The 48,268-nt window shown below is 62.1% G+C and carries 48 protein-coding genes and 1 riboswitch (1 of these 49 cut by a window edge); of the genes, 22 read left to right on the plus strand and 26 right to left on the minus strand.

The window, feature by feature from the left end; translation table 11 throughout:
* From arsB to JAO77_RS21915, 8 genes are all read right to left on the minus strand, one after another.
* Positions 1–977, minus strand: partial view of an ACR3 family arsenite efflux transporter gene (gene arsB / locus JAO77_RS21880; protein ID WP_198992686.1) — the 5' portion only. 130 nt of this gene lie to the left of the window's left edge; 977 of the gene's 1,107 nt are visible here — the first part of the coding sequence; it begins with the start codon at positions 975–977; its stop codon lies off the left edge, out of view.
* Between the two features lie 13 nt (positions 978–990).
* Positions 991–1,485: a GNAT family N-acetyltransferase gene (locus JAO77_RS21885; RefSeq protein ID WP_198992687.1), complete on the minus strand. Its 495-nt coding sequence runs from the start codon at positions 1,483–1,485 to the stop codon at positions 991–993.
* Positions 1,485–1,961: a DMT family transporter gene (locus JAO77_RS21890; RefSeq protein WP_198992688.1), complete on the minus strand. Its 477-nt coding sequence runs from the start codon at positions 1,959–1,961 to the stop codon at positions 1,485–1,487. The genes JAO77_RS21885 and JAO77_RS21890 overlap by 1 nt, the downstream gene beginning before the upstream one ends.
* A 34-nt stretch (positions 1,962–1,995) precedes the next feature.
* A complete protein-coding gene (locus tag JAO77_RS21895; protein ID WP_198992689.1) occupies positions 1,996–2,769 on the minus strand; it encodes a metallophosphoesterase family protein in 774 nt (257 codons plus the stop codon).
* 67 nt (positions 2,770–2,836) lie between these two features.
* Positions 2,837–3,298 (minus strand): DUF6428 family protein, encoded by a 462-nt coding sequence (locus JAO77_RS21900; protein ID WP_198992690.1) that lies wholly within the window; start codon positions 3,296–3,298, stop codon positions 2,837–2,839.
* 48 nt (positions 3,299–3,346) lie between these two features.
* Positions 3,347–3,697, minus strand: coding sequence for an ArsR/SmtB family transcription factor (locus tag JAO77_RS21905; protein ID WP_198992691.1), 351 nt, complete (start codon positions 3,695–3,697; stop codon positions 3,347–3,349).
* Positions 3,694–3,954: a hypothetical protein gene (locus JAO77_RS21910; protein ID WP_198992692.1), complete on the minus strand. Its 261-nt coding sequence runs from the start codon at positions 3,952–3,954 to the stop codon at positions 3,694–3,696. The genes JAO77_RS21905 and JAO77_RS21910 overlap by 4 nt, the downstream gene beginning before the upstream one ends.
* 206 nt (positions 3,955–4,160) lie before the next feature.
* Complete coding sequence (locus JAO77_RS21915) at positions 4,161–5,693, minus strand: IS1182 family transposase (protein ID WP_198992693.1); 1,533 nt, start codon at positions 5,691–5,693, stop codon at positions 4,161–4,163.
* Positions 5,694–6,274: 581 nt separating this feature from the next.
* Here JAO77_RS21915 and JAO77_RS21920 point away from each other — a divergent pair.
* Positions 6,275–7,066 carry a ParA family protein gene (locus JAO77_RS21920; protein WP_198992694.1) on the plus strand — a complete coding sequence of 264 codons (792 nt, stop codon included), beginning with the start codon at positions 6,275–6,277 and terminating at the stop codon, positions 7,064–7,066.
* Complete coding sequence (locus JAO77_RS21925) at positions 7,063–7,356, plus strand: hypothetical protein (protein ID WP_198992695.1); 294 nt, start codon at positions 7,063–7,065, stop codon at positions 7,354–7,356. The genes JAO77_RS21920 and JAO77_RS21925 overlap by 4 nt, the downstream gene beginning before the upstream one ends.
* A 1,304-nt stretch (positions 7,357–8,660) precedes the next feature.
* Here JAO77_RS21925 and JAO77_RS21930 read toward each other — a convergent pair.
* A complete protein-coding gene (locus JAO77_RS21930; RefSeq protein WP_198992696.1) occupies positions 8,661–9,728 on the minus strand; it encodes a replication initiation protein in 1,068 nt (355 codons plus the stop codon).
* Positions 9,729–10,885: 1,157 nt separating this feature from the next.
* Here JAO77_RS21930 and JAO77_RS21935 point away from each other — a divergent pair.
* Positions 10,886–11,071 carry a Tn3 family transposase gene (locus tag JAO77_RS21935; RefSeq protein WP_198992697.1) on the plus strand — a complete coding sequence of 62 codons (186 nt, stop codon included), beginning with the start codon at positions 10,886–10,888 and terminating at the stop codon, positions 11,069–11,071.
* Positions 11,072–11,097: 26 nt separating this feature from the next.
* Here JAO77_RS21935 and JAO77_RS21940 read toward each other — a convergent pair whose 3' ends face one another.
* From JAO77_RS21940 to JAO77_RS21965, 6 genes are all read right to left on the minus strand, one after another.
* Positions 11,098–14,118 carry a Tn3 family transposase gene (locus JAO77_RS21940; protein WP_198992698.1) on the minus strand — a complete coding sequence of 1,007 codons (3,021 nt, stop codon included), beginning with the start codon at positions 14,116–14,118 and terminating at the stop codon, positions 11,098–11,100.
* Positions 14,119–14,130: 12 nt separating this feature from the next.
* A complete protein-coding gene (locus JAO77_RS21945) occupies positions 14,131–14,718 on the minus strand; it encodes a recombinase family protein (protein ID WP_198992699.1) in 588 nt (195 codons plus the stop codon).
* A gap of 102 nt (positions 14,719–14,820) precedes the next feature.
* Positions 14,821–15,969 (minus strand): phosphopyruvate hydratase, encoded by a 1,149-nt coding sequence (gene eno / locus JAO77_RS21950; RefSeq protein ID WP_198992700.1) that lies wholly within the window; start codon positions 15,967–15,969, stop codon positions 14,821–14,823.
* Positions 15,970–16,017: 48 nt separating this feature from the next.
* A complete protein-coding gene (locus JAO77_RS21955) occupies positions 16,018–16,488 on the minus strand; it encodes a hypothetical protein (protein WP_198992701.1) in 471 nt (156 codons plus the stop codon).
* Positions 16,488–17,090 (minus strand): phosphatase PAP2 family protein, encoded by a 603-nt coding sequence (locus JAO77_RS21960; protein ID WP_198992702.1) that lies wholly within the window; start codon positions 17,088–17,090, stop codon positions 16,488–16,490. Before JAO77_RS21960 ends, JAO77_RS21955 begins: the two co-directional genes overlap by 1 nt.
* A gap of 49 nt (positions 17,091–17,139) precedes the next feature.
* On the minus strand, positions 17,140–18,450 hold the full coding sequence (locus tag JAO77_RS21965) for a voltage-gated chloride channel family protein (RefSeq protein WP_370550326.1): 1,311 nt from the start codon (positions 18,448–18,450) through the stop codon (positions 17,140–17,142).
* A gap of 48 nt (positions 18,451–18,498) precedes the next feature.
* Positions 18,499–18,572, minus strand: a riboswitch (Fluoride riboswitch).
* Between the two features lie 113 nt (positions 18,573–18,685).
* On the opposite strand from JAO77_RS21965, the gene JAO77_RS21970 reads away from it, so the two are divergent.
* Positions 18,686–19,708 (plus strand): hypothetical protein, encoded by a 1,023-nt coding sequence (locus JAO77_RS21970; RefSeq protein WP_193560216.1) that lies wholly within the window; start codon positions 18,686–18,688, stop codon positions 19,706–19,708.
* Here JAO77_RS21970 and gpmA read toward each other — a convergent pair.
* Positions 19,690–20,382, minus strand: coding sequence for a 2,3-diphosphoglycerate-dependent phosphoglycerate mutase (gene gpmA / locus JAO77_RS21975; protein WP_193560217.1), 693 nt, complete (start codon positions 20,380–20,382; stop codon positions 19,690–19,692). The two genes, JAO77_RS21970 and gpmA, sit on opposite strands and share 19 nt — an antisense overlap.
* Before the next feature lie 33 nt (positions 20,383–20,415).
* Complete coding sequence (locus tag JAO77_RS21980; RefSeq protein ID WP_235998558.1) at positions 20,416–21,441, minus strand: sodium:calcium antiporter; 1,026 nt, start codon at positions 21,439–21,441, stop codon at positions 20,416–20,418.
* Between the two features lie 113 nt (positions 21,442–21,554).
* Here JAO77_RS21980 and JAO77_RS21985 point away from each other — a divergent pair, with 113 nt between their 5' ends.
* From JAO77_RS21985 to JAO77_RS22055, 15 genes are all read left to right on the plus strand, one after another.
* A complete protein-coding gene (locus JAO77_RS21985; protein WP_140469326.1) occupies positions 21,555–22,469 on the plus strand; it encodes a LysR substrate-binding domain-containing protein in 915 nt (304 codons plus the stop codon).
* A 151-nt stretch (positions 22,470–22,620) separates the two neighbouring features.
* Complete coding sequence (locus JAO77_RS21990; protein ID WP_198992704.1) at positions 22,621–22,995, plus strand: hypothetical protein; 375 nt, start codon at positions 22,621–22,623, stop codon at positions 22,993–22,995.
* 117 nt (positions 22,996–23,112) lie between these two features.
* Complete coding sequence (locus tag JAO77_RS21995) at positions 23,113–23,751, plus strand: LysR substrate-binding domain-containing protein (protein WP_198992705.1); 639 nt, start codon at positions 23,113–23,115, stop codon at positions 23,749–23,751.
* 85 nt (positions 23,752–23,836) lie between these two features.
* The gene (locus JAO77_RS22000; RefSeq protein WP_235998559.1) at positions 23,837–24,949 is read left to right on the plus strand and encodes a YeiH family protein; all 1,113 of its coding nucleotides are present in this window, start codon (positions 23,837–23,839) and stop codon (positions 24,947–24,949) included.
* A gap of 104 nt (positions 24,950–25,053) precedes the next feature.
* Entirely contained in the window at positions 25,054–26,145 is a 1,092-nt protein-coding gene (locus JAO77_RS22005; protein ID WP_140469329.1) for a c-type cytochrome, read from the plus strand.
* 38 nt (positions 26,146–26,183) lie between these two features.
* The gene (locus JAO77_RS22010) at positions 26,184–26,663 is read left to right on the plus strand and encodes a DsrE family protein (protein ID WP_140469330.1); all 480 of its coding nucleotides are present in this window, start codon (positions 26,184–26,186) and stop codon (positions 26,661–26,663) included.
* Positions 26,664–26,718: 55 nt separating this feature from the next.
* Complete coding sequence (locus JAO77_RS22015; RefSeq protein WP_140469331.1) at positions 26,719–27,681, plus strand: molybdate ABC transporter substrate-binding protein; 963 nt, start codon at positions 26,719–26,721, stop codon at positions 27,679–27,681.
* 13 nt (positions 27,682–27,694) lie between these two features.
* Positions 27,695–28,468: a substrate-binding domain-containing protein gene (locus JAO77_RS22020; RefSeq protein ID WP_235998560.1), complete on the plus strand. Its 774-nt coding sequence runs from the start codon at positions 27,695–27,697 to the stop codon at positions 28,466–28,468.
* Between the two features lie 84 nt (positions 28,469–28,552).
* Positions 28,553–29,755: a hypothetical protein gene (locus JAO77_RS22025; protein ID WP_193560218.1), complete on the plus strand. Its 1,203-nt coding sequence runs from the start codon at positions 28,553–28,555 to the stop codon at positions 29,753–29,755.
* 41 nt (positions 29,756–29,796) lie between these two features.
* Positions 29,797–30,681 carry an AraC family transcriptional regulator gene (locus tag JAO77_RS22030; protein ID WP_140469332.1) on the plus strand — a complete coding sequence of 295 codons (885 nt, stop codon included), beginning with the start codon at positions 29,797–29,799 and terminating at the stop codon, positions 30,679–30,681.
* A 208-nt stretch (positions 30,682–30,889) separates the two neighbouring features.
* The gene (locus JAO77_RS22035) at positions 30,890–32,773 is read left to right on the plus strand and encodes a cytochrome c oxidase subunit I (protein ID WP_140469333.1); all 1,884 of its coding nucleotides are present in this window, start codon (positions 30,890–30,892) and stop codon (positions 32,771–32,773) included.
* 75 nt (positions 32,774–32,848) lie between these two features.
* Positions 32,849–33,070 carry a hypothetical protein gene (locus JAO77_RS22040; RefSeq protein ID WP_140469334.1) on the plus strand — a complete coding sequence of 74 codons (222 nt, stop codon included), beginning with the start codon at positions 32,849–32,851 and terminating at the stop codon, positions 33,068–33,070.
* Between the two features lie 3 nt (positions 33,071–33,073).
* Positions 33,074–33,718, plus strand: a complete 645-nt coding sequence (locus JAO77_RS22045) for a TMEM175 family protein (protein ID WP_140469335.1) — start codon at positions 33,074–33,076, stop codon at positions 33,716–33,718.
* Positions 33,719–33,764: 46 nt separating this feature from the next.
* Complete coding sequence (locus JAO77_RS22050) at positions 33,765–34,427, plus strand: MBL fold metallo-hydrolase (RefSeq protein WP_198992706.1); 663 nt, start codon at positions 33,765–33,767, stop codon at positions 34,425–34,427.
* Positions 34,428–34,439: 12 nt separating this feature from the next.
* Positions 34,440–34,715 carry a DUF202 domain-containing protein gene (locus JAO77_RS22055; RefSeq protein WP_140469337.1) on the plus strand — a complete coding sequence of 92 codons (276 nt, stop codon included), beginning with the start codon at positions 34,440–34,442 and terminating at the stop codon, positions 34,713–34,715.
* Between the two features lie 108 nt (positions 34,716–34,823).
* On the opposite strand, the gene JAO77_RS22060 is transcribed toward JAO77_RS22055, so the two are convergent.
* From JAO77_RS22060 to JAO77_RS22090, 7 genes are all read right to left on the minus strand, one after another.
* The gene (locus tag JAO77_RS22060) at positions 34,824–36,032 is read right to left on the minus strand and encodes a sulfite oxidase (protein ID WP_198992707.1); all 1,209 of its coding nucleotides are present in this window, start codon (positions 36,030–36,032) and stop codon (positions 34,824–34,826) included.
* A gap of 78 nt (positions 36,033–36,110) precedes the next feature.
* The gene (locus JAO77_RS22065; protein ID WP_235998561.1) at positions 36,111–36,329 is read right to left on the minus strand and encodes a hypothetical protein; all 219 of its coding nucleotides are present in this window, start codon (positions 36,327–36,329) and stop codon (positions 36,111–36,113) included.
* A gap of 17 nt (positions 36,330–36,346) precedes the next feature.
* A complete protein-coding gene (locus JAO77_RS22070) occupies positions 36,347–37,753 on the minus strand; it encodes a YncE family protein (RefSeq protein WP_140469339.1) in 1,407 nt (468 codons plus the stop codon).
* Between the two features lie 91 nt (positions 37,754–37,844).
* A complete protein-coding gene (copM, locus tag JAO77_RS24620) occupies positions 37,845–38,252 on the minus strand; it encodes a CopM family metallochaperone (RefSeq protein WP_198992708.1) in 408 nt (135 codons plus the stop codon).
* 147 nt (positions 38,253–38,399) lie between these two features.
* Positions 38,400–39,194, minus strand: coding sequence for a LytR/AlgR family response regulator transcription factor (locus JAO77_RS22080; protein WP_140469340.1), 795 nt, complete (start codon positions 39,192–39,194; stop codon positions 38,400–38,402).
* The gene (locus JAO77_RS22085; protein ID WP_140469341.1) at positions 39,191–40,306 is read right to left on the minus strand and encodes a sensor histidine kinase; all 1,116 of its coding nucleotides are present in this window, start codon (positions 40,304–40,306) and stop codon (positions 39,191–39,193) included. Before JAO77_RS22085 ends, JAO77_RS22080 begins: the two co-directional genes overlap by 4 nt.
* A gap of 547 nt (positions 40,307–40,853) precedes the next feature.
* Positions 40,854–42,056, minus strand: a complete 1,203-nt coding sequence (locus JAO77_RS22090) for a DEAD/DEAH box helicase (protein WP_198992709.1) — start codon at positions 42,054–42,056, stop codon at positions 40,854–40,856.
* 1,664 nt (positions 42,057–43,720) lie between these two features.
* On the opposite strand from JAO77_RS22090, the gene JAO77_RS22095 reads away from it, so the two are divergent.
* The 3 genes from JAO77_RS22095 (at position 43,721) to JAO77_RS22105 (ending at position 46,805) form a co-directional block, all read left to right on the plus strand.
* Positions 43,721–44,161 carry a hypothetical protein gene (locus tag JAO77_RS22095; RefSeq protein WP_198992710.1) on the plus strand — a complete coding sequence of 147 codons (441 nt, stop codon included), beginning with the start codon at positions 43,721–43,723 and terminating at the stop codon, positions 44,159–44,161.
* A 185-nt stretch (positions 44,162–44,346) separates the two neighbouring features.
* A complete protein-coding gene (locus JAO77_RS22100) occupies positions 44,347–44,799 on the plus strand; it encodes a plasmid mobilization protein (protein ID WP_198992711.1) in 453 nt (150 codons plus the stop codon).
* Complete coding sequence (locus JAO77_RS22105) at positions 44,796–46,805, plus strand: relaxase/mobilization nuclease domain-containing protein (protein WP_213019463.1); 2,010 nt, start codon at positions 44,796–44,798, stop codon at positions 46,803–46,805. The genes JAO77_RS22100 and JAO77_RS22105 overlap by 4 nt, the downstream gene beginning before the upstream one ends.
* 118 nt (positions 46,806–46,923) lie before the next feature.
* Here JAO77_RS22105 and JAO77_RS22110 read toward each other — a convergent pair whose 3' ends face one another.
* Together JAO77_RS22110 and JAO77_RS22115 are read right to left on the minus strand one after the other, a co-directional pair.
* Entirely contained in the window at positions 46,924–47,520 is a 597-nt protein-coding gene (locus tag JAO77_RS22110; protein WP_198992713.1) for a hypothetical protein, read from the minus strand.
* A 107-nt stretch (positions 47,521–47,627) separates the two neighbouring features.
* Positions 47,628–48,268 (minus strand): hypothetical protein (locus JAO77_RS22115; RefSeq protein ID WP_198992714.1); only part of this gene is annotated, 641 nt, incomplete at its 5' end.

Here is a 48,268-nt window from a genome sequence, read left to right on the forward strand (position 1 = left end):
TTCAGGCCGAACACGCCGATGGCCACGGCAATGGCCAGCTCGAAGTTGTTGCCGGTGGCCGTGAAGGCAATGCTGGCATTCTCGGCGTAGTCGGCTCCTAAGTACTTGCCGGCCGCAAAGCTGAGCACGAACATGATACCGAAGTACAGGGCCAGCGGCAGGGCGATGCGCAACACGTCCAGCGGGACCTGCACGATGGTTCCGCCCTTCAGGCTGAACATGACCACGATGGTGAGCAGTAACGCTACCAGCGTAATGGGACTGATAGCCGGGATGTACACTTTCTCATACCACTCGTCGCCTTTGAGGCGGCGCAGGATAGTGCGCGAGAGAAAGCCGGCCGCGAAGGGAATGCCCAGGTACACCAGCACGCTCTGCGCAATGTCCCAAATACCAATGTTCACGGCGTACCCTTTTAGGCCAAAGTAGGGTGGCAGCACGGTGATGAACAGCCAGGCCAGGACCGAGTAAAACAGCACTTGGAAGATGGAGTTAAGTGCCACCAGTCCAGCCGCGTACTCGCGGGAGCCGTCGGCCAAATCGTTCCACACCAGCACCATGGCAATGCAGCGGGCAATACCGATGAGAATCAGGCCCATCATGTACTCCGGCTTATCCGGCAACAGCCAGATGGCCAGCAAGAACATCAGCAGCGGACCGAGTATCCAGTTCAGAAACAGCGAGAGGCCAATGATGCGGGTGTTTTTAAAGACCCTGGGCAGCTGCTCGTACTTGACCTTGGCCAGGGGCGGGTACATCATCAGAATCAGGCCGATGGCCAGCGGCACGTTTACCGTGCCCACCGAGAAGTAGTTGATGGCCCCGTTGAGGCCGGGCACGAAGTAGCCTAAGCCCACGCCCAGCGCCATGGCCAGGAATATCCAGAGCGTGAGGCCCCGGTCGAGGCCGGAGAGTTTCTTCTCGGCCAGGGCGGCCGGCGCCGGCGCGGCGGGTGGGGGTTGGTTCAAGGTTGCCATAGAAAGGGTTGAGTTAAGCGACGCCGACCGTCGGGCTGCGCCGCTCCAGCTGCACCGTGTTGCGCCACACGCCGTGGTGCTGGCCAATCCGTTCGCGGTGGCCGACGACGCGAAAGCCGGCCTGCGTATGCAAGCCGATGCTGGCGCTATTCTCCTCAAAAGTGCCGGCCTGTAGCGTCCAGATGCCGTGCGCTTCCGAATCCGTAATCAGCGCTTGCAGCAACTGCCGGCCCACGCCCTGGCCCCGGGCTTCGGCGGCGATGTAAATACTGAGTTCGGCCACGCCGCCGTACACGCAGCGGCTCGACACGGGCGAGAGAGCCGCCCAGCCCAGTACCATGCCGGCCTCGTCGACGGCCACCAGGCGGCTGTGGGGTAGGTGCGCCCGGTCCCAGGCGTCCCACTCGGGGGCCTGCGTTTCAAACGTGGCGTTGCCGGTGGCAATGCCCTCCTCGTAGATGGCGCGCACGGCGGGCCAGTGCGCGGCGGTTAGGGGGTGCAGCTTCATCAGGAGAAAGTAGAAAGGGAGAGAGCAGCCGGATTATTTGCGGTTGAGCAGGTAAGCCCGGCCACGAGTAATAGCGCGCCGGCCAGCCGGCTCAGGGTGAGGGGGGTACGCACGAGGCCCAGTAGCCCCAGCTGGTCAAAGAGCAGGGCCGTGAGCAGTTGGCCGGTCACCACCAGGGCGAAGAGCGAGGCCGCGCCTACCCGTTGCAGGGAAAAGACGATGGCCGCGATGTAGACCATCCCCAACGCGCCGCCCGTCCACTGATACCAGCGGATAGCATGCACGTCGGCCAGTGTCGGCAGCGAGGCCTGCGTGCTAAGCAGCACGAGGGCGGCGGCCAGGGTACCGACCAGGTAAGAGGCGAGCACGGCCCACATCACGCTGTGCAGGCCCCCACGTAGCTGGCTGTTGACGGCTGATTGCGTCGTCAGGGCCGCCCCGGCCAGTAGCAGCACGAGGAAGGAAAGGTATTTCATGGCAGCACTAAGCCAGTGGGTAGGTACGCCGCCCTTAGTAGGCCTTGCGCAGCATATCAGCGTACTCGTTGGGCAGCGGCGAGGCCTCCACCGCTTGGGCGGCTTTCTCCACGTCGTATTCCACCCGAATCAGCTCCGAGCGCACGCTAGTCGGGTCGGTAAGCGTGGTGTGCTCATCCAAGTGCAGCAGCTGGTAGGCGGCCCGCGGGTCGCCGTCCTTGGGCTTGCCTACCGAGCCGATGTTAAGGGCGTGGCGATAGCGGGTTTCGCCGTTCACCTCGTAGGCAAATGTGCGGTGGTAGGGCTTGTGGGTGTGGCCGAAGAGCAGCACATCGGCGTTGGCCTCCGCCAGTACCCGCAGGAAGCTGGCCTCGGGCCGGTCCTCGAACAGGTACTCGTTGATTTTGCGCGGGGAGCCGTGTACCATGAGCAGGCTGAGCGTGCAGGGCTCCTCCTGAAAGTCGAGGCGCATGTGTTTGGGCAGCAGGCGCAGGTAGCGGCGCTCGTCGTCCCCAGTGACGTGGTTGGTGTAGGCAATGCTCTGGGCCCCTAGGTCCTTCTGGGTGTCGGTTTTGTAGGCGCAGCCGCAGTTGCTGCTGGCCAAGCCGATACCCTGGTCGTAGTTGCCGGCCAGCGTGGGAATACCCCGGCGACGCACTTCGTTGACTACCTCGTTGGGCCAGGGCGCGTAGCCCACTAAATCACCCAGACAGAAAATCATATCGGGCCGGCGCTGCTCCATATCGGCCAGTACGGCCTCCAGCGCGGGCAGATTACCGTGGACATCGGAGAAAAAGGCAATCGTCATGGCAAAGCGAGAGGGGTAAGAATACTTCTAAGAGGCGGGGCCCTTGCGAGCCCCGCCCTTCAAGACCCTAGCAGCACCCGCCGCCCGGCGTGCAGCTGGCCATTTGCAGCTGAGGCAAGGCAAACGACTGGGCTGCCGGAATACCACACGCATCCTGGGCTAAGCACGCCGTTTGCTTCGAAGTCAACACAAAGTCGTTTCCCTCACGGGTCAGGCCAAATTTGCCGATGGTGGCCTGCTGGTATTCGACTTCAATATCCAGGTCCTCCCGGCCTAGTATTCTCTCCGATAGGTTCAGGATGTGCAGAAACTTCTCCGGCGCCAAACGGTGGTCATAGTCGCCCGCCTCCCAGAGCTGGAAGTTGGCTACTTTCTCTTGACGCTCCACGCCGCCGCAATCGATGAAATGCTTGCTTACCAAGCCTACTTCGGTCACGTGGAAGTGAGCGGGCAGATACTCGCCCGTGGGGAGACGGAAGTTAACGGCTTCTACTTCCGCTAGGGCCTGCTTTATTTCAGAAATCTTCATGACGTTGCTGGTTAAATGACTAGGAAAGAAGGAATAAGAGCAGGTGCTTTAGCAAGCGCAGGCGTCATCCGGACTGCACGCCGCGCCCGCGGTGGCCTCCAGGAAAAAGGCCGTAAACTGCTGGTGCACCTTGTTTAGTAGCTCGGTATTGAGGCAGTAGCACACGGTGAGGCCATCAATTTCGCCGCGTATCAAATCCAAGGCTTTCAACTCTTGCAGATGTTGCGAAACGGTGGTGCGTGAGAGGGGCAACTCAGCGGCGATGTCCCCCGAGATGCAGGTTTGCTTGCTGGCCAGAAACTGGATGATGGCCACCCGCGCCGGGTGGGCGAGCGCTTTGGCTAGGCGAGCGAGCTGCTGCTGGTCTTCGGTGAAGGCTGCGGTTTTAGCGTAGGTCATAGGGAAGCAGTCGGAAAGTCGGTGGCGGTAGCCGGGGAATCGCTGGTAGCAGCCAGCAGTTGCGTGAGCAGGGTTTCAGCCCGTTGATAGGCCCGTTGCTCAGCGGCTTGCAGGAGCGTGTCTATTTCTCCCCCTAGTAGCCCGTTATGGATTTTAGCCTGCAAGCGCAGACTTTCCAACGCGAGGCATTCCGTGCGGAGCACTCGTTCGAGTAGCACGTGCAGCAGCGCTGATTGGGTAGGTGCGGAAAAAGACATACAAGCGGAGCCTCAGAAGCGAAGTATGTTGCAAATATACGTCATAGTATGACGCAAGTTTACGTCATAGGTGAATTTTTCCAATTTCAGCTGTCTGTTCCTGCTTCCAATGAGAGGATGCTGGCTATAACTAGTTCTTACAGCTTAAGACGTTCAGAAACGTGCGGTGGCTGTTGCAGAACTCTTGGCCCGCCTCTGCTCCCGCGCTACCTTCTGTTTCCAAGCAGCTGTGACCGGCTGTGACGCTGCCGCCAACAGGCCAAAAACTGCCCCTGGAGCCGAGGAACAGGCAGGGCGATAGCCGAGCGCGGGGTTTGCTTGGGCTGGTGCTTGAGCAGCTTCTTGAGATTGAAGGCGAGGGCGGTCAGCAACATCATTTTATGGGCGCTACTGCGACCCTTCGTATTCACGCGCCGCAGCCCGTAGTGCTGGAGCAGACTGCCAAAAACCGGTTCAACGGTGCGCTGCCGCAATCCCCGCATGTGGCGACCGGGCCGGCTTTGCTGCCGGGCGAGCGCCCGGCGGTACTGGGCATCGTAGGCGGTGCGAATGAGCTGTCGCTTCTTGACGTTGGGTGCACAGGAGGGTTTGAGCGGGCACAAGCGGCAGTCCCGACTGGCGGCGCGGTAAACTTTGGCTAGACCCCCATCCTGATTCTTATAAAAGCTCTTGAAGGAGAGCGTTTTGCCTGCTGAACAGGTAAAGCAGTCCGTTTCCGCTTCATACCGAAAGCTGTCGATTTCGGGCTTGTACTTGCCAAAAACAGGAATCCAGGGCGTGATGCCCCGGGCTTCGAGCAAAGCGTAGTTCACCCCATTCGAGTAGTTGGTGTCCGCCACCAGGTCTACTAGCGGGAGGTCCTGGGCGAGTAGGCGCTGCTGCAAGGGCTCGACCAGGCTCGGCAGCAGCGTGCAGTCACGCCGGTCGGCAAAGTCAGCCTGCACGTGGCTGATAACCCCGTGGGCCTCGTCCACGGCCATACTACAGAGGTAATTCAGGGCCCGCGCTTTGCCGGGCTTGACAGAGATGCGCGCATCGGGGTCAGCGGGGCTGTAGTGCGTTTTGTTACTGAGTAGCCGCGCTTGCGGCCGACTGCGCCCCAAAGGGCCACTGTCGTTGCGCAGGTAGCGCGCGTGGGCGGAAGCTACGCGTCGTAGGTGATGGGCCGGGCTGGTGAGCAGCGCTTCCGGTGCGGCGGCCGGCGCCTCTTGAACAGGCTTGTCGGCTACGTGCAGCACAGGTGGCGATTCGTCGGCGGACTGCTTGTCGATTAGGCTCTCTAACGAGGCGTTGGCCTTGACGAAGGCGGAGTCTACTGCCTGGGTGTGGCCCGTGACGAGCCCAGCGGCTACACACTGGGCAAAGACGTGGTCAAACAGGTGCTCAAAGATGGCGGTGGGATAGAGCTGGCGTGTGCGACTGATAGTCGAGTGCCAAGGGAGGTCCTCGTCCACTTCATAGCCCAGAAAATACAGGATATCGAGCCGCAGGCTACAGTGCTCTATAAGGCGCCGGTCGCTGACCAAGTTTTCCAGGCGGCTGACGAGCAGCAGCTTGAAGAACACGACGGGGTCCAAAGAGGGCTGGCCGGTATGGCTGTAGAGAGCCTGGGTCTGGGCATAGAGAAAGTCCCAGTCCAGCAGGTCGGCCAATCGGCGGTAGAGATTGTGGCGTGGCACGCGCTCCGACAAGCGAAAGCGCAGCACGACTTTATCGACGAACTGTTTATGGCCCTGCATAGCTCTAAGATACCACTGGCCAGTCATCTACTTCTGCAACAGCCACTGCGCAATTCTGATACCCCCTCCCCTACCCCACCAGATAGCTCAAAAAGACGCTTTCTGGCGGGTCAAGAAGTGGGTTCTGAAAGTTTTGAGCGCATAGATTTGTGACCTAGCCTTTCTGAGCTGTGTTGCAGTTCACCATTAAGCGGATTGAACTGGTATAGCTGGCTCTTACCTTGGATTTGCTTATCTCGCTGAATTGGGCGTTGAACCTGGAAGTGCGGGATTTAGTAAATGACCCTGCCATCACCAATTCCGATAAGGAGGTGTAAATAACAGGTAGCTGGGTAGAGGGGTAGGAGACATTGAATTCCTGTGCAAACACAGAATTTTTGTTAAGTAGCTTAATAATATGCTCATAGCAGGTATACGACTCTTGCTTACCAGAAATACCGGTATTTATGATATTGCCGGTATTTCTGGTATTACTATTATTACTGGTAAAGGTGGTAGTACTGGTAAAGACGGTAGTACATGAAATACCGGCATTACCGGTATTTCTGCTAACTTGCGAACTCATTGTTTTTCTCTGACCTATGCAGCTGCCATCCGGCTCCGTTCGCTCACCACAGATTATCGCGGTCACCAATAACAAAGGTGGCGTGGGTAAAACCACCACTACCCTGAATGTGGCGGCTGAATTAGCTCATCGGGGTTATCGCACATTGCTCATTGACCTGGATATGCAGGCTAATGCGACTACCGGTCTGTTTAAGCGTGGTGCGCCTGGAGGACGTACCGTGGGCATGGGTCTACTGGGTGAAGCAGCGGCAGCCGAGTTGATAGTAAAGACCTCTCTGGCGAATCTCTCGCTTATGCCAGCTAATATTCACCTAGCCAAACAGAGCGAAGAGCTTTATCGTCAGGATGGCTATGAGCAGCGTTTAAAGCAACTGCTGGCCCCAGTGGCGTCCAATTATGACTTCGTCATTATTGACTGCCCACCCATGCTGGGGGCAATGACCTACGTCGCCCTTGCTGCCGCAACAGCCTACCTGGTGCCCTGCGAACCTGAAAAATACTCCTTCGACGGTCTGCGCCTAGTTGTCAATCTAGCGAGTGGTGTTCAGGCACAAATCAATCCTGACCTGAAAATGGCCGGGGTATTTTTTACTAAATACAATCCCAAAAAGCGCAGTAGCCTACACCATGATATTGTGGACGCTGCTGAGCATCTCTATCCGGATAAAGTACTGCCTAATATCCGCGCCGACCAGTCGCTGGCTCAGGCGCAGCGGGTCGGAGAGCCTGCCATCCTATATAAACCGGACTGCAATGGAGTCGCCGACTACGCCACCTTGACAACTGCCATCCTCGAAAATCTATGAAGAAGCCTGCATCCAAAGCGCCGAAGGACCTCACCGACCTCATTGGCCCGGCATCCTACGAGCCCCAGACTCAGCCTGCCTTTACGACGGCCTCGTTACCCCCCGCCAAACCTAAATATCTCAAATTTACTGACCGCATAACCCCTGAAAACCGCTTACACATGGACCGAGTAGCTTATTGGGGGCATGGTGAAGCTCGGAAGCTAGTCAACATTTTCAACGCTGCCTTGGCTGCCTATTTTGCTACTCACCCAGATGCTCAACGACCTACGCCTGACGAAAAAGAATAAGGTGTTATCGAAAAGCCATATTTGCCAGAAAGGGAGGTAATACCAGAAATACTGGTATTACCTCCCTTTCTGGCAAATATGGCTTTTCAGTAGTATTTCCAGGTCAGATTCAAACTAGTGAAGTAGTGGATGTGCGTGACAGTTAACTGGTGAAAATGTCACCCAATAAATAGAAGGTGGGGTTGCCGCAAGTTTCGGCTGAGTCTAGAATTTAAGGATTTGTCTCGTCCGGAAATAAGTTGACCGTTTGACGATATTCCGAGCCTGGGGTAACCAGTTCGCTGGTAGTACTAAAAGTACTTCATTCTGGCGGCTCCGTTACTGACGGTTTGTAGTAATTTTTCCAGTGCCGTTCTAGAGGGCCCAGCTGCGGTGCGCCTCGTTCGGGCTTTGCATGGTACAGTTCAGATGGGAGCGTTTGTAGTTGTAGAGAAACACCGCTCCTCCGGATATTGGCCGGCCTCGTCCAGCGAGCGCATGAGGTACTAGCTCAGGTATTCGACCAGGCCAAGCGCGGCGGTCCCCAGCAGGCTACGGGCCGGTGACCGGGCGCCCGACGTGTAGCTAGCGACGGGCTAGTGGCTATCTGACCAGTTGAGCGGCAATGACTGGAAGCTCTAGCTCTTCAACTCGGCCGAAGTAGCAGCCCCTATTTACCTCAAGTGCATCAAAGTAGACAATGACGTGCTACGTCAAGCGTATGGACGCTCCGATGGTCTGATGCTAATTCGCCCGGATAGCTACATTGCCCTCTTCGTTGCTACCTGGGGCGAGGCGCATACCTATTTCGACCAGTAGCGGTAAGCTGCCAGCGCAGATTCGCTCGCCCTCTGGGGGAGGAGTGCTGGCCCTACCCAGGAACCTAGTCGTGGCCAGCTCATACTAGGTCGTTGACAGGGTGAACTGCCACTACATTTCCCAGTCAGGCAGACGGGCAACTCACTGGTCTGTGCTACCTATTAACTCACCTGTTTAGCTTTTGGAACAAACCTTTAACCAAGGCCAAGTTTGGTACAGATGTTATATGGCTTGCCCACTTACCCGAATTAGAGTACCAGAAAGCAGTCAGAAGTGTTTAATCGGATACAACTAAGGTCCTACTCGCAGAAGCAGGCCCTGTAGGAGGCCCTCGACTTACTACTATCCAGTGCTACCCCCGCCCGGACGCGGGTCCAGGAGTAGCAACGTCGCCAGCGTATTCAGCGGGACCGCCGGGGCGAGGTGGGAGGATGAGAATGGTAGTCCAACGGCTAACGTCGACTCTTCAACGCCGCTAATCTCCTGCGTAGGGGCAGATGGAGTGCTCAAGATGGCTTTCGAGCGCCCGGGCCTACGTTTGCGATAGTAAGGAAAAGGCCACCAGGATTCTTAGTGGCTTTTAGCTTGTCCGTTTTGAGGTCAAAGATGAATTTAAACAACTTGGTTACCAAGTCAGGATCTTGTAGAATCCTGCCGCGTAAGACCGGTAACATGATACCAAGGTCATCCAAGTATTTGGCAGCGGTCGTCAATTTGTCAGTCTCGGCTGGCTGCTGAAAGGAGCGAGCCGGCGACGCAGACTTCTTGTGCGTGATATTGAAGCGGGCTCTGTCGAAGGAGCGTCCCTTCTTCAGCAGTTCATAGGATATATTGAGTTCCGTGTGCTCATTTATCTGTGCTACGGCCACGTCCAGCACGCGTTCTTTGAGTTGACTGATTTTAGTGAACAAGTTTTTGCCTTTTTCCTTGCTTTTGCTATCCGGATTTTCACCGCTTGATTCCCTGTCGTCCAAATTCCTATCGTCCGCTTCCTTGGTCTTCGCTTTTCTCCTAGTCTTGCCTTTAGTGGGCTCCTCCGCGCTCAAGTTCAGCATATAGCGAAGCTCTACCAGCGTGTAAACCTGGGTAGCGTCCTTATCCTTCCACTGGCTAACCAGATGATATATTCGCTTGGCGTATTTGCTGGTCAGTTTCAGTGCCGACTGCAACTCGTAGGAGGTAAAATTCTCCTTTAAATCAAACAGGTAGGGGCGGATTGATTTGGTCAGTTCAATGACGATGCGTCCTTCCCCGAGCACGTACACCACTCGGTCCATCATCCAAAGCTGGATGACCTGACCATGCTCCCTAACGTTGAACATACGAGAACCCATGCTTTCTGTCGCTTCCTGCAACTGGCTGTAGTTCCACTGTCGGCCACTAATTTTTTCCATTTCCTTCAGATAGAGCGTATAGACCTTATCAGGCGGGTCTTCGCGTCCTAAACTGGTCAGCAGGAAGAACATGATATCCATCTGGCAAGCGGAATAATCATAGCGAGCGGTCGTGATAGCATTGTGCTGACGAATTTCATATGGTCTTGGCGACGCTTCAGCAACAGGAGAGTAGTCCATAGCAAGAGGGAATGGGCAACAAAGATAAGTTATCCACATTTATAAAAGCCACATTTGAAAAACAACGTGGCTTTCCACTTATAAAAAGTGGCTTTCCCACTTATAAAAAGTGGCTTTTCGCTTATAAAAAGTGGTTTTCCACTTATAAAAAGTGGTTTTCCACTTATAAAAAGTGGTTTTCCGAGCTTGCAAGCTACTGATTTATAGATAATTGTGAGCCCTACAAATAGAACAAATAATTAAAAATATCACAAGTTGTTGTGACTTTTTTTTTAGGCATTTAGAGTCTGGTAAGTTATCCACATATGAAATGAGTGCCCCCAGGAGAAACAAAAACAAACAAATACGCGAGAGCGTAGTCTGATGAAAAATGGAATTGCACTTTTCCAATTATATTTTTAACAATGCTAAGTTAAAACCACTTTTTATAAGTCAATCTTATGGACTTGGATAATAATAATAATAATTTTAATTTTTCCTGCATTTGCTCTAGAATAGGATGAATTTGCCAATTTTTTCAAAGAGAAACAAGCCTCAATAGAAGAATAGTGCAAATTATTCACGAGTTTTTAAATGTCTAAAACGCGAAAAACCACTTTTTATAAGTCTGTGCCTATGTGCGCACACGCTACAGTACATACTATTGAAGGTTAGTAGGTTATACAAATAGTACGTATCTAATTCAACTTGTTTTACGGCATGTTTGCTTGCTTTTTAGCTGTTACACGATGTCTCAGAATCACCTCTTCATGCCAATCAATATGACATCCTACTGCTATACTTAAGATAGGTGAGTTCTTTTACATCCCATTCTCTATCCGTTGCGTTATCCTACAATTAACCATACTTGTACTAATGCAAAACAAGAAAAAGTCAAGCCTATCCTAGACAGAACGTTGCACGATAAATAGGATAAAACAGCTAAAGCTGAAGGCAGAGTCAGCCCCCGCTCGCAGCGAATTTAAACTCTGCTTTGAACACACAGAATTTTGTCAATAGAACAGATAAGAGACAGTACCACTTGGTTTTACCCTAAGTGCTCTCAGTTAACAGGGTGGTTGGGAATTTAACATACCGTCATAATGAGCTTGCCAAAGTATATCTACTACTTCATCTAGGCCGTTCAATGAAGCGGTAGAGACGCTTCGATACTGCTTATGCTAGCGTTACGCGAACTGGGGCGGGCCATGCGCACCGAGTTTATGCTGCGCTACATGGACGACCACGACTTGCACAAGCGCATTAATGACCAGTTTGACAAGCTGGAAAGCACGCACCAGTTCGCTCGCGTCATGGTTTATGGGCAAAACGGGCAGTTTCACTACGCCGGCAAAAAGGGGTAGCGCAAGAGTAAGAACAGAAATTCCCGTTAGGGCAGTTGAGCGAGCTGTTCTTCCAAACTGGTCGGGTCGCGTAGCGGCCGCAGCTGTCCGGCCGCAATGCCCTCGGGCAAGGTAAAATCGTAGCGCCCCAGCATGTTGATGTGCTCGTGCAGCAAGGGCGAGAGCCGGGCCACGTCGCCTGGTTCCGGCGGTTCGGCGGCCGCCTGGTGCTGTTCCAGCGCTTGTTGCAGGTAGCGCGTGTTCCACAGCACCAAAGCGTTGACGACCAGACCCAGGGCTCCTAGCTGGTCCTCCATGCCCTCGTGGTAGCGCTGGCGCAGTTCGCCCTTCCTGCCGTGGAAGACGGCCCGGGCCACCGCGTGGCGCCCCTCGCCCCGGTTGAGTTGGACCAGGATGCGCCGGCGATAGGCCTCGTCCTGCACGTAGGCCAGCAGGTAGAGCGTTTTCTCTACCCGCCCAACCTCGGCCACGGCCCGCCCCAGACCGGAAAGGGAGCCGGCCCGCTGCAGCGTGCGCATAACGGCCGTGGCCTTGACCTTGCCCAGTTTGAGCGAGCCGGCCAGCCGCAACATATCGTCCCAGTGCTCGGCGATGAGTCGGGTGTTAAGCACGTGGCGGCTTAGGTCGTTGAGGTCGCCATAGTCGTCTTCCTTGCTCATCCGCCAGAAGCGCTGGTCCGGCAGGTCGGCCAGGCGGGGGCTGAAGCGGAAGCCCAGCAACGAAAACAGGCCAAACACCACCTCGCTGTAGCCGTGGGTATCGGCCATGATTTCGCGCGGGTCCAGGCTGGTTTGCTGCTCCAGCAGCCCGGCCAGGATGAAGAGCGAGTCGCGCAGGGTGCCGGGAATGACAATGCCGTGGAAGCCCGTGAACTGGTCGCTGGTGAAGTTGTAGTAGGTCACGCCGCGCTCCGAGCCAAAGTATTTGCGGTTCCAGCCCGCGTGAATCGTGCGCACGGGTACCACGAAGCGCATGCCATCGGCTGAGGCGACTTCCCCACCGCCCCAAGCCTGGGCTAAGGGCAACAGGGCCTGGGCATCCACCAGCCGGGCGTTGGCGGCGGTAAGCGTTTCCACCCGCAGGTAATTTTGCTGGACCCAGGAGAGGTGCGGCAGCGTCAGGGCCGGCACCTCGGCCCGGGCCACCGTCTTCAGGCCGATGTTGCAGGCCTGGGCCAGTAACACGGCGCAAATGCTCAGCGGCAAGTCAGGGGCAGCTGGCTGACCATCGGCCGCGTGGGTGAACGCACGGGCGAAGCCAGTGAAGGCATCCACTTCCAGTAGTAGGGCCGCCAACTCGACCTGAGGCAGGCGCTGCGCCAGCTGCGCCCGGAGCGTGCGCAGCTGGTCCGACTCGGTTTGAGCCGCTAGCGCGCTGAGGCTCACGTAGGGCTGCCCGTCTTCTTCGAGCACTTGCAGGGCCGAGTTGCGCGGCAGATTCGTGCTGACTTCGGTATAGGCCGCGGCCAGCTGCTGCTGCCAGCGGGCCAGCTCGACCTGCGGGTCGGTGGCTCGCTCCAGGGCCCGGGCCACGGAGTCGCGGACCTGCTCCCAGGCCTCCCCTCGCAGCAATTCCGCCCGCGGGTCGCCGTAGCGCTCGCTGCGGCGCACGAACACGTCGCGGCGACGCAGCGCCTGGTGCAGGCGCTCGACTACGCAGAGCGTGTAAGCGGGCGGATGGACCAGGCCTTTGGCCGGAAACACCCGCCGGGCCCACCTGCGCGGTACCACCGCGCGGGGCGCACTCGCCCACTTCGGGCAGCCCCGGCCACCCGCCTCCTGGACCTGCAGGAAGCACCAGGCATCGAGCAGGGGCTTGGCGGCGGGCGTGCCCTCAAACACCACCCCGCGCAGCAGCGCCGGCAGAAAGCGCCGCACCGTGGCGTAGGGCGTGCTCAGCGCCTGCACCAACGGGTCCTCCGCGCTGTGGGCCAGTTCCTGCACGGCATCCGCCGCTGCGCGCAGGGCATCCTTGCTGAAGCGTTCGAGCACGTGCTGGCGCAGGGCCGCGTCCGGCACGGCCTCGTCGAGCAGCAGGCGCACGGCCTGCTCCAGCACCAGCGCTGCCTGGTCCAAATCCTTGAGCGAGCGCAGGCGCTCGCGGCGGCGGGTGGTTTCTCCGCTCAGGGCCAAGGTGGCCATCAGCCCGTCGAAGAGGTCGAGGATATCATCCGTGGCCGTGCGTTCGAGCGTTTGCCCGAACACGAGCAACGTGGCCAGGCGGCGCTCCTCGCTCATGCGCAGCAGGGTCTGGGCCCAGGCCAGTTGGGCGTGCCGGGCCAGGCGCGCCAGCCGGGCTTCGGGCAAATCCTGCACGGGCACTTCGCTCACGCCCAGTGCCCGAATATGGTCCAATCGACGCAGGGCGGCTACCAGGGCCGGGGCGGATACCCGGGTGGGGGCCGTGCGCAGGACTTCCAACGGGGTGAGGCGTTCGCCCGGCTCCACCTGCAGCAGCGCTTCCAAAGCCGCTTGTTGGGCCGGGCTAAGGCGGGCACGCAGTTGGCGGTAGAGGTGACGCCCCGTGCGCTCGCGGACTCGGGCAATCAGGCGGGCCAGCACCGTGACGCCGGGCAGCACCACGCGCTGGGCCACCAGGTGGGCCGTAGCCAAATCGAAGAGCACGCTTGGCCGCACGGTGCTGGTGGCCACCTGCGCGTAAAGCCAGCGGGTAAGACGAAAAGCCTGCCGGCCGTCAAACGACTGGTACTGCAAATAGGCTTGAATCAGGGGCTGGTGCTCGTAGCCGGTGTTGAGGCGGTCCCGGTACGGCCCCAGCTGCTCAGCAGCCAGGCCGAGTTGGTTGGCCAGGGTCTGCACCACCACGGGGGGCACCTGCAGCGGGTTCACCAAAAAGGTGCCCAAAAACCGCAGCGTTCCCAGCTGCACGGCGCAGCCCAGGCGGGTATGGGGCAAGCGCCGCGCCGCCAGAAACTGCTTATCGGCCGCACTCAGGTAGAAGAACCGGGTGAGCTGCTCGGGGCTGGGGTCGGCGTGGTACTGACCGTAACGCGCGGCTTGCTCGTCACTGAGAAATTCAACGGGCATGGGCGGCGCTTACTAGCTGGCCTGGCTGCCGCCCGTCGGGACGCCCAAATGCGCGAGGTAGCGGTAAATGGTGGCCCGGCCGACGCCGAGCAACTGGCCAATTTCCGCCACCGTCTTGTCCTGCTGCAGATAAAGGGTCTTCGCGGCCTGGGCTTTCGATAAGGCCTCTTTGGAAAGCCCTTTTGGCCGCCCCCCCTGTCGGCCGCGGGCGCGGGCGGCCGTCAGTCCTGCCCGGGTCCGTTCGCGGATGATGTCGCGCTCGAACTCGGCCAGCGAGGCAAATAGATTAAACATGAGCCGTCCTTGCGCCGTGGTCGTGTCCAAGTGGTCCTGCAAGCTGACGAAGTGGATGCCTTTCTCCTGAAAACCCGTCACCAGCGTGACCAGGTCTTTTAGCGAACGGCCCAGCCGGTCCAGCTTCCAGACCACCAATGCGTCGCCCGGCCGCAGGCGGGTCAGCAGGTGCTGGAGCGCTGGCCGCTCCTTGACCGACGACACTTTTTCCTGGGCCACCTCGGCGCACCCGTAGGCCTGCAAGGCATCGGTCTGCAGGTGCAGCTGCTGGTCGGGGGTGCTCACGCGGGCATAGCCGAAAATCATAGGCGGTATTCTCAGGAAGTCAATGGGCGCAAAGATAGCGAGCCGTTGATTCATGAGAACAGCACATGAGACATTTATTGCTGGCCTCAGGCACCTCTCAAACTAGCGAGGCCACCGGGTCGAAAAAACGCCCGAGCGGTGCGACACGAACTGATTATAGCCGTTGGCCTGGGCCAGGCGCACGGTTTCCAGGGTTTCGGTGACGGTGCCGATTTGGTTGAGCTTGATGAGCACTGAGTTGGCAATGTGCTGGTCGATGCCGGCTTGCAGAATGGCGGGGTTGGTGCAGAAAATGTCGTCGCCCACCAGCTCGATTTTGCGGCCCAGCGCCTGCGTGTGCAGCTGCCAGCCGGCCCAGTCGTCCTCGCCCATGCCGTCTTCGAGCAGGATGATGGGGTACTGGCTTACCCAGCTCACCCACAGGTCATTGAACTGCGCCGAGGTGAAGGTTTGCTTGGTCGATTTGAACAAGCGGTACTGGCCCGGCTGGCCGCCCTGGCCTTTTTCCCACAGCTCGCTCGACGCCGGGTCGAGGCAGAGCGAGATGTCGGTGCCCGGCCGGTAGCCCGCCTGCGTGATGGCTTCGAGCAGCAGCTCCACGGCCTCCTCGTTCGACTTCAGGTTGGGGGCAAAGCCGCCCTCATCGCCTACCCCCGTGTAGTAGCCCTTCTGCTTGAGCAGGGCCTTGAGGGCGTGAAACGTCTCCACGCTCATGCGGATGGACTCGGCAAAGGTGGGCGCGTTGTGCGAGGCAATCATGAATTCCTGAAAATCAACGTTGTTGTCGGCGTGGCGGCCGCCGTTGAGCACGTTCAGGCAGGGCACGGGCAGCACGTAGCTGGCCTGGTCGGCCAGCTGGCGGTAGAGCGGCCGGCCAGTGGCGGCGGCCAGGGCGCGGGCGTAGGCCATCGACACGCCCAGGATGGCGTTGGCCCCTAAGCGCGACTTGTTATCGGTGCCGTCCAGGGCAATCAGGCGGTGGTCGAGGTCGGCCTGGTCGGCCAGCTCTTGGCCCAGCAGCGCCTGGGCGATTTCGCCTTGCACGTTGGCTACGGCGTGTTGCACGCCCTTGCCGCCGTAGCGCTTCGGGTCGTTGTCGCGCCGCTCCACGGCTTCTTTCTCGCCGGTACTGGCGCCGGCCGGCACCAGGGCGCGGCCGGTGGCCCCGCCTTCGAGGGTAATATCCGCTTCCACGGTGGGGTTGCCGCGCGAGTCGAGGACTTCGAGGGCGGTGAGCGAGGTGATTTTCATGGGGGGGTTGAGGGAAAAAGGGTAAGGGGAAAGTCTGATGTACAAGGGTCAGGCGGGCGTAGTGGCCGAATCGGGCGCGTTTGCCTGCGCTAGCAGCTGGTTGGCCAGGGCAGTGAGGCGCTGCACGCGGGCATCCCAGTCGGGCGCCAGGGTTGGGGGTAGGGCCCCGTAGCCGCTGAACTTGGCGGCCGGCGCATCGCCCAGAATCTCCCAGAGCTGGGCGGCGCGAAAAGCCACTTCGTGGCGGGGCGAGCGGGGCTGCATATCGAGGCGGTAAGTGGCGTGCAGGGCCGCCAGTTCGGCGCGAAAAGCCTCGGCGGTGGCGGTGAGGCCGGCGTGCTCGGCGGTACTCAAGTCATCGGCCCATACCTGGGCGATGCCGGGCGGGTGCGGCCCTAGCAGGGCCTGCAAGGCGGTGAGGCGGTCTTCGAGCAGCAGCACCAGCGAGCTAAGTACGCGTTGGTGAGTAGGCGAGAGGAGTGGCTCCCCGGCCGGCGGAATAGGCAGTGGACTGAGCATCAGGCAGTGGGGAGAATAGGGGTGGTAGCAGCAACCGGTAGCCAGCGCGCGGCCCCCCAGGCGTAGAGGCGACTCACGCCATAAGCCAGGGGGATGCTCAACAGGACGGGTGCCAGCACGTCGGAGGGGTAGTGCACGCCCAGGTACACCCGGCTGTAGGCCACCAGCAGTGCCCACGGAAACAGCACCCCGGCCAGCCACGGCAGCCGGTGCCGGGCGGTGAACAACAAGTAAAAAGCCAGCGCAAACACGTTGCCGGCGTGCGACGACACGAAGCCGTAGGGGCCGCCCCGGTAGCCGTGCAGCAGGTGCAGCTGCCCCGCCAGCCCCGGCTCGTGGCTGGGGCGCAGGCGGTGCGCCCAGGGCTTGAGCAGGCCCGAGGCCAGCTGGTCGCTGGCCAGGATAAGCACCGCAATCAGCGGCACCAGCACCCAGGCCCGCCAGCCAAAGCTGCCCACCAGTACCGCCAGTAGCGCGGCGTAGAACGGCACCCAGGTAAACGTCTGGCTCGCCCACCACAGCACCGCATCCCAGAATGGGGTGTGGTGGCAGTTGGCCAGCAGCAGTAGGCGCGTATCCAGCAGTTGAAGGTGATGGAGCATCACGAGCAGGCAGTAAGAGAGGAAAGAATACTGGGAGTGGCCCGAGGGGCTAGGGCTGCCGCGCCGCCTGATGCAGCTCGCCCAGCCGGCGGCCGAGGTGGCGGCCCAGCAGCGGGTGCTTGGGGTGGCCCACTCTCTGGGCAGTATAAATACCGCTGTGGCCCGAAAACAAATAGGCCACCACGCAGGCCACGCCCAGGTAGATGCCCGCGTGCGTGCCAAACAGCTCCAGGCCCATGAAAAGGCAGGCCAGCGGCGTGTTGGCCGCCCCGCTGAACACGGCCACGAAGCCCATGCCCGCCAGCAGGGCCACCGGCAGCGGCAGCACCGGAGCCAGCGCCGACCCCAGCGCTGCGCCGATGAAAAACAGCGGCGTGACCTCGCCACCCTTGAAGCCCGCGCCCAGCGTGAGGGCCGTGAGCGCCAGCTTCCAGGCAAAATCCTGGGGCGGCAGCGGGTGCTCAAACGCCTCCACGATGACCGGCACGCCCAGGCCGGCGTAGCGCATGGTGCCCAGGCCCCACATGGTGCCCGCTACCAGCACGCCGCCCACCACCGGCCGCAGCGGCGCGTACTGTATGCGAGCAAATTGCTTACTTATCCAGTGGGTAAGGGTAGCGAAGCTACGGGCCGTAAGGCCAAACAGGGCCCCCACCAGCAGCGTGCAGCCCAGCCCCGTGGCCGTGAGCGGCAGGGCCGCTAGCTCGGGATAGTGCGTATGGCCCACGCCCCAGGCGCGCGTCACCACGTCGGCCACCACGGCGGCCAGAAAGCTGGGCAGAATGGCTTCGTAGCGCATCGAGCCGAGTAAAAACACTTCCAACCCGAAGATGGCCCCGGCCAGTGGCGTGCCAAATACCGACGCAAAGCCCGCGCTCATGCCCGCGATGAGCAGCAGGTGCCGCTCGCGCCGGGGCAGCCAGCGCGAGAGCTGGTCGGCCAGCGCCCCGCCCATTTGCACGGCCGTGCCCTCGCGCCCCGCCGAGCCGCCAAACAGGTGCGTAAGCAGCGTGCCGCCCAGCACCAGCGGCACCAGCCGCAGCGGAATCACTTCGCTCGGGGCGTGGATTTCATCCAAAATCAGGTTGTTGCCTTTCACCACCCGGTTGCCGAAGCGGTGGTAGGCGAGGCCCACTAGCAGACCGCCTACCGGCAGCAGGGCCAGGGCCCACGAGTGGGCCTCACGCCAGCGCGTCACCCATTCCAGACTGACTAAAAAGCCGGCCGAAGCGGTTCCGGCCAACGCGCCGACCAAGCTCGCCAGCAGCAGCCAGCGTAGCATAAACCAAACCGTGGGGGTAGGGGAGAGGGCCCGTAAGCGGGCGGGTACCAAGCGGGCGTAAATAGGGGGATAAGCCACGGGAGCGAACGCTAGGATGAACTACTCGGCGTAGCCACTAGGGCCAGCCGTCTCGTAGGAATCATCAGCGCAGCGCACCAGGCGCCGGCGGTTCGCGGTGGAAATCCATCACCGTACTGCGCCCTTATACGGAGCGGCGATGGGCAGGTTGTGGCAATAGGGCAACCTGCTGGCGATATCGCCAAAAAAACTTGTGGCTGGCCCGGCCGTTAAGGAAGCTCCTTAGCCTGCTGCCATGACCCGTTTCCCCTTTTTGTCTGCGGCCCGGCGGTGGCGGGCGGCTGCCGGGGCCAGCTTTGCCCTGCTGGCTTGGCTGAGCGGCTGTGTGGTAGCTCAGGTAGGCGCTTCGCGGGCGCTGAACGCGCCGGCGGCAGCCGTGGCGTGTGCCCCCGCCGAGCTGGCTTACCCGCTCCCCGGCCCGGTGCTGACTTCCACGCAGCTAGCGGCCGATATCCTGCTGCGCCGCCACTTCACGGCCCCCACGCTGGCCGCCGCCAACCGCTACGGCCTGGGGCCGGCCCTGCACCAACTGGTGGCGGCCCCACCCGGCTCGCTGGCCCGCCTGAACGCCCAGCAGCGCGTGGGCGAGCAGCTGGCGGCCTTGGCCCTGCTGGTGGGAAGCACCACCGCCGAACTGGACTGCGAGGAGGAGCGCGCCGACCAGGTGGCCGATTACTTGCTCGACCAAGCCGCTAGCCGCATCCGGCGCTACACGCTGCTGGCCATCGTACTCGGGGCCCTAGGCACGGTCGTCACCGGCGGGCTGGCGCTGCTGGAAGTGCGCAAGTCGATTTACCGCCCGGTCGGCATCGTGTTTGGCCTGGCCGGGGCAGCGCTGGGGTTGCTCAGCCTCTACGCCCCCGATACGCGCATTCCCTACGCGCACCGCCGAAACGCGCTGGCCGACATCGGCTTGGTTGACGTAGGGCCGGTGGCTACGCAGCCGCGCACCCTGGCCGCACCGGTGTGGGCCTACCTCACAGCCCCCGCTGGCGCGGCGGGCGCGCTTTCGCGGCGCGAAGCCCTGCTGCACCGCTGGCAAACCACCGGCGAGCTAGGGGCCAAAAGCTCCGCCGACCGGCAGCGCCTGTTGCACCTGCTCTTTGGGCGCGGCGGCACCTACGCGGCCAGCGAGCTGCAAATGCGGGCCAACTTCTACGACCAGCTCGAATCTAGCGTGGCGCTGATGAAGCAGGAGCTGGCCCAGCTGGCCGCGCAGGTAGCGGCGTTGCCGCAGCCCTATTCCGTTAGCAAATAATGATTTACCCGTTCTAGATTATCATTGAGCTGGTACACCATCGGCACGCCGGTCACGATGTCGAGCTGGGTTATCTGCTCGTCGGTGAGCTTGTCGATGTATTGCACCAGGGCGCGCAGGCTGTTGCCATGGGCGCAGACGATGACCTTTTGCTGCTGGCGCAGGGCGGGCATCACCGTCTCGGTCCAGAAGGGCAGCACGCGGGCCAGGGTTTCGCTCAGGTTCTCGGTCAGGGGCAATTCGCGGTCGGTGAGGTGCTGGTAGCGCGGGTCGCGGCCGGGGTAGCGGGGGTCGGCGGGCGTGATGGCGGGCGGGTGGGCGTAGGGGTCGCGCCGCCACTTAAGCACCTGTTCGGCCCCATACTGAGTTTCGGCCTCGGCCTTGTTCTGGCCTTGCAGCGCCCCGTAAAAACGCTCGTTGAGCCGCCAGGTTTTCTGCACTGGAATCCAAAGCAGGTCCAGCTCTTCCAGCACGATGTCCATCGTTTTGATGGTGCGCTTGAGCACGGAAGTGTAGCCCACGTCGAAGCGGAAGCCGTGCTGGCGCAGCAGCTGGCCGGCGCGGTGGGCTTCGGCCACGCCCTGCGGGGTGAGGTTCACATCGGTCCAACCGGTGAATACGTTGGCTAAATTAGCGGTGCTTTCGCCGTGGCGCAGCAATACGAGGTCGGGCATGGAGTAGGGCGGTGAGGAGGGCACTAGTATTCGTTAGGTACTGATAGCTAACAGTCCCAGCATACCTAGGGCATACAACCCGAGTACTACCAGCGAGTCGAGGCCCATGCGGGCCACCTGCCGCTGCGGCCGGAAAACCAGCCCGTAAACGTACACGCAGGTGAGCAGCATGCCCAGGCCCGTGAGATAGAGGTCGGCCTTGCCGGCGTGGGGCAGCGCGGCCTGGCCCGAGAGCGCGCTGGCCACCAGAAACAGCACCGGCAAAAAGGCATTGCCCCCAAAAATATCGCTGATGGCCAGCTGGTATTCGCCCGCTTTCATGGACGCCAGGCCGGTCGAAACCTCGGGCAGCGAGGTGGCTGCCGCCAGCACCGTGGCCCCAAACAGCAGCCCGCTCAGGCCCCAATGCGTGGCCAGCGCGTCGCCGCTGCGCTCCAGCACCACGCCCGCCACCAGCGTCACGAGGGCCGCAGCCAGGAACACCAGCCTCGTGCGCCAGGTGCTAGCCGGGGGCGTTGGCTGGGCCGGAGCCGCTGGCTTGGGCGGCGGGCTGCCAGCCGGGGCCGCGTCGTGCGCCTGCCAGGGTAGCCCCTTTTGCGCTTTGCCAATCAGCCATAGGCCCACTACCCAGAGCCCCAAGATGAGCAGGCCCGCCGGGGTTATGCGGGCCACGATAAGGGCGGCTGGCAGCTGGCTGCCCACCAGCACGGCCGCCAGCACGGCCAGCACCAGTACGCCTTCCAGTACCAGCACCAGCGAAGCGGCCTGGTAGGTGAGGGCCGCTTTTTTGCCCAGGCCAAACACGTCGAGCACCACCAGCACTAGCGTCTGCATCGCAATGCCACCCAAGATGTTACCGATGGCTAATTCCAGGTGCTGGCTCAGGGCCGCGCTGACTGTGATGGCCAGCTCGGGCAAGTTGGTGACCACCGCCAGCAGCAGCAAGCCGCCCAGCGCCTGCCCTAGTCCGAAGCGCTTGGCCAGCACCGAGGTAGCGTTGGCAAGGTAAACGCCGGCCACCCAGACGGCCGCCCCGGCCGCCGCGAAGGCAAGTAGCAAAAGGGGAATGGATAAGTGGGCGAACATGCAGCAGCGAATGAAGTGGAAGGCCCATACGGGCCGGCCGGCCTTTTCGCCGCAAAGTCCGCGCTACAGCCCCGACCTTCGCGCCCATGTCCGATTTTCGCCTTCGCGTATTTGCCGCCGTGGCGCGGCACCTGAGCTTCACCAAGGCCGGGCAGGAGCTGTTCGTGAGCCAGCCGGCCGTCACCAAGCACATCCGCGAGCTGGAGGCCCAGTACGGCCAGCGCCTGCTGGAGCGCAGCGGCAGCAAGGTGCTGCTCACCGAAGCCGGCCGCCTGCTGCTGCTGCACGCCGAAGCCGTGGCCGCCTCGGCCCAGCAGCTCGACGAGCAGTTGCTCGGCCTGCGCGACCCCGACGAGGCCGCCGGCCGCCTGCGCCTGGGGGCCAGCACCACCCTGGCCCAGTACGTGCTGCCGGCCTGGCTACCCGCTTTCCAGGCGCGCTACCCGCGGGTGCAGCTGAGCTTGCTCAACGTCAACTCCGAGCGCATCGCCGAGGCCCTGCTGCGCGGCGAGCTGGATTTGGGCTTCGTGGAAGGCCGCACCAAAAACCGCGACCTGCACTACGAGTTGCTGCTGCCCGACGAGCTGGTGGCCGTGCGCCAGCCTACGCCCGCCGGCTCGCCCCCTAGGCCCCTGCCGCTGGCTGAAGTACTGGCCAGCCCCCTGGTGCTGCGCGAGCGCGGCTCGGGCACGCTCGATGTGCTGGAAACGGCCCTGCGCGAGCGTAAAATCAAGCTCGGCGAGCTGAAAACCGCGATTTACCTGGACAGCACCGAGGCCATCAAGACCTACCTGGAGGCCGCGCCGGGAGCCGTGGGCTTCGTGTCGCGGCAGGCGCTGCGGCGCGAGCTGGCGGCGGGCCTGCTCGAAGAAATACCTGTGCAAGGCTTCACGCTGCCCCGGCAGTTCGAGGCGGTGTGGGTGCAGGGCCAGCCCCTGACGCGCACCGCCCAGCGCTTCTGGAGCTTTGCCCAGCAGCAGGCGGGCAGCAAAGCAAGGTAGCGAGTTTGGTTATTAGCAATAACTATTTGCTATAACCAAAATTCAATGAGGGCCGCTACTTTTGCCGTATCACTTGCCAGCGGCAGTGGCTTTTGCTGCTAGCCGCCGCCAGTTTGCTGTACATTAGTTCTTCACTTTTTCCCTTTTTGCCATGAGCCAGCCCGCCGATTCCCCCGATTCGCAGCCCACTCCCGCCGAGCAGCCAGCCGATGCGGCCCACGCCGGTACGCCGCACTACGGCACCTTTGGCGACCCGGCCAACGTGCCTGCTACCCCGGAGCACCACCCCAACCGCCAGTACGTGGGCGGCTATATGGACCCCGAAGGCACCCACGGCGGCTGCGAGACCGGCCCCTACGAGCCCAGCCAGCAGCGCGGCCACGTGGAGCAAAACCAGGACACCGCCGCCATTGAGGCCGCCCAGGGCAAAGACGAGGACGTGGAGCGCGCTGCTTACGCGGCCGACGACCCGCGCTACGCTGGGGGCGACGTGTACGACTTGAAAAACGAGCAAACCAGTCTCTAGCCGGCCGGCCAACCGGCCGGGCTAGCGCCAGCAGTAAAGGCACCCTCCGGTGCCTTTACTAGTTTTAAGCAGCCGGCAACTAGTTGGCAAAAAGCTAGTTATTCTTTCTTCTCTACTATGCCTACCCTACACATCGGGGCCAGCGCCACCCTGGCCCGCTACGTGCTGCCCCGGCTGCTGGCCGATTTTCGGGCCCGGCACCCGGCGGTAGCCGTGGCGCTGCACCCCGCCAACTCGGCGCAGGTAGCCCAGGCGCTGCTGCGCGGCGAGCTGGCGCTGGGCTTTGTGGAAGGCCCCGAGCGGTTGCCCGGCCTGCGCTACGAGCGGCTGCTCTTCGACGAGCTGGTGGCCGTGCGCGGGGCCACGCCGGCCGGGCCGCCCGCCGCCCCGCTGGCATTGCCCGAGGCCCTGGGCCACCCCTGGGCGTTGCGCGAGCCCGGCTCGGGCACGCTGGCCGTGGTCGAAGCCGCGCTGCTCACCCACGGCGTGCGCTTGGCCGACCTGCCCGCCCCGCGCTACTTCACCGGCAACGAGGCCCTCAAAGCCCACCTGCTGGCCATGCCCGGCGCGCTGGGCTTTCTGTCGCGCCGCGCCCTGATGGCCGAGCTGGTGAGCGGGCAGCTGGAAGAAATACCCATCCGGGGCCTGTACCTGGCGCGGACGCTCGCCGCTGCGTGGCGCACGGGCGAGGTGCTCCTGCTTGCTGCCCAACAGTTTATCCGGCTGTGCGACCTGTCTTGCGACTGCCTTTCATAACCAATGGTTATTGCTCATAACATTATGGGATAATCTAAACAGGGAGCTTTGCCGTAAATTTACAGCAGTTAACCAGCTCTCCCCCATGACCCAGCACCCTAATACTACTCCCCCCGCCGCGCCGGCCACCGAGCACAGCGCCGAGCCGCTGCTCTTCGCCTCTTCGGCCGAGATGGAGCACGCCGAAACCACCCTCGACGAGCCCGAAACCACCACTGGCATCTTCCGCTCGCTGCACACGCCGCACGAGCTGTTTGGGCGCACGTTTACGCTGCGGCAGGTGGTGTTTGCCCTGTTTCTCATTTTCTGCCTCACGCCCTGGGCCTCGCCGCCCATCGCGCTGGCCCTGGGGCTGGTGCTGGCCCAAACGGTAGGTAACCCCTTCACCAGCCACACCAAAGCCTTCACCCACAAGCTGCTGCAATTCTCGGTTATCGGCCTGGGCTTCGGCATGAACGCCCACGCGGCGGTGCAGGCGGGCAAAGAAGGGATTCTGTTCACGGTCGTGTCCATCTTCGGTACGTTGTTTCTGGGCTACTTCGTAGGTAAGTGGCTGGGGCTGAGCAAACACGTAGTGCACCTCATTTCGTGCGGCACCGCCATTTGCGGCGGTTCAGCCATCGCGGCCATCGGGCCGGTGCTGCGGGCCAAAGACGAGGAGATGTCGGTGGGCCTGGGCACGGTGTTCGTGCTGAACGCCATTGCGCTGTTCGCCTTCCCGCCCATTGGCCACGCCCTGCACATGAGCCAGAACCAGTTTGGCCTCTGGTGCGCCATCGCCATCCACGACACGAGTTCGGTAGTGGGCGCGGCGGCGGCCTACGGCAACCAGGCCCTGGAAGTAGCTACGACGGTGAAGCTGGCGCGGGCGCTCTGGATTATTCCGGTGGCCATCGGCACGGCCATGATTTTCAAGCAGAAAGGAGTTAAAATCTCGATTCCCTACTTCATCTTCGGCTTCATCCTGGCGATGCTCTTCAACACCTTCGCCCCAGCCTACATCCCCGCCGCCAAGGCGCTGGGCCCGGTGATGGTGAACCTGGCCAAAATCGGCCTCACGGTGACGCTCTTCTTTATCGGCGCGGGTCTTTCGGCCAAGGTGGTGAGCTCGGTGGGTATCCGGCCCTACGTGCTGGGCGTGCTGCTGTGGGTCGTGATTTCGACCACCTCGCTCTACGTCATTTTGCACGCCGTTTAGGCGGCCCGGCCCGCGGGGCGAAGGCGACCAATCTGGGCTGAATCACTTAGTAATCATGGATTTGCCTGCTGATAATTTTCCTTCCCATTCCCACCCTTTTCGTCATGGAAACTCCCGCCGAGCCCTCGCCCCGCCTGCAACCCGAAGACAAGCAGGTGTTCATCAAGGTCGCCGGGCTGCTCACCTGGGTTATTGGGCTGATGGTGCTGGTGGTGGCCGTGACGGCCTACGTGCTGGTGTTTCCGCCCAAGCCCGGGGCCCCGGTAGCCGCCGCGGCCCCGCCGGCCGGTGCGGCGGCGCAGCCGGCTAGGGCGCAGCTGGTTAACTTTTTCACGCCCGCGCGCTTCCTGCTCGACAGCGTGCAAAACAACCCCGAGGGCGAGCTGATTCGCTACGGCCACGAGCTGATTGCCCATACCCCGCAGTACCTGGGGCCCCAGGCCAAGGACCCGCTGCTGCGCCTGGCCGGCAGCAACCTGGCCTGCCAGAACTGCCATTTGCAAGCCGGCCAGAAGGCGTTTTCGGCTCCCTACGTGGGCATCTGGGGCATTTACCCCACCTACAAGGGCCGCGAAAACGCCATCAGCACCCTCGAAGACCGCATCAACGGCTGCATGACGCGCAGCCTCAACGGCCAGCCGCTGACTCTTGACGGCAAGGAGATGAAGGCCATGGTGACGTACATGAAATGGCTGGGCCGCCAGGTACCGGTGGGCGAGAAAGTGAAGGGCCAGGGGTTTGTCAAGTTCACGATGCCCAACCGGGCCGCCGACCTGGGCCAGGGCAAGCTCATTTTTGCCCAGCAGTGCGCCAGCTGTCACGGCGCGGGCGGCCAGGGCCAGCGCGCCGGCAGCAGCGGGCAGTACCAGTACCCGCCGCTGTGGGGCCCCGACAGCTACAACGACGGGGCCGGCATGCACCGCCTGCAAACGGCCGCCCGCTTCGTGAAGGCTAACATGCCCTTCGGGGCTACCGCCGAGCACACCGTCCTCAGCGACGAGGCGGCCTACGACGTGGCCGCTTATTTCAACTCGATGCCCCGGCCCCAAATGGCCCACCTCGCCAAAGACTACCCCAACCTAAGCAAGAAGCCGGTCGATTGCCCCTACCCCCCTTACGCCGACCAGTTTACGCAGCACCAGCACCAGTTTGGCCCCTACGCCGCCATGAGCCAGGGCAAAAAAGGCGCGGAATAAGTGCGGCAAAACCCCTCTTTTCTTTCCAGTTTTCTCCCATGAAAAGCTTCTTTCTGACCGCCGCGCTCATCGCGGGTCTTTCCTTCACGGGCCGCGCCCAAACCCCCGCCGCTATGCACGATGCCGAGGCATTCCAGAAAGGCACCTTCGCCGGCGCGACCGCCGACCAGGCCCACTACAACGCCGTGTACCAGCTCGATAGCGACGACCCCAAGCTCATTCAGCAAACGCTGCGCAACATCAACAACGCGCTGGAAGACGCGCGGCTGAAGGGGAAGATTACTATTGAACTGGTGGCCTTCGGCAACGGCACCGCCCTCTTCCGCAAGGACCAGCCCTACGAGGCGCCGCTAACCGCCCTCAAGGCGAAGGGCGTCATCCTGTCGCAGTGCCTGAACACACTCAAGGAGAAGAAGATAAGCAAGGACGAGCTGCTGCCGCTCATCGCCTACGTGCCCAGCGGCAACGGGGAGCTGATTATCCGGCAGGCCCAGGGCTGGTCGCTGGTGCACCCCTAAGGGGGAGGGCCTGGCTCCGCCTGCACAATACGCTTACTTCCCAACCACCCCGCCCATGAAACGCCTTCCTCACCTGCTTGCCCTGGCTGCGCTCGCGCTGGCCCCGGCTGCCCTTTCGGCCCAGACCATGCCCGTGCAGAAACCCACGCCGCCCGACGCGGCCCACCGCTTCGACCCGCCCTGGAATGCCCCGTTTCAAACCGGCGAGGCCTTTACGGTGCCCGGGATTGACAACGTGCCCGACCTCTACGGCGACGTGGTGGACCCGCAGCTGGTGGTGTTTTTTGGGGGCAACCAGTTCATGGTGCTCGACGATTTGCTGCGCGAGTTTCGCAAGGCCTACCCGCAGTACCAGCGCATTTTCGTGGAAACGCTGCCGCCCGGCATCCTGGCCAAGCAGATTGAGCAGGGCGGGGCGCTGGTGGTGGGCAACCTGCGCATCGCCCTCAAGCCCGACGTGTACGCGGCCGGCAAAAACCGCATGGATATGACCCCCGAGTGGTTTGGACGCACCAGCAGCTACGCCCAGAACCGGCTGGCTATTATGGTCCGCAAGGGCAACCCCAAGAAGGTGGCCAGCCTGCGCGACCTGGGCCGGCCCGAGGTGCGGGTGAGCATGCCCAACCCCGCCTGGGAGGGCATCGGCAAGCGCATCGAAGAGTCGTATGAAAAGGCTGGGGGCGTGGCACTCAAAACGGCCGTGATGACGACCAAGGTGAAAGCTGGCAGCACGTTTCTGACCCAGATTCACCACCGGCAATCGCCCCTGCGGGTGCTCTACGACCAGTCGGATGCCGCCCCGGTATGGTACACGGAGGCTTTTTACCAGAAAATGCTGGGCCACCCGGTAGAGAGCGTCGAGATTCCGGCCAAGGAAAACATACTGGCCAACTACGTGGCCGGCACGATGAAAGCCGCCCCCCACGCCCAGGCCGCCGAGGACTTCGTGGCCTTCCTCACCAGCCCCGCCGGGCAGGCCGTGTACCAGAAGTACGGCTTCCTGCCCCCGGTAAAATAACCTCCTTTCCGCCATGCAAACCCCTTTTCGCACCCGGCTCGGCCGGGTTGCCCGCTGCCTTATGCTCAGCACCTTAGCCGCCAGCCCGGCCCTGGCCCAGACGCCGCCCCAAACCCTGCACGTGTACGGCCCCGGCGGCCCGGCCACGGCTATGAAGGAGTGCGCTGCCGCCTTTACCAAACAAACGGGCACCCCCGTGGACGTCACGGCCGGCCCCGAGCCGCAGTGGCTACCCCAGGCCCAGCAGGATGCCGACCTGGTGTACGGCGGGGCCGAGTACATGCTCACCCAAACCGCGCTGGCCCACCCCGGCCTGGTGGACGAGGCCAGCCGCACCAGCCTCTACGCCCGCGAGTCGGCGGTGCTGGTGCGGCCGGGCAACCCGCTGCACATCAAGCGCCTCGAAGACCTGACCCGGCCCGGCGTGCGCCTGCTCGACGTGAACGGGGCCGGCCAGATGGGCATGACCGAGGACATGGCTCGCACCCCGGCCCTCATCGCCAACCTCCAGCACAATACCCGCACCTCGGTGAAGACCAGCGCCGAGGCCGTGGCGCTCTGGCAGCAGCAGCCCCAGGGCTACGACGCCTGGATAACCTATGCCTCGTGGCAGCCGCGCCTGCCCGGCTCGGCGCTGGTGCGCCTGCCCCGCGCCCAGCGCGTGCACCGGGGCACGCCCATCGCCCTCACCCAGCGCACCACCCAGGCGGCCACCGCCCGGCAGTTCGTGGCCTTTTTAAAGTCAGCCGAGGGCCACGCCATTTTCCGCCGCAATGGGTGGGAGTAGGGGGTGAGGCGCCACGCAAGGGCGTTAAAGCACCCTCACCAAAACAATTTCTTCCTAATCATTACCCATTTACCCCTTTCCTACATGACCATTTTCTCCACCTCTACCCGCGCCCCGCGCCGGCTGGCCCTGGGGCTAGCCACGACCCTGCTGGGCAGCGCCGCCCTGCTGGGGGGCTGCAAAAAAGACGACACTCAGGCGGCCGATACTTCGCCACTGCTGCATATCGTGTCGCCCGTGGCGAATGCCGTGGTGGCACCCGGTGTGGGCCGCCTGGGCGCGGGCAGCTTCGACGGGGCGGGCTTTTTGGTGAACCTGGAAATCGTGACCCAGGACACGGTGACCATCCCCACCAAGGAAGGCCTCAACATCCGCAACGCCGCCGCCGTGGGCAGCCCCAACGTGAACCTGCCCGGCCTGACGGTGAGCCTCGACGTGGACCTGACTACCCCGGCGGGCGTGGTCATCGCCAAGGGCACCAACCTGGCCTCGCTCTTCAACATCGCGGGCACCGACGACACGCCCGGCCCCGGCGTCACGACCTGGGTGAGCTGGCACGTGCTCGAATCGCTGCCCGCCGGTACCACCAGCTTCAACCTCACGGCCGCCCTCAAGGACCGCGCGGGGCGCCTCACCACTACGACCCAAAAAGTAAGCGTGGGCTCCGGCCCCGGCGGGGCGGCCAGCGGCCAGGCCCTCACGCCGGCCCCGCTCACCACCGCCCTCACGCCCGGCGCGGATGACCCGGCCGGCCCCACGGTGACGCTGCTGGCCCCGCGCCTCCCGAGCAGCGTCAGCCCCGGCATCCAAACGGCGGGCGTGCTGCCCACCCCACCCAGCCAGGGCGCCCTGTTTTTTGTGCAGGTATCGGCCCTCGATAAGTCGAAAAACGGCATCGGGGTGAACGAGAATGCCCTGGGTAAGGCCGACGCCGACCGGGGCACCATCGTGGACGGCACCCAGTCGTCGAAGGGTCCCAACCGCTACGCGCCGGGCCTGGTCGTGACTTTCGACGTGCCGCTGCTGCAACCCAACGGCAACGTCATCGCGGCTGGCGGTAACCTGGCCCCGGTCTTCAACACGGCCGGCAGCGAGGTGGACCCCAGCGGCAACGTGCGCACCACCTTCGGCTGGGTAGTGGGCGGCACCTTGCAGTTGCCGGCCGGCAAAACCAGCGTCACTATCAAGGCCGCCGTGGTGGACAACGCGGGCAAAACCGGCAGCGCCACCCAGGTGGTGCAAATAAGCCCCGTGGCCAACGGCCAGCTGCTGACGCCGGCCCCCTAGGGGATAGTCTCTGGCGCGCTATTCCACCAACTCCCATCTCCATGAACCCCACGGCCCTTCCCTTGCTCGACTGGCGGGTGTGCCCCACCGGGCGGCCCGACGAGCCGCTGCGGATGCAGCGCCTCGAAGCGTTGGCGGCCCGGGCACCGGGCGTGGCCCACGCCCACCGCTTCTGGCTGCTGCTGCACGTGGCGCGGGGCGCGGGCGTGCTGCACCTGCCGGGGCAGGCGCTGGCGCTGCAACCGGGGCAGTTGGTGCTGCTGCCGCCGGGGCCGGTACTGGGCTGGGCGCTGGCGGCCGGCGGCCGGGGCGAGGTGGTGTGCTTTCTGGCCGACTACTACCTGGCCAGTTTTCCCGCGCCGGGGCTGCCGGCCGGGCCGGGGCCGTGGGCGCTGGTATTGCCCCCGGCCGAGCGGGCCGAAGTGCCGGCCCTGCTGCGCGGCCTAGCCCGCACCCTGGCCGAGCCTAACGCCGACCCCGCCCAGGCCCGCGCCTACCTGCACCTGCTGCTGGCGTTGGCTTTCCCGGCCGCGCCAGCCCCGCAGGGGGGTAGGGCGGCGGCGGTGGCCCGGCAGTTTGCGCAGCTGCTGGAAGCGCACTTTCGCACCCTGCACGCGGTGCGCGACTACGCCGCCCGCCTGCACCTCAGCCCCGACCACCTCTGCGCCTGCTGCCGCCAGTACCTGGGCCACCCCGCCCGCCAGCTCATTGGGGCGCGGGTGCTGGCTGAGGCCCGGCATCTGCTGGGCACCACGGGCCTGTCGGTGGCCGAGGTGGGCTATGCCCTGGGCTTTGAGGATGCCTCGCACTTCGGGCGCTTCTTCCGCCAGCACGCGGGCTGCTCGCCCCGGGCCTACCGCCAAAACCCGGCTTTGTACCAGAAAAACCTGGAAAACGGCCAGTTGCCCGGTAGGCCGGGCGGGTAAGTTTGTCCTGGGCCAGTTGCTGTAGCTTGGACTTGGTAGTCCGAGCGCTCGCGCAGCGGGCATCCGGCATCGGAAGTCGCTCGCCCGCAACTACCCGCTGCGCTCGTGCTCGGACTATCAAGTCTAAGCTACACTTCCCCAGGGGGCTCTATTCTTTTCACTCCCTGGCGCGGACCGCTGGCCGGCCGGGGGCAATTTGCACAACGCTATGGCTACTGAGTTCACGGCCTCCTCGCAGGCGCAGGGGGGCATCGGCACGGCCGCCGCTCCGGCCACTACCCACGCCGACCACCTAGCCGGACCCGACCGCCACGAGGCGCAGCACTGGCTTTTTAAGTACGTTTTCAGCCAGGACCACAAAATGATTGCCCGGCAGTTTCTGCTCACGGGCATGTTTTGGGCGCTGGTGGGCGGGGTGCTCTCCACGCTTTTCCGGCTGCAATTGGGCTGGCCCGAGGCCACCCTGGAATGGCTTAAGCCGCTGCTGGGCAAGTGGATTGAAGGCGGCAAGCTCAACCCCGAGTTTTACCTGGCCCTGGTGACGATGCACGGCACGATTATGCTGTTTTTCGTGCTCACGGCAGGCCTCAGCGGCACGTTTGCCAACCTGCTCATTCCCCTGCAGATTGGGGCCCGGGACATGGCGTCGGGCTTCATGAACATGCTCTCGTACTGGTTCTTTTTCCTGTCGGGGGTAGTCATGTTCACGTCCTTATTCCTCGAAACCGGCCCCGCCGCCTCGGGCTGGACGGTGTACCCGCCGCTCTCGGCCCTGCCGCAGGCCATCGACGGCTCGGGCCTGGGCATGACCCTGTGGCTGGTGAGCATGGTGCTCTTCGTGGTGAGCACGCTGCTGGGCGGCGTCAACTATGTGACCACCGTGCTCAACCTACGCACCAAGGGCATGAGCATGACCAAGCTGCCGCTCACGGTGTGGGCGCTCTTTATTACGGCTATCCTGGGCATTCTCACGTTTCCGGTGCTGTTTGCGGGCCTGCTGCTGCTGGTGTTTGACCGCTCGTTTGGCACCTCGTTCTACCTATCCGACATCTATATTGCCGGGCAGGCGCTGCACAACCAGGGCGGCTCGCCGGTGCTGTTTCAGCACTTGTTCTGGTTTTTGGGCCACCCCGAGGTGTACATCGTCATCATGCCGGGCATGGGCATCGTATCCGAAATCCTGGCTACCAACGCCCGTAAGCCCGTTTTCGGCTACCGCGCCATGATTGGCTCGCTCTTCGCCATCCTCATTTTGTCGTTTGCGGTGTGGGGCCACCACATGTTCGTGACGGGCATGAACCCCTTCCTGGGGTCGGTGTTCATGTTTCTGACCCTGATTATCGCCGTGCCCTCGGCCGTGAAAAGCTTCAACTGGATTGCCACCCTCTGGCGCGGCAACATCCGGTTTACGACGGCCATGCTCTTCAGCATCGGGTTCGTGTCACTCTTCATCGCGGGCGGCCTCACGGGCATTGTGCTGGGCAACGCGGCGCTCGATATTCAGCTGCACAACACGTACTTCGTCATTGCCCACTTTCACCTGGTGATGGGCTCGGCGGCGTTCTTCGGGATGTTTGCCGGGGTGTACCACTGGTTTCCGAAGCTGTTTGGGCGGATGATGGACGAGAAGCTGGGTTATATCCACTTCTGGCTCACCTTCGTGGGCGTCTACCTCATTTTCATGCCCATGCACTACCTGGGCATTGCCGGCTTCCCGCGCCGCTACTACTCCTGGACGGCCTTCGACGCCTTTTCGCAGTTTGCCGACCTCAACCGGATGATTTCGCTGGCGGCCATCGCCGTGTTCTTCGCGCAGTTTATCTTCCTCTTCAACTTCTTTTACAGCATTTTCCGGGGCCGCCTCGCCACCCAAAATCCCTGGCACTCAAACACCCTGGAGTGGACTACGCCCATCGATGTGCCCCACGGCAACTGGCCCGGCGAAATACCCGCCGTGTACCGCTGGCCCTACGACTACAGCAAGCCCGGTGCCGACGCCGACTTCATCCCCCAAACCGTGCCCTACTCGGCCACGCCCGAGTCGAACCTGCTCGGGGAGGAGGTGCAGCTGGCCCAGGCCAGTGGCGAGTAGCCGGGCCCAACCCAGTGGCTTGCCCCTGCCGTACACGGCGGGGGCAAGCCCTTTTTTACGCTCTTTCTTACGCTTATGAATTTTCTTCGTTTCCTGGCTGCTGCGGTGGTCCTTGCCGCCCTCAGCCTCCCGGCCGCCGCCCAAAACACGCCCCGCGGCGTGCAAAAGCAGGCGCGAGCCGACCGCAAAATGGACCGCGCCCACACCCTCAAGCACGGCGAAAGCCTTAGTGAAGAGCCGAAGCTGGTGCGCCAGGAAGACCGCCGCGACCACCGCCGGGCCAAGCCCCGCCGCTAGCCCGTGGCCCGGCTGCACGCCCCGCCCGTGGCTTACACCACCGTGGCGGGCCAAAACTTGCGCCGCATCGAGTCGCTAAGCGACGGCGTATTTTCCATCGCCATGACCCTGCTAGTGCTCAACCTGCGGGTGCCGGCCGCCGACCTCGTGCGCACCGAGGCCGACGTGGGGCCGGCCCTGCTGGGGCTGCTGCCCAGCATCGGGGGCTACGTGCTGGGGTTTCTATCGCTGGGCATCTTCTGGGTGTGCCAGAGCACGCAGTTCACGTACCTGGAGCACAGCGACCGGCGGCTGGCCTGGTGGCATATTGCTTTTCTGTTGGTGGTGGGCCTGCTGCCGTTTTCAACGGCCTTTCTGACCACGCATTTTCCGCTGCGCGGGGCGGTGCTGGTGTACTGGGCCAACCTGCTGCTGGTGGGCACTGCGCTGCTGGGCAGCTACCGCTACGCCCAGCGTCACAGCCTGTTGCGGGCCGTGGATGCGGCCGTGAGCCAGGCGTTGGTGCGGCGCATCGTGCTCATGCAGGTGCTCTACGCGGCGGCGGCGGGATTGTGCTTCGTGAGCGTGTACGCCGGGGCCATCCTGCTGCTGCTGGTGCAGCTCAACTATGCCCTGGGCCTGGTGGCCGACCGCTGGCTGGGCGACTGAATTTATTGGTATTATCCTGCATGTCAGGCACTCTTCTCCCTACCCCATGCGCATTACCAAGTATATCCACTCCTGCCTGCTGTTTGAGCTAAACGGCCGGCAATTGCTGTTCGACCCCGGCAAGTTTTCCTTCACCGAAGGGCTGGTGCAGCCCGACGTGTTCAAGGACGTGGCCACGGTCATCATTACCCACGACCACCCCGACCACCTCGATGTGGACGCCCTCCAGCGCATCGTGGAGCAGAGCGGAGCCATTATTATTTCCAATGGCGAAGTGGCCGCCAAGCTGAAGCAGCAGGGGCTAGCCGTGCAAATCCACGAGGAAGGCCCGCTCGACCGGGGCGCGTTTCAGCTGCAAGCCCTGCCAGTGCGGCACGAGGCCATTCTCGACAGCCCGCTGCCCCAAATGACGGCCTGGCTGGTTAACGGCCGGGTGCTGAACCCGGCCGATTCCTTTGCCGAAAACCTGCTCCAGTTTGCGGGGGTAGAGTTGCTGATTCTGCCCGTTACCGCGCCCTTCCTCACGGAGCTGGTGGTGGCCGACTTTGCCTTGAAGATGCGGCCCCAGCAGATTTTGCCGGTGCACGACGGGTACCTCAAGCCCTTTTTCGTGCAGCAGCGCTACGACAATTATGAGCCCTATTTCGAGAAACACGGCATCAGGTTTCTGCGCCTAGCCGAGCCGGGCGATTCGGTGACGCTGGCGTAGCCTCTTTTCTGTATGACTACCCCCACTTCCTCCCCGCAGCTGGCCCTGTCCGACCGGCTAGCCCTGCAACGCACTCGCCTGGCCAACGAGCGCACCTTGCTGACCTATGTGCGCACCAGCCTGGCGCTGGTAGGCTTTGGGCTGGCCCTCATTCAGTTTCACCCCGAGCGGGGCGGGCGGCTGGGCTACACGGCCCTGGCCGTGGCGGCCGTGGTGCTGGCGGTGGGCTTATGGCGCTTTCGCGCGCACCGCCAGCAGCTAGCGGCCTGCCAGCAGGCGGCCAGCTAGCTGCTGGCGGTGCGCCACTGCGGCCGGGGCACGGGTCTAATCTAGCACCAAAAAGGCCCCTAGCGCAGGATGCGGCAGGGGCCTTTGGGGGGAGTAGCGGAGCTGACTTTAGGGCACGACTACCTCCACGGCCCCGATTTTATTGACCATGTAGGTACGGCGGTCGGGGTCGTGGGCGGTGGGCTGGGTGTGGCCGGCGCGGTCGGTGGCGCGGGCTTGCAGGGTGTAGCGGCCCGGCGCAGTGGGCGGCGTCCAGCTGAACTCCCAGAAGCGCCAGGCAAAAGGCACGGCGGCTTCGAGCAGCCGGGCGGGCTGCCAGCTGCCGCCGTTGTCGGTGCTAACTTCCACGCGGGTGACCTCGCTCTCGCCCGTCCAGGCCGCGCCGTACACGCGGTAGGGCTGGCCGGCGGGTACTTCCTCGTGCAGCGCGGGGCGGGCTATTTCGGCTTTTACCAGCATTTCCGTCACGGGCGTGAGGGTGGGTAGGCCGCGCTCGCGCTTCCAGTAAGCGTATTCCAGCGTTTGCCAGTAGCCGTCGTAGGGCACGGCGCTCACCATGATTTTGCTGAGCCACTTCACCGAGGCCATGCCGTACCAGCCGGGCACCACCAGCCGCACCGGGAAGCCGTGCTCGGGCGGCAGGGGCTGGCCGTTCATGAGGTAGGCCACCAGCACCTCGGGCTGGCGGGCCTTGGCCAGCGGCAGGCTGCGGGCAAAATGAATGGCACCCGGCGACTTGGGCTCTTCCGTGACTTCGCCCTGGTCGGTGCCCTCGAAGATGATTTCCACGGCCCCCGGCTTCACGCCGGCCCGCTCCAGCAGCGCCGAGAGGGGCACGCCGGTCCAGGTGGCATTGCCCACGCCGCCCTGCTCCCAGAGCAGGCCCTTGACCTTAGGGGCTAGCCGGGCGCGGCCGTTGCCGGCGCACTCCAGGGTAGCCGTCACGGTTTTAGAAGGCATTTTACGCAGCTCGTCGTAGCTGATTTTCAAAGTATTTCGCACCTCGCCCTCGATGCTGAGCTGCCAGCTCGCCGCCTCTATCGTGGGAATGTGGAAGTGGCTGCGCACGTAGAAGCGGTTGTTGGGCACCAGCCGGTCCTCCAGCGTGGGGAAGGGCAGCTCCAGGTTCATCGGCTCTTTTTCGCGGGTGATGAGGCCCGGGAACGTGCCCCGGCCCAGCGCCGCCGGGGGGCTAGCCACGGGCGTAGCGCTGGCCCAGGCCGCCGATGTGCCGGCCACGGCCAGCGCTGGCACCAGGCCACTCAAAACGGCCCGGCGGCTCAGGCCCTGGCCCGGTGCGTGCGTAGTCTCTTCCATAAAGGAGTCGGTAAATAAATTCGTGGTAGCGCACCATGCGCCCCCCGAGCGGGGTACTCCCTTAACGGGCCGCGGGCATCAGCCGTTGTCTACGGGGCTGATTGGCACTACTTGGGTGGCGCTGCCGGTTTTGCCCGCGTTGTCCACCACGGCGGCCTTGATGGTGACGCTGGTTTTGCCGGCCGGCAGCTGCAAGGTGCCGCCCACTACCCAGCCGAAGGTGGTGCGCACGTTGCCGCTGGGGTCCACCTCGCTGCCTGCCGTATCACGTAGGCAATGAGCTAAAAGTCCGCGCAACGGCCCGAACAACCCGTCTACTCGCTTACCAGCGCCGCTGGGCCATCGGCTGCTTTGGGGGCCACGACCACCCGCGTAAAGGCCTTGCCGGCCGGGTGCAAATCGCCGCTGGCAATGCGCTGCACGGGGCCGAGCGCCTGGCCCATCGCGCCGCCCTTGGCGTCGGTGTGCACGGTGGTGAGGGGGTAGGCGCGGGCGTAGGGGGCCTGGGTGGAGTTGGTGAGGTAGATGTCGTAATCCGTATTGGGGGCCAGGGCGCGCAGGTTGAAGGTGGCCAGGTCCACGAGGCCTTCCGAGCGCAGGTTCATGGTGCCGGCGGCGGGGCCAGGGGTCGGGGGCCGTAGGTTACGGATGACCGTGGCCTGGTCGATGAGCTGCTGGCCGAGGTTGGCCGCGCTGGCCACACCCGAGGGCACGGCATCGGGCACGTACATCAGCGCCATCGGGGCCTGGCCAACCTTGATTTTGCCTAGTACCCGGTTGGTGGCCGTGAGCACGGCCACCGCCGAATCGCCGTTTTCGAGGCCCACGTACACCCGACTGCCATCGCCCGCGGGCCAGATGCCGTGCGGATTGGCCCCCACCGCAATGGTCGCCAGCTGTTTAAAGCCCGCCTCGCGGCTGTACACCTTCACCACGTCTTCGCCGCCCACCGTCACGTAGGCCAGCTTACCGGTGGGTAAGTCCACCGTGGCGACGTGGTTGGTGATGGGGCCCGTCGTCAGCACGCCGTTGATGGTCAAGGTCTTGGTATCGAGCACCGATACTTTGCCCACGTCCTTGTGCGTGAACCAGATTTGCTGGCCGTCTTTGGTGGGAAAGATGTTGGGCGAGAACGGGCTGACGACAGGTATTTTCTTGATAACCTTATAGGTAGCCACGTCCACCACCGCCAGCTCGGGCGAGAAGCTGGAGCACACGAAGGCCCGCTTGCCATCGGGGCTGAAGGCGATTTGGCCCGGCCCGTTGGGCACCTGGATGCGACGGGTTTCGCGCAGCGTGGCCACGTCGATGACGGAGAGGTAGTCCTCGCCGCGCACCGTCACCCATACCTCCTTGCCATCGGGGCGGAAGGTGGGCTCGTGCGGGGCGCGGCCTACGTACACGCTGCCTTTCAGGGCGTTAGTAGCCGTTTCGATAAACGTGACGTTGTTGGAGCCCACCGACACCACGGCCAGCAGCCGGTGGTCGGGCGAGGCCCCCAGGCCGTGCACCAGCGCCTGCCCCCGGTAGAGGGCCGACGTTAAATCGGGCTGCGGCTTGCCTAGTATCACCTGGCCCAGCAGCTTGTTATCCATCGGGTCGATAACGGACACGGTGTTGGAAATCTGGTCGGCGGTATACACCCGGTCGCGGTGGCTCACGGCCTGGGCCCGGGCAGCGGTGCCGGCCAGCAGCAGGGCGGGTAGGAGAAAGTATTTCATTGACAATAAGAATGTAGCGCGGGCTCTGCGAGTCCGCGCGTGGGGTAATTCGGGCAACGCGCGGACTCGCAGAGTTCACGCTAAACGCTACCTAGGGCTTGGCCGGGTGCTGCTTCAGCCAGGCTTGCATCTGCTGAATCTCGACCTGCTGCTCGGCAATGATACTTTGGGCCAGGCGGCGCAACGCCGGGTCTTTGCCATAGAGGAGTTGCAGGCGGGCCATGTCCACGGCTCCCTGGTGGTGCGGCACCATCATGGCCGCAAAGCTGGCGTCGATGTCGGCGGGGTTGGCCCCGTCCATGCGGCGCATGCCTTCGTCCATCACCACCATTACCGAGTCCATGCCGTGCTGGAAGGCAGCCACCGGGCTGCCGGGTTTGGCGGCGGGCATCGTCATACCGGCCATGCCGGCGTGGCTCATGCCGGCCATGTGGTGCTGGGCCCGGGCGGCGGAGGTGGTCCCGAGCAACAGGCCGAAAAGCAGGAGGGTGTTTTTCACGTTCGTTTTGGCGACCAGGTAATAGCGTTGGCCGCTCAAACGTACGGGCTTCGCGGGGCGCTAGCTACGGCCCGGCGGTGAGTTGGCCTTATTTCGGGTTGAATTGGCTTTTTTTTGGTGAGGCGGGCCGCTAGCACAGTCTGCCCCTCACCCAAACCGCTTTAAAAACTGCTGAATAACTGTGTTGTAGCTGCGCGACGACGTAACGTGCAGCCCATTCGCCATCCGAAACACATACTCGCCGTGCGCCCACGGCTTAAACTCCACAATATGCTCGGTCTGAATAACAACCGAGCGGTGGATGCGCAGAAAATGGGCCGGGTCGAGGCGCTCGGCCAGCTGGCTTAGGGTGGCCCGCAGCGGGTGGGTGGCCCCGGCCAGGTGCAGCAGCACGCCGCTGCTGGTGGCTTCGAGGTAGCACACGTCGGCGGCGGGCACGAAAAACTGCCGCTCCGGCTGCTTCACCAGGAAACGGTCCTGATAGTCGGGTAGGGGGGTAGGGGCGGCCGGGGGCCAGGCGCGGAGCAGGGCTGCCAGGCCGGCCCCGGCGGCGTAGGTATCGCGCTGGCTTATTTGTAGTTGCACCCGGTGCACACAGTCGGCAAAGCGGTCGGGGTCGAGGGGCTTCAATAGGTAATCGACCGCGTGCAGGCCGAAGGCGGCCACGGCGTACTGGTCGTAGGCCGTCACGAACACCACCAGGGGGAGGGGCTGACCGACGGCCCGCAGCTGTTGCAGCACCTGCACCCCGTCGAGGCCGGGCATCTGCACGTCCAGAAACACCACGTCGTAGCCGCCGGCTTGCAGGGCAGCCAGGGCCTCGGGGCCGTTGGTGCACTCGCCGGCCACGGCCAGGGCGGGGAAGTCGGCTAGCAACTCGCGCAGCAAGTGGCGGGCCAGCGGCTCATCATCGACCAGCAGAGTACGGATGCTAGCGCTCATGCTGTTACGAGAGATTGGCTGGCTGGCGCGGCGGCCACGAAGGGCAGCGACAGCCGCAGGCAGTAGCCCTGGCCGGGAGCGGTGTCCACGGTTACGGCGTAGTCGGGGCCATAGCGGGTGGCCAGGCGGCTTTCGAGGTTGCGCAGGCCGATGCCGCGGGCGGCGGTGTTGGTGGTGCCCCGGCCGTTGTCCTGCACTTGCACCAGCAGCCGCCCACCCTGCTGCCGGGCGCTGATGGCCAGCTCGCCCGCGCCCGCCTGCGGGGCCAGGCCGTGGCGCACGGCGTTCTCCACCACCGGCTGCAACAGCAGGGCCGGCAGTAGCGCGCCCTCGGTGCCGGGCGCGATGTCGTAGGCCACGGCCAGGCGGTCGGGAAAGCGGGTTTGCTCAATTTCGAGGTAGAGGCGCGTTAAGTGCAGCTCCTGCGCCAGGGTCACCTCGTGGGCATCGGCGCCGTCGAGCACCAGCCGCAGAAACTGGCTGAGCTGGGCCAGCATCCGGCGGGCGGCCTTCACGTCGGCACTCATCAAAGCCGATACTGCATTGAGCGAGTTGAAGAGAAAATGGGGCTGGAGCTGCATTTTGAGCGCTTGCAACTGCGCCTGCACCAGCTGGGTTTCGAGCTGGGCGGCCCGCAGCTGGCCCTCCCGAAACCGCTCGCGGTACTGCACGGCGTAGGCAATGCAGAGCAGCATCCAGTAGATGGGCACCCAGTTGTTGGCATTGGCCACCACGCTGGCCAGCGAAAAGCCGCCCGGCAAGGCCCCCACCGCGTCCATCGCCCCAGCATACACGAGGCGGTAGGTCAGGGTGAGCCCGTAGCTGGCCGCCGCGTGCGCCAGCAGCTTGGGCAGCCAGCGCCGCCGCTCGGTGAGGTCGAAGCGGGCCGCCAGCGCAAACACCACTGGCGTCAACAGCCCCCAAATCAGCCCGTGCAGCAAGCGCCCGCCCAGCGCCTCGCGCCAGTCGGTGGGCGTGCCGGCCGACAGGTTTTGCCCAAAAATCAGCAGCACCATGAAGCCGCTGAATAGCAGCCAGGCCAGCGCAATTACCGGCCCCGCCACCAGGGGCGGCCGGGGAGTAGTGGCTGAAAAAGGCTGCTCGGCGCGCATGGGCCAAAGGTAGCGCAGAGCCGGGGCTAGTGGCCTTAGTTAAAAGTTTGGTACAGATGTTACATCAGTCTAGCTATCGAGCTGATAAACAAGCACGAAGCACAAAAACGGACGTTTTTTGAGGCATTAGCCCGTTTTGCATTTCCCTAACGGGAATTTCTGTTCCTACTCTTGCGCTACCCCAAAAAAGAACAACAAGTTGCCGATGCCTGAAAATGGCTCGTGCGGAATGTAACTGTGTACTGGAACTGCCTCTATCTGAACCAGCAGTTGTTTCAGACTCCCGTAACCGAGAGGCAGGCCCTGGCCGATGCAATTGCTCGGATGTCACCCGTGAGCTGGTAGCACATCAACCTGCAAGGGGAGCTTGATTTCTCCGACGATGCACTCACCGATGCCCTACGCTTCGACCTGAACGTGTTCCTCACCGTGGAGTGGGAAGCCACTGAAGTATAAGAGTCTATCGCGTCAAATGCGACTTGTGGACCAAATTTTTAACCAAGGCAATTGGTAGAGTAGCTTCTGCCTCCGGTTAATGAAGCATCGGTTACGCAACCGGCGCAGGTTGGAAGAACTGTTCGTGAGCGGGCGCGTCGACATAGCTGATTTTAGCTGGGTCGAAAGACTCCAGTGCCTGTGCTACCCACTGCTCATCGACTGTATCCTGATACATTAGCAAATGTACCGTGGCCGTCTGGTCAGGATTGAGGCGCAGTAGCCGGCCGATGCGCTGGGCGGCCTTACGCTCGTTGCCGAACGCGTGCCAGATGATACCCACCCGTAGATTCGGGATGCTGATGCCCTCCGAGAGCTGCGCCACGCAGGCCAAGCGCTGGATGTTACCTGCGTTGAATAGGTCCAGGTTGGCTTGGCTATGCTTGTTCTTGGAATGGTAGGTGTGAGCAACCTGCTCTTCGGCCTGCTGCTGATTACAAGTAAAAAGCAGCACCTTCTCCGTTTGCTCGTCGGCCAGGTAGCGCATGTAGTGGCCCTTGCCGGGATAGTTCATGAGCGCCTGCATGCGTAGGATGCGTAGCGTCTCGATGGGCAGCTGGTCCTGGGCGGCATTGGCCAAGCGCTTGCTCCAATAAGAATAGTTTTCGCGCTCGCTGGTGGTGAACTGGCTGCCGGACTTGGTGGTGAGCACATAGTCGCGCACAGTGCGTAGCGGCAGGCGGTGCACGACCAGGCGGTAGTCGTTGAGCAGGCCGGCGAGCACGGCCTCGTCGGTGGTATAGTCCACCACGATGGGGCAGTAGGTAGCCATCAGCCGGCCCTTTTCTGAATTCGCTTGCGCGGGCGGTGTACCCGTTAGCCCTAGGATACTTCGCTTCTTGGCCGCGTGGGCTTTGAGGCCCGGCTCGTGCGAGTCCTTCAGCGCGTGGCACTCGTCGAGGTAGAGTTTGTGGTAGGTGCCGGCGGCCAGGGCTTTGCTCAGCGAGCGATACGTGGTGAACTCGATGTGGTCAAGCAGGTGCGCCAGCCCGAACTTCTGCGCTTCCTGGGGCCAGGAGTCTAGGATAGCCTGCGTGGGGGCCGCCACCAGAAAATGCTTGCCGGCGGCCGGCTCGGGGAGCTTACCGGCAGTGAGCAGGCGGTCCATATCGCGCAGGCCGATGAGCGTTTTGCCCAGGCCCATAGTCAAAGCGATGCCCGCCAACCGCCGGTTCCGGATGATGGCTAGCACTTGGTCCTGCAAGACTTGCTTACGAACCGCCGCGCTATTTGGGGCTTCAGAGAAAGAAGGCATACGAAAGTGTGAAAAGCGATTGGTCTGCGGAGTGTTTTGTTCGGCGTGGACGCTATCGGAAAGCCAGCCGACTGCCAATGGGTAACAGGGTATCTGCACTGCGACGTTGTCTACAAAGGACTGGTCTGTGTGTGCCATTGCTAGTTGCTCGGGAGCGTAGGGCACCCCCTACTAGTTTCGGCTGCTACATTTAAAGGAAGGTAGCTCCGGTGAAGGTACAACCCAGCGTATTCGTTTAATCCTACTTGAGGACTGTTGAAACATCTGACTTTTTCGGTATACGGTGAGCTTATACCTCGTGTAAGTGGCGGCGTCGTAGATACCCCAAATGGTCACGGCCAGGGGTACAGTCCACACTCGTCAGTCAGTCGAAACGTATCGAAAAGCGCGCTGGATGACGGGTGACTTTCTTCTCAGTTAATACCTGGACTGTTGGAAATAAGCTGACTCAGGCCGGGCTAAGACTACCGTGGGCCCGCTGTTTTCCCTGACCTGACGTTGGAGCTGGACTGTCTTGACGAAAGCGCTGGTAGTGAAGTAGAGTAGCTATAAAGGACAGCGGAAGTAAAAAAGCTAGCGTCAATTTAGTCAAGAAGGGTAGGAGGCAGTCGGCAGAAAGGGGGGGGGGGTGTCTACCATCTTGCGGAAGATTCCGGAAGCTAATCGGTCCAGCAATAGATACAGCAGCAACCAACCTTATCGCGTAAAAACTGACCAAGATGATTACCTGCTTTGCGTATTATTTGTCTGAAATTCCTCCCACCTGACTGGACAGACTTGATAAGGAGTCAAAGAGTGATTTCGCTTTTCCTTGTGTCGGGAGGGGTGACTCATGTGAGATTATTATCGGCCGGGTTGTCAAAAGCCAGCTGCCAGAGCCACAAATTTTTCGGAAGTAGCAACAGAGAACGACGCATTCCGAGAGATACTTTTTGCAATTTAGCCCGGATTTTGCCAGCCCGACAGGGGACGATATTTAGGAAGAAGCAGCAGTACAAATCGTCCGAGTTGGTTGAAATTATAGTGGATTGGCTTCACGCAGATGGTGGCAAAAGGAATGGGTGAACGAAGGCCAAGTGGTCTGAGAAGTCGCGGGAAAAGCGGTGGTAGGAATCCGGTCATTTTTCTTTTCGTCCGTTGTTAGGGGTATCACTAGAGTAGGAACGGAAAACAGCGTTAAGGCTAATTGACCTAATTGCGGTGGGGGCAGGGTGTCTCAAAATACGGACTTTATAAACGCTACCGAAGCAGTTCTTGAGCAAAGTGGGTTTTGGTCAGGCTGGCGTGTAGCTTCTACTCATCTCTCATAGCAATGGCTCATCTTAGCCTGAACTACCGACTTGATAAGAAAGAGTAACTCGTTTTTTGTAGTCAATTGGGCTTACCGTTGTTTTCCGTTCCTAGTATATATAGTACGAACCCTTTTACAGCGGAGGCATTTTGTAGAGAGACTATTGACAAGCCTTACGATGAACATTTGGCGAAAATTTTAATCAGCGCCAGCTAAAAATATAGAAACATAAGTATAAAAATAATAGAATAAATATTCTGTAAATCGTGGTTCTGTTCAACAATTTTTTATCGCATGAATAGGAGATATCAACATCAAACGCTTAACTTGGGAACGACGTAGGGTTTTGTACTCAACTAAGAAGTTAAAAATTATGAAAACGATGATAACGATGTGTGGCTACTGTGGTAAACAGTACGAGCCGAAACGAGAAACCAGTAAGTTTTGCTCAGATGCTTGTCGTGCGAAATCTCATAAAAGAGAGAAGAAAGCGACAGCAGCCAGTACTCCGGCAGAGGGTGCAGTTCCTGTTGAGCAACCTTGGATGCCTACTAAGCGGGAGAGTGTGTTGAATAAGTTACTTGAAGATTCAGTTTCTGCTATATTTAGGATGCAATGGCTTGCCGAAAAATTAGAGAAGTGCGCGATAGTTGAGGAAATATTGATGCTTGCTACTCAGTCAAGGCACGTCACTTTTCATAATGAGATAAGGCACGAAGTGGCCGATTTCGATATGGACCAGCGCTTCTATGATTGGGATAGCTATGAGGCGCGAACAGGTATGGTAGTAGCCGTAAAGAAAAGGCCACAGTAGTTACGTGGGGTGATGCAGTACAACGGTAACGCAACTAGAAGAATACGGAAGGAACGATAAGTAACGTAACCAAACGTGAGGCAGTGGGGGAGCGAAGTTGTGTATTGCGATGCAATACTCGTTCGCCTGCGGCTCACTACTTCGCCCCGCTGGGGCACTAACGCCAAGAACGCTAACCCAAAATCATGGAAGACCCCGAGAAAAGACCAAGGCAGGAAGGACGGAAGCGCCTTAAGAAAGCCATCTACCAGCGTAACCCCGACAAGCCGGACCAAGCTCCGCGGAAGCCAAAGGAGCTGAAGCATAGTCGGTCGCTTACTGTCCGATTCACAAAAGGCGAGTGGGACCTTATCGCGAAGAACGCCGAGCTGGCGGGCACCACGCCGACGACTGTCGTGCGTTCCGGCGCGCTGGGACTGAGTGTGCGGGCCATCGTGGCCCGGGCATGGAGCGATGCGGAACGGGACACCTACAAAGCACTGGTCGGCGGGATGAACAATCTGAATCAGCTGACTAAGGCGACGCACCTGGGCGCTACGCTCCAGGCCGAGGCTACCACGCTGTTTACCTCCATGCGCCGGTTGCTGGCGGAACTGGTGCCAGCGCAGGAGATAGAACAAAATCAAGAATTGTCATGATAGCTAAAATCATTCGGCATTCTAGTTTCGTGGAGCCGTGCTTCTACGCTTTGAAAGGAGACCTCAAGCGTCCAGAGGTGCTAGCCGCGAATGGCGTGCGCATGAGTAGTGCCGGCGAGATGGCCGCTGACTTTGAGTTGCAGCGTAGCACCCGACCAGGATTGCGCCAAGCGGTGGAACACATTGCGCTAGCTTGGCTACCGCAGGAGACAGAAAAGCTGACCAACGAAGTCATGGGGCGGGCGGCCATGCTGTACCTGCAGGAACGGAACATCGACCCAATGACTACGCAGTGGGCCTTGGTCCGGCACTACGACCAGGAGCACCCCCATTGCCATTTGCTTCTGAACCGGGTGAAGGACGACAAACAGGTGTTGCCAGATAAACGCAGTCACCTGCGCAGCGCCGAGGCGTGCCGCAAAGTCGAGGCCGCGATGGGGTTCGAGGATGCGGCCCAACTCGGGGCGGCCGCGAAGCTGCGAGAGGTCGTGGAAGGGAAGATGCCGGCGGATGTTGCGGAGCGGGTGCAATGCAAGGACCTTATTCGAAAAGCTCTGGAAAAGCACCTGCCCACGGCTACGACCGTGCATGAGTTACGAGAGGCACTGGCCACGGAGGGGGTGCGGATGAAGGCGACGCTGCAGCAGGGTGGCCAGCTGCAAGCTGTCGTATTCGAGGCGACCAAGTATCCAGGGCTGCACGTGAAGGGCTCCGAGGTGGCGCGGGAGTACAGCGGCGTGGGACTGCATAAAACGATGGAGGCGCAAGCTAAACACCGGGCGCAAACAGACTCCACGGTCAAGTTGCCCCAGCAACCAGCTGCCCCCGCCGTGCCCGAACCAGCAGCGACGCTGCAGTCGACTTCGATGGCTTCTGCAACGCTACCTGAGGGTACCCTGCCGGTTGCCCCGCGTCCAATAGTCGCCGCATCGGTGGAAGGCCGGGTTGAGGTAGCGGTAGCGTCAGCTGAGGTAGATAAAAAGCAGCCTCCAGCCTCGGTGGCCAACCAGGCCCCTGCCGTTCTTCAGCCTGAACAAAACGTACTGCCGCCGGTGCTGGCCGTCGCGGCCGTGCCACCACTAGCGGGGGCGCCTGGTCTGCTGGCTAGCTCGCGGGAGACGCCTGCTTCACCTGCCGACCGTTCGCCGCTGGGACATGTTGGGCCAGCAGACCTGGCCGCGGCAGTTTCCTCAGCGGAGGCCATTGCCCAGCCGCCGCGCTCAGAGCCCGGCAAGTCAATGCAAGCTGCAGCGATTCAGTCGGCAGAAGTCCCCGCATCTGCCCATTCCAATTTGCTGGATAACGCTGCCGTGACTGCGTCGGTTGTGGAGTCCAAGGCCTTCTGGCAGCACGGAATTATCCAAATGTTGTCCACTGAAAAATGGACGAGCGACGAGCGATTGAGTCGGGTGCAGGCAGCACTGGTTACGGCTGGAGCCACCGTAGGTGAGATTGTGCCACCAACCATGGGACGAAATAAGGTTGCGCTGCTACCGTACTCTTTTGACCCGACTTCGCCGCAGTTAGTGGAAGTGAACGCCGTGCTGCGTGATGTACAGGCCGCCTGCGACAGCAAGGGAGTTAGCACCAGCAGAGTCAAGGAGCAGCCGCATAGCTGGCACCAGCCCCATGCATTGCCCGAAGCTGACCACTTGGAATGGCCGGCGCGAGAAGGGCAATTTAACCAAGCGCAAATTGTGGTCGATGACCCGGTGAGGGGACAGGCCCGCGCCGAAAGGGTTGCGGAAGAGTTGCGACGGGCGGGCGCAAGCGTGAGTGAGGCAACGCGCGATAACCAAGGGCTGCTCACCATGCAGGTGCACTATCACACGTGTGCGCCGACTATCAGCGACATCGACACGGTGCTGGCCCAAGTGGCGGGTACGTCGGTTGCGGGACTGGAGGTCAAGGAGAGTCCGCAAAACAAGGACGCTCGCCTTGATGGCGTGGTACTTGTCGCTGTCCGGCAAGCAGAAAACAGCACTGGCAAAGAAATGGGGGCTTAAAGAACGCAACCCCAGGAAGAACCCCTGCTAGCGGAACTGGCGCAACGTCTCCAGTTCCGCTAGCAGGGGTTCTTCCTGGGGTTGCGTTAGTAGCAGTGCCAGGAGAATGAAGGCGCAGCTACTGCGCGTTCTCGGCTTTGAGCCGGGCCTTTTCCTGGGCAGCCTGCTGGGCTTCGAACGCTTTGCTCAGTACATCGAGGCGACCTTCCATACCAAAGCCGCGCGCCTGCTCCACGTACGCGGCCCGCGCCCGGCGGCCCTCCCAGAAGAGCCGGTACTTGCCCTCCGCCTGGCCAGGGCCAAACAAGTAAGTGACTTCCGGCCGCAGCAGGGTCGAGTTACCAATGGCCAGAAAGCGGCAGAACTTGCCATTCAGAAAGTAGTAGAGTTGAGTCGATACCTGCGCCTGGTGCTTACCAAACCAGCCCTCTTTTCCTTCATAGGAGTAGGTGCGCGTCAACTCGCCCGGGGTGGGGGGCAGGGGGCGCATCTGGGGGAAGGCGCTCAACGGCTCGCCGAACGTGTGGCCCGCGATGCCGTTGAGCGAATCGACTTGGCTGCCGAAGGGAAACTGAGGGGTGGGGGCCGGGGGAGTACCGACGATTGCCGGGACCTCGCTGGTGGACGGGCTAGGGGAAGAGCAGCCGGTTAGCAGCCCCGCTAGCAGGGTCAGGCCCATTGTGGTAACCAGCGAAGCGCGGAAAATGAGTAACATAAGCGGGATAGAGAAACGGAAAGAGAAGGGGGTAGGTACGTAAAAATGCCAGGCTGCCCAGCGCAGACGCCCGCCTATAATGGGCTGTGGCACGGGAGGACACCCCGCTACTGGCCGGGCGTAGCGCCGGGGGCCGGGGCGGCCGGCGAGGAGGGTAGCGGCAGATGACCCAGTGCGCCGCGGGCGGCACGCAGCGCCCGTATCCGCTCCGGAGCCGCGGCGCGGGCCAGGGCCGGGTCGGCACTGCCGGGCCGCCCCTGCGGACCTCGGTGCGTCGCGGCGAACACGTTATCCGCCACCGAATTGCCCAGAGCCAGACTCGTGACCACCGCGAAGACGCGCGGCCCGTAGGCCAGCGGGTTCTCCGCCATCTCGTCCAGGGCCTCCAGGGCCTCGTCCTGGTAGTTGACCATCCGCTTGGCCAGGTAGCAGGCCCGGTCTGGGTAAATAGGCGGGTCGAGCTCCGGCAAGCTAGGTGAAGTGGCCAGGCGCTGCGTCAGCAGGGTGACATCGGCATAGTCGAGGTACACCTGCTCGCCGGCCACCCAGAGGTCGGGCTTGTAGGCAAGCATCGTATTGCCCCAGGTGGCGAAATCCAGCGTCGGAAAGTGGTCGGCCAACTCCTGCATCAGGTAGGCCAGGGCGAGGGCGAGCTGGGCGGGGGTCGCCTTGTCATAGGGGATGCAGGTGGCCGCCGGGGCGGGGGAGGGAGCGGGGGAAGTAGCCATAAGCGTAGATAAAAAGGGGG

The organism is Hymenobacter sp. BT559, assembly GCF_016427535.1.
Lineage (GTDB): Bacteria > Bacteroidota > Bacteroidia > Cytophagales > Hymenobacteraceae > Hymenobacter.

Excerpts from the sequence above, each read along its gene's own strand:
- JAO77_RS21885 (WP_198992687.1), bottom strand. The coding sequence starts at position 1,485 with ATGAAGCTGCACCCCCTAACCGCCGCGCACTGGCCCGCCGTGCGCGCC.
- JAO77_RS21890 (WP_198992688.1), bottom strand. The coding sequence starts at position 1,961 with ATGAAATACCTTTCCTTCCTCGTGCTGCTACTGGCCGGGGCGGCCCTG.
- JAO77_RS21895 (WP_198992689.1), bottom strand. The coding sequence starts at position 2,769 with ATGACGATTGCCTTTTTCTCCGATGTCCACGGTAATCTGCCCGCGCTG.
- JAO77_RS21900 (WP_198992690.1), bottom strand. The coding sequence starts at position 3,298 with ATGAAGATTTCTGAAATAAAGCAGGCCCTAGCGGAAGTAGAAGCCGTT.
- JAO77_RS21905 (WP_198992691.1), bottom strand. The coding sequence starts at position 3,697 with ATGACCTACGCTAAAACCGCAGCCTTCACCGAAGACCAGCAGCAGCTC.
- JAO77_RS21910 (WP_198992692.1), bottom strand. The coding sequence starts at position 3,954 with ATGTCTTTTTCCGCACCTACCCAATCAGCGCTGCTGCACGTGCTACTC.
- JAO77_RS21915 (WP_198992693.1), bottom strand. The coding sequence starts at position 5,693 with ATGCAGGGCCATAAACAGTTCGTCGATAAAGTCGTGCTGCGCTTTCGC.
- JAO77_RS21920 (WP_198992694.1), top strand. The coding sequence starts at position 6,275 with ATGCAGCTGCCATCCGGCTCCGTTCGCTCACCACAGATTATCGCGGTC.
- JAO77_RS21925 (WP_198992695.1), top strand. The coding sequence starts at position 7,063 with ATGAAGAAGCCTGCATCCAAAGCGCCGAAGGACCTCACCGACCTCATT.
- JAO77_RS21930 (WP_198992696.1), bottom strand. The coding sequence starts at position 9,728 with ATGGACTACTCTCCTGTTGCTGAAGCGTCGCCAAGACCATATGAAATT.
- JAO77_RS21935 (WP_198992697.1), top strand. The coding sequence starts at position 10,886 with ATGCTAGCGTTACGCGAACTGGGGCGGGCCATGCGCACCGAGTTTATG.
- JAO77_RS21940 (WP_198992698.1), bottom strand. The coding sequence starts at position 14,118 with ATGCCCGTTGAATTTCTCAGTGACGAGCAAGCCGCGCGTTACGGTCAG.
- JAO77_RS21945 (WP_198992699.1), bottom strand. The coding sequence starts at position 14,718 with ATGATTTTCGGCTATGCCCGCGTGAGCACCCCCGACCAGCAGCTGCAC.
- eno (WP_198992700.1), bottom strand. The coding sequence starts at position 15,969 with ATGAAAATCACCTCGCTCACCGCCCTCGAAGTCCTCGACTCGCGCGGC.
- JAO77_RS21955 (WP_198992701.1), bottom strand. The coding sequence starts at position 16,488 with ATGCTCAGTCCACTGCCTATTCCGCCGGCCGGGGAGCCACTCCTCTCG.
- JAO77_RS21960 (WP_198992702.1), bottom strand. The coding sequence starts at position 17,090 with ATGCTCCATCACCTTCAACTGCTGGATACGCGCCTACTGCTGCTGGCC.
- JAO77_RS21970 (WP_193560216.1), top strand. The coding sequence starts at position 18,686 with ATGACCCGTTTCCCCTTTTTGTCTGCGGCCCGGCGGTGGCGGGCGGCT.
- gpmA (WP_193560217.1), bottom strand. The coding sequence starts at position 20,382 with ATGCCCGACCTCGTATTGCTGCGCCACGGCGAAAGCACCGCTAATTTA.
- JAO77_RS21985 (WP_140469326.1), top strand. The coding sequence starts at position 21,555 with ATGTCCGATTTTCGCCTTCGCGTATTTGCCGCCGTGGCGCGGCACCTG.
- JAO77_RS21990 (WP_198992704.1), top strand. The coding sequence starts at position 22,621 with ATGAGCCAGCCCGCCGATTCCCCCGATTCGCAGCCCACTCCCGCCGAG.
- JAO77_RS21995 (WP_198992705.1), top strand. The coding sequence starts at position 23,113 with ATGCCTACCCTACACATCGGGGCCAGCGCCACCCTGGCCCGCTACGTG.
- JAO77_RS22000 (WP_235998559.1), top strand. The coding sequence starts at position 23,837 with ATGACCCAGCACCCTAATACTACTCCCCCCGCCGCGCCGGCCACCGAG.
- JAO77_RS22005 (WP_140469329.1), top strand. The coding sequence starts at position 25,054 with ATGGAAACTCCCGCCGAGCCCTCGCCCCGCCTGCAACCCGAAGACAAG.
- JAO77_RS22010 (WP_140469330.1), top strand. The coding sequence starts at position 26,184 with ATGAAAAGCTTCTTTCTGACCGCCGCGCTCATCGCGGGTCTTTCCTTC.
- JAO77_RS22015 (WP_140469331.1), top strand. The coding sequence starts at position 26,719 with ATGAAACGCCTTCCTCACCTGCTTGCCCTGGCTGCGCTCGCGCTGGCC.
- JAO77_RS22020 (WP_235998560.1), top strand. The coding sequence starts at position 27,695 with ATGCAAACCCCTTTTCGCACCCGGCTCGGCCGGGTTGCCCGCTGCCTT.
- JAO77_RS22025 (WP_193560218.1), top strand. The coding sequence starts at position 28,553 with ATGACCATTTTCTCCACCTCTACCCGCGCCCCGCGCCGGCTGGCCCTG.
- JAO77_RS22030 (WP_140469332.1), top strand. The coding sequence starts at position 29,797 with ATGAACCCCACGGCCCTTCCCTTGCTCGACTGGCGGGTGTGCCCCACC.
- JAO77_RS22035 (WP_140469333.1), top strand. The coding sequence starts at position 30,890 with ATGGCTACTGAGTTCACGGCCTCCTCGCAGGCGCAGGGGGGCATCGGC.
- JAO77_RS22040 (WP_140469334.1), top strand. The coding sequence starts at position 32,849 with ATGAATTTTCTTCGTTTCCTGGCTGCTGCGGTGGTCCTTGCCGCCCTC.
- JAO77_RS22050 (WP_198992706.1), top strand. The coding sequence starts at position 33,765 with ATGCGCATTACCAAGTATATCCACTCCTGCCTGCTGTTTGAGCTAAAC.
- JAO77_RS22055 (WP_140469337.1), top strand. The coding sequence starts at position 34,440 with ATGACTACCCCCACTTCCTCCCCGCAGCTGGCCCTGTCCGACCGGCTA.
- JAO77_RS22060 (WP_198992707.1), bottom strand. The coding sequence starts at position 36,032 with ATGGAAGAGACTACGCACGCACCGGGCCAGGGCCTGAGCCGCCGGGCC.
- JAO77_RS22070 (WP_140469339.1), bottom strand. The coding sequence starts at position 37,753 with ATGAAATACTTTCTCCTACCCGCCCTGCTGCTGGCCGGCACCGCTGCC.
- JAO77_RS22080 (WP_140469340.1), bottom strand. The coding sequence starts at position 39,194 with ATGAGCGCTAGCATCCGTACTCTGCTGGTCGATGATGAGCCGCTGGCC.
- JAO77_RS22085 (WP_140469341.1), bottom strand. The coding sequence starts at position 40,306 with ATGCGCGCCGAGCAGCCTTTTTCAGCCACTACTCCCCGGCCGCCCCTG.
- JAO77_RS22090 (WP_198992709.1), bottom strand. The coding sequence starts at position 42,056 with ATGCCTTCTTTCTCTGAAGCCCCAAATAGCGCGGCGGTTCGTAAGCAA.
- JAO77_RS22095 (WP_198992710.1), top strand. The coding sequence starts at position 43,721 with ATGAAAACGATGATAACGATGTGTGGCTACTGTGGTAAACAGTACGAG.
- JAO77_RS22100 (WP_198992711.1), top strand. The coding sequence starts at position 44,347 with ATGGAAGACCCCGAGAAAAGACCAAGGCAGGAAGGACGGAAGCGCCTT.
- JAO77_RS22105 (WP_213019463.1), top strand. The coding sequence starts at position 44,796 with ATGATAGCTAAAATCATTCGGCATTCTAGTTTCGTGGAGCCGTGCTTC.
- JAO77_RS22110 (WP_198992713.1), bottom strand. The coding sequence starts at position 47,520 with ATGTTACTCATTTTCCGCGCTTCGCTGGTTACCACAATGGGCCTGACC.